Raw genomic sequence first — 55,834 nt, 5'->3', positions numbered from 1 at the left:
CAATCTCTTCACGGTGCCGACGATCCTGAAGATGATGGTCGAGCATCCCGCCGTCGACAAATACGACCATTCCTCGCTGCGCCACGTGATCTATGCAGGCGCGCCGATGTACCGCGAGGACCAGAAGACCGCGTTGAAGAAGCTCGGCAAGGTCATCGTGCAGTATTTCGGCCTCGGCGAGGTCACTGGCAATATCACCGTGCTGCCCGCGGCGCTGCACGATCCCGAAGACGGCCCACACGCGAAGATCGGCACCTGCGGCTTTGAACGCACCGGCATGCAGGTCTCGATCCAGGACGACGAGGGCCGCGAGCTCCAGGCGAACCAAAGCGGCGAGATCTGCGTGATCGGTCCTGCCGTGCTCGCGGGCTACTACGACAATCCCGAAGCCAATGCGAAGGCGTTCCGCAACGGCTGGTTCCGCACCGGCGATCTCGGCCACATGGACGAGGAGGGTTTTGTCTATATCACCGGCCGCGCTTCCGACATGTACATCTCCGGCGGCTCCAACATCTATCCTCGCGAGATCGAGGAGAAGATTTTGACGCATCCCGCGGTGGGCGAAGTTGCCGTGCTCGGGGTGCCCGATGCGACCTGGGGCGAAGTCGGCGTTGCCGTCTGCGTTCCGCGCGAGGGCGAGAAGCCGGTGAGCGAGGCGGAGATGGCGGCGTTCCTTTCGCCGAAGGTGCCGCGCTACAAGATGCCGAAACGCTTCTTCTTCTGGGAGGCCTTGCCGAAGTCGGGCTATGGCAAGGTCCCGAAGCGCATGGTGCGCGACGAGCTCGAGGCACGCGGGCTGCTCGATCTCGACAAGACGAAAGTGGGCTGAGCGCGGGTGATGCGGAGTATCAAGCAGCCGGGCGCGCCGCTCGCAGAACGCATTCAATGGGTGGAGGCGAGGGGGCGCGCCTTCTCGTTCACCCTTCAGGCCGGTGTGCCGCTGCTGGAGGCCGCGCGGCGCGGCTTTGCGGCCGAAGGTTTTGCCGGCGGCGTGCTCAACTTCCGGCACGGCGCGCTCGGACCGTTCGCCTATGTCATGCCGGCGCTGTCGAAGACCGGCGAGAACGCCGCGTTCTACAGCGACACGTTCCGGCCCGGCGGCGTGACGCGCACGAGGCTCGGCTCCATGACGCTCGGCACCCGCGACGGCGCGCCGTTCTTTCATTGCCATGGGCTGTGGACGGAGGCCGACGGCAAGGCCGGCGGCGGCCACATGCTGCCGGACGAGACGGTCGTCGCCGAACCGTTCGCCGTCGAGGCCTTCGGTCTCGATGGCGCGATGTTCACCGCCGAGCCCGATCCCGAGACCAATTTCAAGCTGTTTGGGCCGATGGCCGCTGCGAGCACGGGCGCGCGCACCACCAGCCGCGCGTTTGCGCTGCGGCTGCGTCCCAATCAGGATTTTGCGTTCTGCCTCGAAGAGTTCTGCCGCGCGCACGGCATCGCGCGTGCGAAAATCCATGGCGGCGTCGGCTCGACCATCGGCGCGCGCTTCAGCCATGGCAGCGTGACCGAGCCGTTCGCAACCGAGCTTGCGGTGACGGCTGCGCTGATCGCGCCGAGGGATTCTGGCGCTCTCGAAGCCGCGCTCGACGTCGCGCTGATCGACTACACCGGCGGCCTCGCCGAGGGACGCCTGGTCCGCGGCGACAATCCTGTGCTGATGACGATGGAGCTGGTGCTGGAGGCGCTGGATTAGATGACGACCTGGATTGGTTCGCAGCGCTCGCAATGACGGAGTATGATGTGGCACCGTTCTCCGCTCTCGTGTCCCGGACGCGACGCAGCGCGCAAGCGGTGCGGCGCAGAGCCGGGATCCAGGGGGCCTAACGTATCGCTGCCGCATGGGCCGCGGCTCTGCAGCGCATCGCCAAAGCTGCGCTGCGTCCGGGGCACGAGAGTCGTATCCATCTCGCATTTCCATCCGGAACTGAGGCGGCACGAATTCGCGTTCTCGCGGCATGATCTGCCCGAGCTTTGCGGCCGTTGCCGCCCTCAAGAGTGCCGAGGGCGCAGGGAAGGCCGGGTGCCGGCTGGCACCCGCGGTCCACTGTGCGAAGCGTGTGCTTAAGGAAGCTGCACAGCGGCATACAGGTGTAGCCGAACATCCGGCCTTCCCTGCGTAGCGGGTTTACGGCTTATGTCGTACTCTCCCCGGGGAGCGTTGCACTATTGCCCCCGTCGCCTTGCGGCTGATCGATGTGCGCACCGGTTGGCCGCCACATCGCCGCAAAGCTTGACGCCAGAACCCCGGGCGCCAGGACCATACGATTTTGCCGTACGCGAGCCTGCGCCTGTCGTATGCGTGCGTAGCCTGCTCACGGTGTGACCCGCCCTGCAAACCGACTGCGCGCGACGCGGCCCGCGTCCACCACCTCCCATCCCGCGTTCGTGACGATCGCGATCCGCCCCTCGGCCCGGGTTGAGGTGGCCGAAACATGCGACATTTCCGAATTCGCGTAAAGCGAATTGTTTTTGGCTGGAGGCATTGACCTCCCGGTGGGGTGTTTTGCCCGTCGGGCAGCGCAACAGGTTGTGGGGTGCGCCGAGCGCCGCCGCAACGGCGCCATGAACCGGTCTCCCCTCGGCCCCAAAATACGCTAGGATGACCGTGAGCGCGCATTCCAAGTCGCGCATGATCAACGGGACGTATGAGGAAACGAGAATGAGGGTGACGATTGGACGGCGCACGGCCGTGACGGCGGCGCTGGCTGTGATTGGGGCGGCAGGCTTGACGGCGGCCTTTGGTCCGGTCTGGGCGCATGGGCCGACCCGGCAGAAGGTGCGGGAATCCATCGAGATCAGCGCGCCACCGGCCAAGGTCTGGGCCGCGATCTCCAATTTCCAGGACATGAGCTGGCTTCCGCCCGTCACCAAGACCACGGGCGAAAAGGGCAACGAGGTCGGCGCGACGCGGACGCTCACTCTGCAGGGCGGGGCGACGGTCGAGGAGGAGCTCTACAAATACGAGCCCGAGATGCAGAGCTATTCGTACCGGATCACCAAGGTCGACGTGAAGGTGCTGCCGGTGACCAATTATTCCTCGACCTTGACGGTGTCGCCGGCGCCCGATGGCAAGTCCAAGCTGGAATGGGCCGGCGCGTTCTATCGGGGCTTTCCCAACAACGATCCGCCGCCGGAGCTGAACGACGAAGCCGCCAAGACCGCGGTGAGCGGGCTCTACAAGACCGGCCTCGAGGCGCTGAAGAAGAAGATCGAGAGCGGTAGCTGATCGTGCGGGCTCGGGACTTGCGGGCGCTGCTCTTGGCGGCGCTCGCCTCCAGCCTTTGCTGGGCTGGTCCCGGCGGCGCTGCCGCCGAGGAGGCGTTCGTCACCAACCAGCTCAGCGACGACCTGATGGTCGTGAACCTCGCGACCTCGCGCGCCGTGGCCACGATCCCGATCGGTGGCAAGCCGGCCGGGGTTGCCGTCAGCGCGGACGGGCGCTTTGCCTATGTGACGAGCCCCGACGCCAAGGCGGTGACGGTGGTGGACGCCGCCACGCGACAGGTCGCGGGGCGCATCGAGGTCGGCGGCGGGCCGCTCGGCATTGCGGTAGCGCCCGACGGCAAGACCGTCTATGTCGCCGACTGGTATGCTGCTGCGGTGCGGGTGATCGACGCGGCCTCGCGCAGCGTCACTGCCAGCATCGCGGTCGGTGCTTCGCCTTCGGGGCTGGCGGTGACGCCTGACGGCAAGCTGCTGCTCTCGGCGGATCGCGACGACGACAGCGTTTCGGTGGTGGACACCACGACGCGCCAGCGCAAGGCGACGATCAAGGTCGGCACCCGCCCGTTCGGCGTCACCATCGATGCCGGGGGCAAGCGCGCCTACACCGCCAATGTCGGCTCCGACGACGTCTCCGTGATCGACATCGAGGAAGGGCGCGAGATCGGCCGCGTTAAGGTCGGCATGCGCCCCTACGCGGTGGCGCTGACGCTGGGCCGCGGCTTCGTCACCGACCAATATGGCGGCACCGTCAGCGTGTTCGACGTGACGACGCTGAAGCCCATCAAGCGCATCAATGTCGGCGACTATCCGGAAGGCATCAACGCCACCGCCGATGGCAAGCGCGTCATCGTGGCGTGCTGGGAGAGCAACACGCTTGTTGTCATCGACGCGGCTGAGCTGAAAGTGATCGGCGAGATCAAGACCGGCGACGGCCCAAGGGCGTTCGGGGCGTTCTTGCGCAGGACGGAGTAGGGGGCGCTTGTAGCCCGCATGGAGCGAAGCGGAATGCGGGGACACTGTCCCGGATTGCGCTTCGCTCCATCCGGGCTACGGGACCGCCCCCAGCGTCGCCGCAATCTCATCCATCCGCTCGAACACATGATCAGGCCCCAGCGCCCGCAGCGCCGCCGGCGCCGCATAGCCCCAGCACACCGCCCCGCAGGCAATGCCCACCGCGCGCGCCGCCTCGATGTCGCGGACCTCGTCGCCGATCGCAATCACCTGGGCAGGCTCGACGCCGGCGCGTCGGATGACCCGGCGGAATTTCGCGGGCTTGCCGAACAGCGAGGCCGCGCAGTCGAAATGCGAGAACAGCGCCGCGGCCTCGCCAAGCTTCTCGCGCGCATTCGCCTCGCTGTCGGACGTCACCAGCGCCAGCTGCACGCCGTTATCAGCCAGCGTCCGCAGCATCGCCTCGACGCCCGCAAACAGCGAGATCTCGGAAGCCGCCTCCGCCTTCAGCCGCCGCGCATGCCGCGCGATCGCCGGCAGCTTCCACAGCGGCACCTCAAGCCTGGAGAGGATCTCGCGCGTCGAGGCATGCCGCAGGCTCTCAATGTCCTCATCGGCAACGCGGCGAAAGCTGAAGCGATCGGCGATGTCGTTGATGGTGCGCAGGAACCAGGGGAAGCTGTCGGCGAGGGTGCCGTCGAGATCGAAGATGACGAGGGCGTAGGGCATGGATCAGCTCTCGTCGTCAATCATAGATGGTCAGATGCCGCATCCTTCGATGTCGAGTGATGTGCGTCGAAATGATCGACTATCCATGCCAAATAGGTTCGCACCTCGGGAAATGGTGCAGCGAACGATAGCAAGTCCGCGGAGTTCGACTGTATAAACAGCGCCAAGAGTTGCGCCGTATCAGGAGGGAGATTTGATGCGGATACAGCGGAAGCCACGAGCGCGCCTCCCACAAGGGATCCTCCTTTGTCATTCATCCAAATACACAACCTTCCGATAGTGACGAGTGCGTTCCGGACGGTTGCGTAGCTGGTATATCCGATACGAGCTGCGTCCCATGAGCCGCTGAGAAGTGATGCGTCTAACGCCTCGATCAGATTTCTTGCTCGCTCGGAGAACAGTCGCCGTTGGCGAGAGAGGGCGCTTAGGATCTTCGACGTAGAAGGTGCAATTGCTCGAACTGTTTCGGGTCCGATGCGCGCCTGATCTGCCCGGGACGTGAGTTGCTGAGCGAGCGGAAATCCTAGAATGAAGCCGCCGTGCAAGGCTGCGACTTCGCTCAGTAACCCAAAGTGCACGGGCTCGAGAGGCTCAGAAAATGTCCGTGCTTTGTCTTGTTGACCAAAAGAGGCCGCCTGCGCCATGAGCGCATTTCCTGCGGCCCACAGGTTTACGATGTCGAGTTGGTCTACGTTAGGCCTTGTGAGTTCCGCATACTCCGCGACAACAGTCAGGAGTTGCGGATGCTGATTACTTACCTTCTTTGTAGCTTCGTAAAGGAGGCTCGCCTGTCTTTGAAGCCGTTTATGAAGCGCGGCTTGAATTTGAAAATCGAAACTCGAAGACTCTTCTACTGATTGGAGGAGATCAATCTGGTTCTCATTAATTCGAAACTGAGGGCCGGCTTCCTCGGATGGCTCGGGAGGCGGCGGCACTCTCTGGGCCTTCGAAACAGGATTCTCCAAAGAAGCTGGATCAATCTCTCCTCTAAGCCAAGCGAGGGCGTTGAAGGTCGACGTTGGTTGTCCCGGAGCAATCAGGATCGGAAGCGGTTCTATAAGCGGATTTTGCTCGATTGACAGTCCATAACCGGGATTGTTGCCGTGTTTCTGTGACGCATCCTCTAGCCGCTTCATCTTGCCGAGGGAGTTCGGAAGGTCTCTAAGTCGGTTTCTGGAGAGGTCCAGCTTATCTAAATCAAGTTCTGCAACTTGTGGAGGTATGGTCGCGAGCAGGTTCTGACCTAAGTACAACCGCCGAAGCGAACTCATCTTAGATATATTTGCGGGGATTGAAACAATTTGATTATGAGCAACCATCAGGCTTCGCAGGTGCGGAAGCTCGGTCAATGCCGCAGGAAACTCAGAAAGGTGATTTACATTCAAATAAACGCGAGTGAGCGCCTGTAATTTAGAGAAGTGCGGCGGTAGCCGAGTTAACTTGTTGTTGTCCGCATCTAGATGGCGCAGCTCTGTCAATTGGCAGATGCTGTCGGGGAGCTCCGACAGTTGATTGCTATCTAGTGTAAGCCGAAGCAGTTGTTTGAGGTTGCCAATTTCGGTGGGAAGCTTCCCAAGCTCATTTTCATCTAGATCGAGGATAAGCAGAGCCGTTAGAGCGCCGATCTCGCGGGGTAGACTCGTTAGATTGTTATTGTTCAAAAGGAGTTGGGAAAGGGCTAGGAGGCCGCCAATCGATGCTGGCAAGTCCCGCAACTTATTCTTCTGAAGATCTAGCCCGGTAAGCTTTTTGAGTTCGCCAATTTCGCTGGGGATGCTCACGAGCTTGTTTACGCTGGCGTCCAAATTCCAGAGCGAGGCCAGTTTGCCGAGTTCAGGCGGCAACATCGTCAGCTGATTGTTCGATATATCGAGCTTGTGAAGCGAAGTTAATTGCCCAATTTCAGGAGGAAGTTCTGTGAGCCCGAAGTTGGATAGATCAATGCTCGCTTGCTTTCGTCGCAGCGCGTTGTTTGTTATTCTTCGTCGCGCTACCTTGTAGGCTTCTGTCGGCGAAGAGAACTTGTAGGGCAGGGCTGCCTTTGCGCTTTGAGCATTCATCCGGCATCTCGGTACTGATGATTCACTCCGCCGCCTCGCTCGTGCTCCGTCGCTTCGGTTTCCTTGCCTTCTTCAGCACCGGCTCCAAAAACTTACCCGTATAGCTCCGCGGCGCCTTGGCAATATCCTCCGGCGGGCCCCAGGCCACGATCTCGCCGCCGCCGTCGCCGCCTTCGGGGCCGAGGTCGATGACCCAGTCGGCGGTCTTGATGACTTCGAGATTGTGCTCGATGACGACGACCGTGTTGCCCTGAGCGACCAGCTCATGCAGCACCTCCAGCAGCTTCTTGACGTCGTGGAAGTGCAGGCCGGTGGTCGGCTCGTCGAGGATGTAGAGCGTGCGGCCGGTCGCGCGCTTCGACAATTCCTTCGCGAGCTTGACGCGTTGGGCTTCGCCGCCTGAGAGGGTCGTCGCCTGCTGGCCGACATGGATGTAGTCGAGGCCGACGCGGTGCAGCGTCTGGAAGGTTTCGCGCACGCGCGGCACCGCCTTGAAGAACTCGGCGGCTTCCTCGACGGTCATGTCGAGCACGTCGGCGATGCTCTTGCCCTTGAACAGGACTTCGAGCGTCTCGCGGTTGTAGCGCTTGCCCTTGCAGACGTCGCAGGTGACGTAGACGTCGGGCAGGAAGTGCATCTCGATCTTGATGACGCCGTCGCCCTGGCAGGCCTCGCAGCGGCCGCCCTTGACGTTGAAAGAGAAGCGGCCGGGCTCGTAGCCGCGCGCCTTGGATTCAGGCAGGCCGGCGAACCATTCGCGGATCGGGGTGAAGGCGCCGGTGTAGGTGGCGGGGTTCGAGCGCGGGGTGCGGCCGATCGGCGACTGGTCGATGTCGATGATCTTGTCGATGTGCTCGAGGCCTTCGATGCGGTCGTGCGGCGCAGCGCCCTCGCTGGCATTGTTCAGCTTGCGGGCGATGGCCTTGTAGAGCGTGTCGATCAGCAGCGTCGACTTGCCGCCGCCGGAGACGCCGGTAACGGCCGTGAACAGGCCGAGCGGAATCTCGGCCGTGACGTTCTTGAGATTATTGCCGCGCGCGTTGACCACCTTGATGGTGCGGCGATGGTTCGGCGGGCGCCGCTCCGGCACCTCGACCTCGAGCTCGCCGGTGAGGTACTTGCCGGTTAGCGATTTCGGGTTGCGCATGATCTCGGCGGGCGTGCCTTCGGCGATGATGTTGCCGCCATGCATGCCGGCGCCGGGGCCGATGTCGAGCACGTGGTCGGCCAGCAGAATGGCGTCCTCGTCATGCTCGACCACGATCACGGTGTTGCCGAGGTCGCGCAGGCGCTTCAGCGTGTCGAGCAGGCGGGCGTTGTCGCGCTGGTGCAGGCCGATCGAGGGCTCATCCAGCACGTAGAGCACGCCCGTCAGCCCCGAGCCGATCTGCGAGGCCAGGCGGATGCGCTGGCTCTCGCCGCCGGACAGCGTGCCGGAGGAGCGGGACAGCGTGAGATAGTTGAGGCCGACGTCGAGCAGGAAGGTGAGGCGCTCGCGGATCTCCTTCAGGATACGGCCGGCGATCTCGTTCTGCTGCGCGTTCAGCGCGTCGGGCACGGTCTCGAACCATTCGCCGGCCTTCCTGACCGACAGCTCCGAGATCTCGCCGATATGCTTGGTCCCGATCTTGACGCAGAGCGCCTCGGGCTTGAGGCGGAAGCCGTGGCAGGCCTCGCAGGGCACGTCGTGGAAATATTTCGCCAGCTCCTCGCGCGCCCACTCGCTCTCGGTCTCGCGATAGCGGCGGTTGATGTTGGTGATGACGCCCTCGAACGGCTTCTTGGTGTCGTAGGAGCGCACGCCATCTTCGTAGGAGAACTTGATCTCGTCCTCGCCGGAGCCGTGCAGGATCGCGTCTTTGGTCTTCTTCGGCAGGTCCTTCCACTTGGTGGTCAGGGTGAACTTGTAGTGCTTGCCGAGCGCCGTCAGCGTCTGCACGTAATAAGGCGAGGACGATTTCGCCCAGGGCGCGATCGCGCCCTTGCCGATGGCGAGCTCCTTGTCGGGAATGACGAGGTCCTCGTCGACATGCTGCTCGACGCCGAGGCCGCCGCAGGCCGGGCAGGCGCCGTAGGGGTTGTTGAAGGAGAACAGGCGCGGCTCGACCTCGGGAATGGTGAAGCCGGAGACCGGGCAGGCGAACTTCTCCGAGAACAGCATGCGCTCGGGCCCGCTCTTGTCGTGGATTTTGGCGGTCTTCTTCTTTTCCTTCTCTTCCGCGGGAGCCGCCGTCGGCGCGTCGGCGAACTCGACGACGGCGAGGCCCTCGGCGAGCTTCAGCGCGGTCTCGAAGCTCTCGGCGAGACGCTGGCCGATATCGGCGCGCACCACGATGCGATCGACGACGACGTCGATGTCGTGCGGGAATTTCTTGTCGAGCGTCGGCGCCTCAGCCAGCTCATGGAACGTGCCGTCGATCTTGACGCGCTGAAAGCCCTTCTTGAGCCATTCGGCGAGCTCCTTGCGGTACTCGCCCTTGCGGCCGCGCACGACGGGGGCGAGCAGATACAGGCGCGTGCCCTCGGGCAGCGCCAGCACGCGGTCGACCATCTGCGAGACGGTCTGGCTCTCGATCGGAAGGCCGGTGGCCGGCGAATAGGGCACGCCGACGCGCGCCCACAAGAGGCGCATGTAGTCGTAGATCTCGGTGACGGTGCCGACGGTGGAGCGCGGGTTCTTCGACGTCGTCTTCTGCTCGATCGAGATCGCCGGCGACAGGCCGTCGATCTGGTCGACGTCGGGCTTCTGCATCATCTCCAGGAACTGGCGCGCATAGGCCGACAGCGATTCGACGTAGCGGCGCTGGCCCTCGGCGTAGATCGTGTCGAAGGCGAGCGAGGATTTGCCGGAGCCGGAGAGGCCGGTGAACACCACCAGCTTATCGCGGGGAATCTCGACGTCGATGTTCTTGAGGTTGTGCTCGCGCGCGCCACGGATCGTAATTGCGCGCAGGCTGGAGCCCGCGTTCTGTTGTTGGCGCTTCGCCTTGATCACTTCATCCATCCGAGTTGCCCCTAGGGAATCCCACGGCTGCGCGACCGCGCCGATAAAAAAGCGCGCTTCGCCCGGAACCGGGATCGGCGCCGATGGGGTTATGAGCGAACGTAGGAAGAACGCGCGCGGATTTCCAGAGGGAGTTGCGAATCGTCAACGGAATGTTGGCGCGCTGGCGGCATCTGGCAGCAGCGGGCCGGGCGGAACCGCGGGAGGTGCCCGACCAAACAAAAAGGCCGGCGCGAGGCCGGCCTTTCGTAGCGCGATGGCGTTGGAGCGAAGCTCAGTACTTCGCGACGACGGGACCGCCGAAGGTGTAGTTGACGCGGACGGTGCCCATGTCGACGTCCTGCTTGATGCGGTCGATGCGGTCGTTGACGCCGAGGATCGTGAACGAGTTGTTGCGCTTGCCCATGAACAGATGGTCGTACTCGATCGCGACGGACCAGTTCGGCGCGAAGCCGAATTCCAGGCCGGTGCCGACCGCGCCGCCCCAGCGGGTCTCGCTGGCGCTGTCGAGGACCACGCCGCCCACCAGACCGTTGTACTTGGCGTGCGTGACGGCCGCGCCGCCCTTCACGTACCAGAGCACGTTGTTCCAGGCATAGCCGACCTGGCCGGTGAACAGGCCGATCGCATCGATCTTGGTCTGGTTGACCAGGGGTCCAAGCACAATGCTGGTATTCGAGCCCTTCAGGTTGGCCCAGTCGCCCTGAGCTTCGAGACCGAACACCCAGTTGGTCGACTGCCAGCGATAACCGACCTGGCCACCGACGACGCCGCCGGTTGCATTGTGACAGCCTTCAGCCGTGTCCGGACCCGGCACGCCGAAGATGTTGTTGACGTCCCAGCAGTTGCGGCTCGAGGCGCCACCGCCGTTGAGACCGATATAGAAACCGCTCCAATTATACATCGCGATCGGCGCGACCGGAGCCTTGGTGTAGGGGCGGGCCGCCAAATCGGCCGCCGAGGCCGGTGCCAACGCGCTGACGACGAACAAAGCGGCCGAAGCCAGCAAAACCTTCTTCATATCGATTCCCCAGTTTCGTTTATCGTGGTTGCCTTCCAGAACACGGAAGAGCAGCGGACCTACGACCCAGCTGATGTTCCTGCTTACACCATTGAAGCCAAAGGTTGTGTCACCGGGGAGCCACATCTCGCCAAAAACGCCAGCCGGCAAGCGGGGGTGCCGCGCACAAACAAAAAGGCCGGCGCGAGGCCGGCCTTTCGTAACGCAGAGCGTTGGAGCGAACTTAGTACTTGGCAACCACGGGGGCGCCGAAGTGATAGTTCACGCCGACCTGCACGGTGTGGAAGTTGAGCGTGCCGGACGCAGCGGGGGCGCCGAGGGCACCGAAATAGGTCTCGCTGCCGAGGCTGCGATAGAGGTACTCGCCCTTGACCGACCACTGCGGCGCGAAGAACGCCTCGACGCCAGCGCCGACAGTCCAGCCCGAGTGGAACTTGCTGTCGGAAACGGTCACGCCGAGCGCGCTGCCGCTGATCTTGTTGTCGATCCAGGCGTAACCACCGGTGCCGTAGAACAGCACGTTGTTGACGGCCCAGCCGATGCGGCCGCGCACGGTGCCCATCGCGTCGGTCTTCGAGCTGGCGCTCACGAGACCAAAGCCGGGAACGCCGGCTGAGACGGAGGCGCTGACGTCAGCCCAAGCGGCGTCGGCCTCGAGGCCGAACACGACGTTGCCGGTCTGCCAGTTGTAGCCGGCGGTGCCGCCGACGAAGCCGCCCTTCATCTTCGGATCGGAATCGGCCTGCCAAGCGCCGCCACCGACGACACCGAGATAGAAGCCGGTCCAGTTGTAGACCGAAGCCAGCGGAGCGACGGGAGCCTTGGTGTAGGGGCGAGCCGCGAGATCAGCAGCCGAAGCGGGGGCCGCCAGAGCGAACAAACAGGCCGAAGCCAACAAAACCTTCTTCATTTTCAACTTATCCCAGTCCCAGTTTCTGTTGTTGCCTTCCGCGGACGGAAGGGCAGCGGACTCAACGGCCCAACTGACGGCGTACTTACACCACCAAAGCCGCAAGTTGTGTCTCTGAAAAGCCACAGCTGCCCAAAAGGTGATGGTTACTGACTTATTATGCCGGGGCGACCGTCAAACGAAAAAGGCCGGCGCGAGGCCGGCCTTAAACGTCAACGATGTCAGAGGGATATCAGTACCTTGTGGTGCCCATCCCGCCCCAGTTGAAGTGATAGTTCACACCTGCCTTGACCGTGTGAACGGTATCGGTCCACTCGGAGCGGTTGGTGGGGACGGCGGAGTACTGGATCGTGCTGCGGCCGAAGTCGATGTAGTTGTATTCGAGCTTGGCCGACCAGTTCGGAGCGAACATGTATTCCGCGCCGGCGCCGACAGTCCAACCCCAGCGGGTGTTGTTGTTGACGAAGACGTTTCCGGGAACGCCATCGTAGCGGTGCTGGATGTCACCGACGGCGGCGCCGCCGCTGACGAACCAGAGCGCGGGCCCGGTCGAGTAGCCGAGACGGCCCTTGATGTCACCGAAGCCGCGGATCCGCGTGAAATAGGTGTCGCCGAGGCCGGCATTGATCTCGGCGGACCGACCGTTGATGTCAGCCCAATGATAATCGCCCTCGACGCCGAACACGACGGGACCCGACTGCCAATTGTAGCCGAACACGCCGCCGACAAAGCCCCCGGTGGTGTCGTAGTTCTGAGACCCGGCGAAGATCGCCGTGTTGGGAGCGCCAAAGAAGGTTTCGTCACTGCGGCCCCAGGCGCCGCCGCCTTGCACACCGACGTAGAAGCCGGTCCAGCTATAGATCGGAGCGGGAGGCGCGACCGGCGCCTTTGTATAGGGACGGGCTGCGAGGTCCGCAGCGCCGGCCGGAGCCGAGAGGGTCAGCGCAACCGCGCCAGCAAGGCCAATCAGAATCTTCTTCATTGCAATCTCCCCAGTCGTGCCCGCCTCCATAGAGTTCCCCGAGGCGGGCTGTCAGGCGCGAGGCCCATTTGCATCAATTCGAGGCACGACGATAGTCCGGTCGGGCCAAAGAGTCCGTGCCCGGAGCGCAACAGTTGGGGGCAATCGACCTGCCCTTAACTTAATGAATGTTAAGTGGTTTTTGCCAGTCTGTGGAACCCGGTTTGGTTCCATTCCGACGGCCATCATGGCGCCATGGGAAGGCCATTCCGTCCCCACATTTGGCGGCGATTTCAGCAGGAACAAATCTGGAACAAACCGGCGGCCGGTGCTATATGTGGGGATAACCTTCGGGTGACGGGCTGAGCGGCGCCTGCAAGCGTATAGGGTCGCCTCAACAGGCGCAGAGGAACGCGGGTAGCGCGCTCGGCCTTTTGAAATCAGTGGCATTTGGAGTGGAGAGCGGCGATGGCGGGAAGCGTCAACAAGGTCATTCTGGTTGGAAATCTCGGCAAGGATCCTGAAATCCGCCGGACCCAGGACGGGCGGCCGATTGCGAATTTGAGCATCGCCACCTCGGAGACCTGGCGTGACAAGAACACCGGCGAGCGCAAGGAGAAGACCGAGTGGCATCGCGTCGTGATCTTCTCGGAGCCGCTTTGCAAGATCGTCGAACAGTATCTGAAGAAGGGCGCCAAGGTTTACATCGAAGGTGCGCTGCAGACCCGAAAGTACACCGACCAGAGCGGCGTCGAGAAATATTCGACCGAGGTCGTGCTCCAGGGCTTCAACTCGACGCTGACGATGCTCGACGGCCGCAGCGGCGGCGGGGGAGGCGGCAGCTTCGGCGATGAGCCCGGTGGCGATTTCGGCTCCTCGGGGCCCGTCAGCAGCGCGCCGCGCCGTCCCGTTGCCGCCGGCGGCGGTGGCCGCAACAGCGACATGGACGACGATATCCCGTTCTGAGCACGGTGTGACGATGATGGGGGCGCCGGCAGGTCGAGCGGCGCCTGCCACGTCGTGTCAGCAAATCTTACTAATCGACAGGGCGGGCTCGGATTTCCGGGCCCGCTTCGTGTTTGGGTTGAACTCGGGCCGCGCCCGGCAAACAGGCCTAAGAGGGACGCTGCGGCGCGCGATCGAGGAGGTGGCAGAGGCGATTTGAAAGGGCTTGTTCCAGGCTCGTCCGAAACGCTGCGTGCAAGGCCGTAAGCTATTGGAAAAATAAGCGGAAAAAGCGCTTCCCTGGAGCCTGCAAGGGTGGTTATCAGGGCATCGATGCGCTATATGATTCCCAGATAAAACCTCACCGGATTTCCCCTTGGCTGACGACGACGACAAGCCCGGCGACCAGCCGGCGCAACCCTCGGATATTCGCCCCGTCTCCATCTTCGAGGAGATGAAGAAGTCCTATCTCGACTACGCCATGAGCGTGATCGTGGCGCGGGCGCTGCCTGATGCCCGCGACGGCCTGAAGCCGGTGCACCGCCGCATCCTGTTCTCGATGAACGAGCAGGGGCACACGCCCGACAAGAAGTACGTCAAGTCCGCCCGCGTGGTCGGTGACGTCATCGGTAAATATCATCCGCATGGCGACCAGTCGATCTACGACGCCATGGTCCGGATGGCGCAGGACTTCTCCATGCGCGTGCCGCTGATCGACGGCCAGGGCAATTTCGGCTCGGTCGACGGCGATCCCCCGGCCGCCTATCGTTACACCGAAGCGCGCCTGACCAAGGCCGCGCTGGCTCTGCTGGCCGATATCGACAAGGACACCGTCGACTTCCAGCCGAACTACGACAACAACGAGACCGAACCGTCGGTCTTGCCGGCCAAGTTCCCGAACCTTCTCGTCAACGGCGCGGGCGGCATCGCGGTCGGCATGGCGACCAACATCCCGCCGCACAATCTCGGCGAGGTCATCGACGCCTGCGTCGCGCTGATCGACAACCCCGCGCTCACCATCGACGAGCTCATCAACATCGTGCCGGGACCGGATTTCCCGACCGGCGGCGTCATCCTCGGGCGGCAAGGCATCCGCTCGGCCTATCACCTCGGCCGCGGCTCGATCGTGATGCGCGGCAAGGTCGCGATCGAGACCATCCGCAAGGAGCGCGAGGCGATCATCATCACCGAGATTCCCTACCAGGTGAACAAGGCGACGATGGTCGAGCGCATCGCCGAGCTGGTCAAGGAAAAGAAGATCGAGGGTATCGGCGACCTGCGCGACGAATCCGACCGCGAAGGCTACCGCGTCGTCATCGAGCTGAAGCGCGACGCCGTGCCGGATGTGGTGCTGAATCAGCTCTACAGATTCACCCCGCTGCAGACCAGCTTCGGCGTCAACATGGTGGCGCTCGACAGCGGCCGTCCGCGGATCATGCATCTGAAGGACCTGCTGGCGATCTTCGTCGACTTCCGTGAGCGGGTCGTCACCCGGCGCACCAAATACCTGCTGGCCAAGGCGCGTGACCGCGCCCATATCCTCGTTGGTCTGGCGATCGCGGTCGCCAATATCGACGAGATGATCCGCGTGATCCGGACCTCGCCCGACCCGACCACCGCCCGCGACACGCTGATGTCGCGCGACTGGCCGGCCCGTGACGTCGAGGACATGCTGACGCTGATCGACGATCCCCGTCACCGCATCAGTGCCGACGGCACGATCCGGCTGTCGATGGAGCAGGCGAGGGCCATTCTCGACCTGCGCCTGCAACGCCTCACCGCACTCGGCCGCGACGAGATCCGCGACGAGCTCGACAAGCTCGCCGGCGAGATCGCCGATTATCTCGACATCCTGCGCTCGCGCGACCGCGTGCTGGGCATCATCAAGACCGAGCTCGCCGAGGTGAAGGCCGAGTTCGCAACGCCGCGGCGCACCGTCATCATCGAGCAGGAAGGTGAGGTCGAGGACGAGGACCTGATCCAGCGCGAGGACATGGTCGTCACAGTCTCCCACGCCGGCTACGTCAAGCGCGTGCCGCTGTCGGCCTACCGGGCGCAGCGCCGCGGCGGCAAGGGCCGTGCCGGCATGCAGACTCGCGACGAGGACTTCGTCAGCCGTCTGTTCGTGGCCTCCACGCACACGCCGGTGCTGTTCTTCTCCTCACGCGGCCAGGTCTACAAGGAAAAGGTCTGGCGCCTGCCGATGGCGGCGCCGAACGCGCGCGGCAAGGCGCTGATCAACATCCTGCCGCTGGAGCAGGGCGAGCGCATCACCACCATCATGCCGCTGCCCGAGGATGAATCGACCTGGGGCAATCTCGACGTGATGTTCGCCACGACCGGCGGTAACGTCCGGCGCAACAAGCTGTCCGACTTCGTCGACGTCCGTCGCTCCGGCATCATCGCGATGAAGCTCGACGACGGCGAGGCGATCGTCGACGTACAGATCTGTACCGAGCGCGACGACGTGCTTTTGACCGGCGCCGGTGGCCAGTGCATCCGCTTCCCGGTCCCCGACGTGCGCGTGTTCACCGGGCGCACCTCGATGGGCGTGCGCGGTATCGCCCTTGGCGAGGGCGACAAGGTGATTTCGCTGGCGATCCTGCGCCACGTCGAGACCACCTCGGACGAGCGTTCGGCGTACCTGAAGATGCGCCGCGCGGTCGCCGGCGAAGCCGGGGCCGAAGAGGCGGCCGTGGACGGCGAGATCGAGGAGACCTCCGGCAGCTTCCAGCTCGCGCAGGAGCGTTACGCCGAAATGTCGGCGCAGGAGCAGGTCGTGCTCACCGTCTCCGTCAACGGCTATGGCAAGCGGACCTCGTCCTACGAGTACCGCACCACCGGCCGCGGCGGCAAAGGCATCGTCGCCATGAGCGTCAACAACCGCAACGGCAATCTGGTCGCGTCCTTCCCCGTCGAAGATGCCGATCAGATCATGCTGGTTACCGACAAGGGCCAGCTGATCCGCTGCCCGGTCGAAGGCATCCGCATCGCCGGCCGCTCGACCCAGGGCGTGATCGTGTTCGACACCGCCGAGGACGAGCACGTGGTGTCGGTCGAGCACATCACGGAAGAGGCCGAGAGCGGGAATGGAGAGAGCGGTTAGTCGGTTCAGCGCGTCGCTGAATCTGCGCCGCTCGAACGGCGCCTGTTCTGCTTAACGATCGACGAGATTGGTTGCAAGCTCATGGTGTTGTCGTTATACGTGTGTGAATGTCTGTCGCTCGGCTCTCTCTATATGTCAGATGAAGTTTTTCATTAGTTATAACTCCCACAATTCAATGTGGGCCGATTGGATCGGCTGGACGCTCCTGCAAGAGCGGCATGACGTGTTTGTGCATGAATGGGAGATAGGAGCTGGCGAGAACATCGCTGACTGGATGTCGAGGCGCTTGAAAGACACCGAAAAAGTCCTTGGCCTTTTCTCTCCGGCTTACATTGAGGCGATCTACTCAAAGTCGGAATACTTGGCGGCGTATTGGGCGGACCCCGTTGGGCGAGACGGCTTTCTAGTTCCGATAGTGGTAGAACCTTGTGCTGATCTCCCAAAGTTGGTGCAGCCTCTTAGGCGTCTTCATTTGTATGGTCTGCCGGAGCATATGGCGGCAGCTGAACTAGTGAAGTTTCTAACCCCTCCTACCGCGCCGATTATTAAGCCTCCATTCCCCGATGCCAGCACTTCGACGGGTGCCTCCTCACCAGGTGAGGGAGAACAGTATAATGGTTGAAAGGGGCACGACTAAGCCAACCTTCCCTGGTGCTCGTGGTGATGTTCCAGAGCGTCAATCCTCCGCGCCTGTTTTCACAATTGAAGACGGAGTGATCGGTGTCGCCAAGAGATCAGTGAAGCCAGCGGATGATGCAACATTGGCCGTTTATTCCGCGCTAAAGGACGAACTATCCGACTTGGAAATGTCACTTGCTGCTACCAATGTTGATCGGCGGATAACTGGTGCGGTTTCAGAATTCAGGAACATTCTTGGGAGCAATTTTCAGGAGCTGAATATTGTTCAGCTGGCTCTGAAGGGGAGATTCTTGAAGGCGCTCCATGAGAGCTACAAGGATGAATTGCCAAACTATCACGTCGCCCAACTGAGCCATGTCGTATCGTTGAGTGAAATGATTGCGCAGAGCCGAGACGAGTGGCGGACATTCTGTCTTGAAGCAGAGGCGATCAGCGTTTCCAAGGAGGACGCCGCGGCAGTCAAAGTGCAAACACGAGCAATTGCGGGCTTGCTGGGTGAGCTGGCGGATCACGTTTCGACGCAAGTACCCGCAGCTCTTACAGATGCAAGCGGGATGATTGAGCCCGATGCGGGTGATCGCGATAAGCCCGTTTTGTATGCGTTGCGTTCGATTGAAAATCTTGTCATCGCGCTCGCCTCGAATATGCAGTTGCAGACATTGCAAGCAGCCACGGAAAAAAATGCGCGGCATTGGATCGCCGAAGCGGCACTTAGGCTCATGAAGGCGCCAGTTCTGGAGCTGGTTCGACACTTCTCAAATGTCCTGGGTTGGATCCCTCGTATAATGAGCAAGCTGTTTTAGGTTGACCTGAAAGCCCTAAATCTCCAGCTCCGTGCCGAACTCCACCACCTGCTTGGTCGGCACGCCGAAGAACGCGGCCGAGCGTTCGGCGTTGCGCTGCAGGAAGGCGAACACGCCTTCGCGCCAGACCCACATGCCCGGCACGTCCTCGCGCGGGATGATGGTCTCGCGGCCGACGTAATAGGTGATCTCGGACAGGTCGATGCCGGCCAGCTTGCCCTGGCGGCAGACGAGATTCAGGCCTTCATAAATCGTCGGATTCTGCATGAAGCCATAATGCAGCACGACGCGGGTGATGCCGGGAATGATCTCGATCACCTCGGCGCGCTCCTCGTCGGGAATGTGCGGGGATTCCTCGATCAGCACGGTGACCAGCAGCACGCGTTCGTGCAGCACGCGGTTGTGCCTGACGAACTGGGTGAGCGCGAGCGGCACCCCGCGCGGCGCGGAGGCGAGGTACACCGCGGTCCCGGGCAACCTCGCTTGGCATTTGTTGACAGCGGTCTCGATCAGATCCTCCTCGGGCTGGCGCAGCCGGGCACGTGCCGCTTCGACCAGCTTCACGCCGGCACGCCAAGTCAGCATCAGGAAGGCGACGAGGCCGGCGAGCAGCAGCGGAAACCAGCCGCCCTCGAACAGCTTGACAGAGTTGGCCGAGAAGAAGATCAAATCGATCACGAAGAAGAAGCCGTTCACGGCGACGACGAGCCAGGGTGAAAAGCCCCACTGGATCGCGAGCAACGCGGCCAGCAGCGTGGTGATCGCCATCAGCAGCGACACCGCGATGCCATAGGCGCCGGCGAGCGCGTCCGAGGTGCCGAAGCTAAGGACCGCGCCAAGCGTCGCAGCGGCGAGGAGCCAGTTCACCAGCGGCACGTAGATCTGGCCGATGGCGTCGCTCTGGGTGTGGCGGATCTGCATGCGCGGCAGGAAGCCGAGCTGGATCGACTGCTGGGTCAGCGAGAACACGCCGGAGATGATCGCCTGCGACGCGATCACGGTCGCGACGGCCGAGAAGGCGACCAGCGGATAGTGCAGGGCGTCGGGGCAGAGCTGGAAGAACGGGTTCTCGATCATGGTGGGATCGGTGATCAGCAGCGCGGCCTGCCCGAAATAGTTCAGTACCAGCGCCGGCAGGCAGATCGCGAACCAGGCCAGCCGGATCGGGAAGCGGCCGAAATGCCCCATGTCGGCGTACATGGCCTCGCCGCCTGTTACCGCCAGGAAGGCCGCTCCGAGGATGGCGAAGGAGACGTGGAAATCCTGGTGGATCAGGAAGTCGAACGCATAGAGCGGGCTGAGCGCCGCCAGCACCGCCGGCGCCTTGACGATGCCGTGGATGCCGAGCGCCGCGAGCACGACGAACCAGGCCAGCATCACCGGTCCGAAGATGCGGCCGATGAAGCCGGTACCCTGTTTCTGCATCATGAACAGGCCGATCAGGATGACGACGGTCACGGGCACCACGGCAGGCGCAAGCGAGGGGGCATCGACCTTGAGGCCTTCGATGGCTGAGAGCACGGAGATCGCCGGCGTGATCGCGCCATCGCCGTAGAGCAGGGCGGCGCCGATGAGGCCGACCACCAGGAGATGGGCGCGCCAGGTGCCCGGCTGGGCATGGCGGGCGTGGAGCAGGGCGAGCAGCGCGACGATGCCGCCTTCGCCGCGATTGTCGGCGCGCAGGATCAACAGCGCATATTTCAGCGAGATGATCAGCAGCAAGGCCCAGAGGATCAGGGAGGCGACGCCCAGGACGGCTTCGGGGGTCACGGTAGCGCCGTGGGCGGCCGCCTTGGCGGCTTCCTTCAGGGCGTAGAGGGGGCTGGTGCCGATATCGCCGTAGACCACGCCGAGGGCGCCCATGGTCATGGCGAGCGGCAGCGGATCAGGATGGTGGCCGGAGGCGATTGCAGGCGTGCTGGACAATGGCGGCCCCCCAATGGGATCGCGCCCGAGGGGCCATTCCGTCGGGCGCGGTCATCATCTAGTCTGCGATGAGACGTCGCAAAATTCCATCGGGATTATATGACGCGAAGCTGACAGACCCCGCTTAGGGCATGCGGTTCGCGGTCACGAGGCGGGCCTCGCGGATGGTCGTCTTGGTGCCGGCGCGGCGCAGGCAGGACGCCTCGAAGTTCGGCCAGGCCTGCTGCGAGCAGTCTTTCCCGACGGTGCGGATATCCAGCCGGTCGCTCTTGGCCAGCGGCTGCGGCACGCTGGCTTCGACGGTCGGGGCAAAGCCAGGCAGCAGGGTGAGGGCCGCGGCAACACATGCAGAGAGCGCGATCGCTGAAAGAGCCTTGATCATTGACAGTCCCCTGTGGTGCGGCCGCCTACGCCCAGTGTGCGGCCCGTCGTTCGTTGGTCGGATTAGTAACCATGGCCAGTTTCCGGACGTCTTCGCGGACGCTGGAAATGGTTTCGTTCGCGGTCCGTTTTGTTTCGTGGCTGGTCCCAGGACGAAACAATCGGGCGGTTTCCGACATGGATTTGCGGGAAATGGGCAGAAAATCGGCCCGGCTTGCCCGGCCGGGCCGGGCGCGGTAGGAGGGAGCCATGCCGCGTATCGCCTTCTATCCCGGTTCCTTCGACCCCATCACCAACGGCCATCTGGACGTGGTCCGGCACAGCGCCTCGCTGTGCGACCGGCTCGTGGTCGCGGTCGGGGTCCATCCCGGCAAGAAGCCGTTGTTCTCGACCGAGGAGCGGCTGAAGATGCTCCATGATGTCTGCGGACCGGTGGCCGCCAAGGCCGGCTGTGTCCTCGAAGCGGTGACGTTTGACGACCTGTCCGTGACCGCGGCGCGCAAGCACGGCGCGACCATCATGATTCGGGGCCTGCGTGACGGCACCGACCTCGATTATGAGATGCAGCTCGCCGGCATGAACGAGGCGATGGCGCCCGAGGTACATACGGTGTTCCTGCCGGCCTCTCCCATGGTCCGCCCGATCACCGCCACTTTGGTGCGCCAGATCGCCGGCATGGGCGGGGACGTCTCGGCCTTTGTCCCGCCGGAGGTGGCGGCACAGCTCAAGGCAAAATTCGCCTGAATACGGCGCTTCCTCTTCCTCTCTGATCCGGAGTTATCATGATCCGAATTCTCGCAGTCCTTGCCGCGCTCCTGTTCGCGGTGCCGGCGCTGGCGCAGCCATTGCCCGCCAACCTCGACAAGGCCAACGCCATCGTCATCGACAGCACCAAGGGCCGTATCGTCATCAAGCTGCGCACCGATATCGCGCCCCAGCATGCCGAGCGGATCAAGCAGCTCGCGCGCGAGGGCTATTACAACAACGTGCCGTTCCATCGCGTCATGGACGGCTTCATGGCGCAGACCGGCGACGGCCAGAACTTCAACGGCACCGGCGGCTCGAAATATCCGAACCTGAAGCAGGAATTCTCCAAGGTGCATTTCGCGCGCGGCATCGTCGGCATGGCCCGGCGCGGCGACAGCGTCGACAGTGCCAATTCGCAGTTCTTCATCATGTTCGCCGACGGCGGCAGCCTCGATGGCCAGTACACCGTGATCGGCGAGGTCGTGCAGGGCATGGACGTCGTCGACAAGCTGAAGAAGGCACCTCCCGGCTCAGCCGGCGGCGCGGTGACCGATCCCGACAAGATGGTGAAGGTGCAGGTCGCCTCCGACATCAAATAACACAGGAGAGGTTGATGGCGCGCTGTGGCGACAAGCTTCTGCTGGTTGCCGCGGTGCTGCTGCTCTGCGCCTCCGGCGCGGTCGCCGAGGATGCGCAGGTCAACACCATCCAGGACGTCTTCCGGCATCTACGCACCTGCTGGAGGCCGCCGTCGCCGGCCAAGGCGCGCCCACTCGACATCACGGTCGTCGTGAGCTTTAACCGGGCCGGAAACATTCTGGGCCATCCGAGGATTACCTATGAATCCGCGGAGGCCTCCGACAATGACCGGCTGCAATACCGGATCGCGGTGATGGAGGCGTTGCAACGCTGCACGCCGGTGCCATTTACCGATGCAATGGCCGGCGCCGCCGCGGGGCGACCATTCGCGATCCTGTTCCGTAGCCGCAAAACGTCACCTGACAAGACTTCACCCCCAACGCAAGAGAGGCGAGCATGAGCGTCACCGAAAACACCCTGATCCTCGAGACCACGCAGGGCCCCGTCACCATCGAGATGCGTCCCGACCTCGCGCCCGGCCATGTCGCGCGCATCAAGGAGCTGGTGCGCGAAGGCTTCTACGACGGTATCGTGTTCCACCGCGTGATCGACGGCTTCATGGCGCAGACCGGCTGCCCGCAGGGCACCGGCACCGGCGGCTCCGGCAAGAAGCTGAAGGCCGAGTTCAACAAGGAGCCGCATGTGCGCGGCACCACCTCGATGGCGCGCGCCGCCAGCCCCGATTCCGGCGACAGCCAGTTCTTCATCTGCTTCGACGACGCCCGCTTCCTCGACAACCAGTACACGGTGTGGGGCAAGGTCACCGAGGGCATGGAGAACGTCGACAAGATCAAGCGCGGCGAGCCGGTGCAGAACCCCGACAAGATCGTCAAGGCGCGCATGGCTGCGGACGCTGAGTGACAACTGGCGTCATGCTCCGCGCCCGCGGGGCATGACGAGGTAGCAGACGTGCGCACCGATCTCTTCGATTTCGACCTGCCCGCCGAGCGTATTGCACTACGCCCGGCGAGCCCGCGCGACTCCGCGCGGATGCTGGCCGTGGAGAACGGGGCGCTACGTGACCAGACCATCGCCGACCTCCCAAAATGGCTGACGCCGGGCGACCAACTCGTCGTCAACGACACCAAGGTGATTTCGGCGCAGCTCAAAGGCCGGCGCATCGGCCGCGAGACCGAGCCCAGGATCGAGGCGACGCTGATCAAGCGGCTCGACGGCTCGCGCTGGCAGGCGCTGGTGAAGCCCGCCAAGAAGCTCGTCGCCGGCGACCGCGTCCGCTTCGGCAATGAAGGCAAGGTCTGCCTGCTCGGCCATCTCGACGCCGAGGTCGAGTCCAAGGGCCTTGAGGGCGAGGTGACGCTGTCGTTCTCATTTCACGGCCCGGCGCTGGACCAGGCCATCGCCGATCTCGGCAGCCCGCCGCTGCCGCCCTACATCGCCTCCAAGCGCACGCCCGACGATCAGGATCTCGCCGACTACCAGACCATGTTCGCGGCGAACGAAGGCGCGGTCGCCGCGCCGACCGCGGGCCTGCATTTCACTCCGGCACTGGAGCGGGCGCTGCAAGAACGCGGCGTCGGCATCGTCAGGGTCACGCTGCATGTCGGGGCAGGGACGTTCCTGCCGGTGAAGGTCGACGACACCGAAGCCCACAAGATGCACGCCGAGTGGGGCACGATCTCGGCCGAGACGGCCGAACGGCTCAACGGCGCCCGCAAGAACGGTGGCCGCATCGTCGCCGTCGGCACCACGTCGTTGCGCCTGCTCGAGAGCGCCGCGGGCGAGGACGGCATCATCCAGCCCTTCGCCGCCGAGACTTCGATCTTCATCACCCCCGGCTATCGCTTCCGCGCGGTCGATATCCTGATGACGAACTTCCATTTGCCGAAGTCGACGCTGTTCATGCTGGTGTCGGCGTTTTCGGGGCTGGAGACGATGAAGCGGGCGTATGCGCACGCGATTGCGAACGAGTATCGGTTCTATTCGTATGGCGATGCGTGCCTGCTGTTTCGGGCGGTGCCGTAGGGTGGGCAAAGGCGCACAGCGCCGTGCCCACCATCATTTCATGATCGAGACAGGTGGTGGGCACGCTTCGCTTTGCCCACCCTACGCACCTAACTCACCCTACGATGTCCACTACGCCATCACGCGCTGCGGCAGCAACTCCGCGATCTGCACCGCGTTGAGCGCCGCGCCCTTGAGCAGCTGATCGGCCGCGACGAACATCGAGATGGAATGGCCGCTGGGATCGCTCAGGTCCTTGCGGATGCGGCCGACCAGGACGTCGTCCTGGCCCGAGGCGTCGATCGGCATCGGGAAGTAGTTCCTGGCGCGGTCGTCGACGACCTTGACGCCGGGCGCCTGCGCCATGATGGCGCGGACCTGGTCCTCGGTGATCGGCTTTTCGCATTCGAAGGTGATGGCCTCGCAATGCGCGCGCAGCACCGGCACGCGCACGCAGGTGACGCCGATCGCGATCTGCTCGTCCTCGAAGATCTTGCGGGTCTCCTTGATGACCTTGGTCTCTTCGTCGTTGTAGCCGGTCTCGGGATCGACCGCGGTGTTGTGGTTGAAGAGATTGAACGCGTAGGGGTGCGGCATCACCTTGGGCGTGTAGACCTGCCCGTTGAGATTGGCGCGGGTGGATTCGACGAGCTCCTCCATCGCGGCGGCGCCGGCGCCGCTGGCGGCCTGGTAGGTCGAGATGATCACGCGCTTGATGCGGTTCTTCCGGTGGATCGGCCACAGCGGCACCAGCGCGGTGATGGCGGCGCAGTTCGGGTTGGCGATGATGCCCTTGTGATCCCGGATGCGGTTCGCATTGATCTCGGGGATCACCAGCGGCACGTTCGGATCCATCCGGAACGCCGAGGAATTGTCGACGACGACGGCGCCCGACTTGACCGCGATCGGCGCGAACTTCTTGGAGATGCTGCTGCCGGCGGAGAACAGGGCGATGTCGACGCCCTCGAAGGACCGCTCGGTCAGTTCCTCGATCACGACATCCTTGCCGCGGAACGACACCGTCTTGCCGGCCGAGCGGGCGCTGGCGAGCGCCTTGAGCTTGCCGACGCGAAAGCCGCGCTTGTCCATGGTGGCGATGAATTCGGCGCCCACCGCACCGGTGACGCCGACAATCGCGACGACGGGATCGTTACTCACTTTATCCTCCATTGAGATTTGCGAATAAGACAACAAAAAAGCCCCGGTCCATCGAGGGCGGGGCTTGCCGTAGAGCTGATGCGTTTAAGTCGACGACTTACGTGCGCACGCCTCCCCGGGCCCCTGAGGCCGTGGTGGTTTTGGTCGTGCGTTTGGTGGTCGTGAACATGGCGGCGACTTATGCGGGAGAGTCTTGGCCTCGTCAATGGCCTTTTGCCCCCGGCCGATGCCGGGCGAGACTCGCTGCTATTTCGTTCTGGCGCCTGGTGGCTCGAGGATGACCTCCTTGAGGTCGTCGCCGCTGATCACGACGATCGCGAAGTTGAGCCGGCCGCGTTCGCGCACGAGGCCGCCGCTGATCGCCTTGCCCGAGGCCGCTTGCTCGGCGACGCGCACGGCGTCGGCGAGGCGGTGCCTGATCGCACCGAGTGCTGCGAGGTTGTCGCGGTCCTCGTGGTCGAGCTCGGCGAGGGGAAGGGCGGCTTCTCCGCCGACGAGCTCGCCGGTCGAAGCATTGATGGTGTGACGCCACATCCGGTCGTTATGCAGGGTCTTCACGCGGTAGACCGGAACGCCGGAGGCGCCGTCGAAACTCACATCCGCCGTCGTGGCGCCGGCGTGACGACGTTCCGCAATCGCCATGGCCTGGCCGATCGAGATGGTCGAGCTGCGGAATCGTTCGATTTCGCGGCTGACGGCCTGGCGATCGGCTTCGGGGTCACCATCTGTGTCGTTGTGAAGAGAAGTGGGCGTGCCCGAGGTCACGATCGCCCGCGCTGGCGCGGCGAGGAGGAGCGCCGGCAAGGCCATCGCCAGCAGTCCAGTGGTCCATCGTTTGGCTGTCGTCATGCTCGAAACCCTCGGCCAGCGAGTGTGCCGGATGGTCGTAAAGAATTCGCGGCCGGCCTTGGGCATCGGCCGGCCGCGGAGCGCCGCACCGGGCGGTACCCGGCACGACGATCTCAAGCGGTACGGGCCACCTTTGGGGCTGGTGAAAAAGCGGTCCGTATCGCTTATAACTAAACCATACCGTATCGTTTTATTTCGGTCAATGGAGCCGATGGCGTCCCCTGCGGGGAAAGCGTTCACCTCACGGAATTGTCAGCGGGTGGGACGGCGACGTTGCGGGGCCTTGGTGTCCTGGACGCGGTCGGCCGGTCCCAGCGCTCCGGCCAGGAACAGCTTGATCGCCGCGCGCGTGCGCTTTTCGGCGGTCTTGATATCGAGGGCTGTTCCGAACGTCGCCATGCGGTGGGTGTGACCGACGACCACGTCGAGAAACACCTCGGCGGCAATGGTGGTGTCCTCGACGTCAAGCGCGCCTTGCGCCACCAGATGGTCGAAGAAGCGCGCGGTGGTGGCAACGGCCTTGAGCCAGCCTTCCTCCTTGCCGAGCTTGGCGACGTCGGGGAAGTTGATGGCCTGCGCCGTCATCATGCGGCTGAAGGCGACGGCGTCGGGACCGCAGGTGAAGGTCAGCATCTCGCGACCGATTTCCACCAGCCGTTGCTCGACAGGGATGTCCGCAAGGCTGCTGAGCTGTGTCTCCGCCGCGGCCGACAGTGGCGCAAGCCAGCGCGCGATCTCGCGCCTGAGTACGGCGGCAAACAGGCCGCGCTTGTCGCCATAGCGAGAATAGACGGTGGGCTTGCTCACCCGGGCCGCTTCCGCGACCGCGTCGAGCGAGGTCGCGTCGAATCCGCGGTCCAGAAAAAGGCGGGTGGCGACCTCGATCAGCCGCTGGTCGCGCTCGATGGCGGCGGTTTTCGTCGGCCGGCCGCCGCGGGATTTCGGCATCTCGCGCCGCGCCGCTGCCGCTCTCGTCCTGGTCGCAGTCAATCCCATGCCCAATGATTCCTGCGCGTTCTGACAATGGTCATTCGCTCTATATAGCGCAGGAGCCGACGCGTCATCGCGAATCTGGCCGAATTGGCCATATCGTCAACGGTTTCGGCAGAGCCGCGTTCCGTCACCGGAGCTCACGGCACCGTCGAGCTCCAGGCCTGGCCGGATGCGGCCTTGTCGTATCCGTATTGATAGAGCGCCCGCATATAGGCGGTGTCGAACCCTTCCGACGGCGGCGCCGGATATTCGCGCGCGATGTAGGAGAGGTGAAAGCCGAGACGGTTGCGCTTGGCGAAATCGTAGGTCGAGAAGATGATCGAGCGCGTCTGCGACTGGGTGATCGCCGACAGGCTGCGCGAGGCGACATCGATGGTGCCGTTGGAGACCAGCTCGAAATTGCGTTCGATCTTCTTGTTGACGAGGATGTAGATGTCCATCCTCGCGTTGCCCGGCAATCGGCTGCCCTGGAAAAGCAGGGCTTCCGGCAGCGTCAGCACCGGCGCGGTTACGCCGCCGTCGACATGCATCTCCTGGAACTTGCGGCCCTGGCCCTCGGCGTCGATCATGATCGGCGGAAACACCAGGGGAATGCTGGCGGAAGCCGCCATCACGTCGCGAAACAGTTTCAGCGCCTCGGGCGTTCCGACCGCGGCGATCTTGCCCATGTCCCAGATCGCAGTGCGCTGGGTGTCGAGATCGGTCGTCACCACCAACAGCTTCCGGCCCTTGGCATTCTCGCGCGCGACTTGCGCCATGATCTCGGGCCCGACATAGCGGGCGACGAGCTCGCGGAGCCTCGTGTTGCCGAACAGGCCCGATCCGAACAGCACGCGCATGATGCTGGGATCGTTCAGAAGGCTCTCCGCGATGCCGCTGGTGTAGACCTCCCTCAGCGTGTCGTCATATTGCGAGCCGAGGAAGGCGAACGGCGCGATCAGGCCGCCGGTGCTAACGCCCGAGACGACGGAGAAGGTGGGGCGGGTTCTGGCCGCAGTCCAGCCGTTGAGAACGCCAACGCCATAGGCGCCATCGGCGCCGCCGCCTGACAGCGCCAGATAGGACTTCGTCGCTGAGCTGTTGTCCTTCTCGAAGCTGAATTTGGTGACGGGATCGTCCGCATAGCGCCTGAGGCCATCGATATCGAGGACGCGCGATGCGCTGGCCTCAGCGGCGGTATACGGCGTGCGGGGCAGGGACGTGCAGCCGGCGAGCGCCAGGCTGCATGTCAGGACCAGGACTGCGGTCAGACGGGCAGCTGTCTGCCTGATCCAGTCATGCAAGCGGCTGGAGGTGTCAGTCGAACATGAAGGGAGAGGCATTGTCAGTGGCTGTCGATCACGCATTGACTGCCGCCGGCAAACTCGCCCGCGGCATCTCGTTCAGCCCAACTTAAAACTACACGGTATCGTTTTGTTTAACAAGGGCGCCGTGCGAGGATCCGCATCAATTGTGTCCCAGTCTGAGGCACTGGGCCGCCACGGCCCGGGCCGGGCGGGTTGATCGGCTTCCTCCGACACGCAATAAGCACCGCCATGAATCCCGACAATGATCTTCCCAATCACTTTGAGTTGCTTGGTACCGATGGTGCAGCAAGAACCGGGCGCCTGACCACGCCGCACGGCGTGGTGCGGACGCCGGCGTTCATGCCGGTCGGCACCGCCGGTGCCATGAAGGGCATGCACTGGCGCGAGGTGCGCGATGCCGGCGCCGACATCGTGCTCGGCAACACCTATCACCTGATGCTGCGCCCCACCGCAGAGCGGATCGCGGCGCTCGGCGGCTTGCAGACCTTCACCGGCTGGAACGGCCCGATGCTAACGGATTCCGGCGGCTTCCAGGTGATGTCGCTGTCGGACCTGCGCAAGGTCACCGAGAACGCCGTGACCTTCCGCTCCCATATCGACGGTGCCAAGGTCGAGCTGTCGCCGGAGCGCTCGATCGAGGTGCAGCGCCTGCTCGGCTCCGACATCGCCATGCAGATGGACGAGTGCGTACGGCTGCCGGCCGAGCACGCCGACATCGAGCGCGCGATGCAATTGTCGCTGCGCTGGGCCGAGCGCAGCAAGCGCGCCTTCGAGAGCGCGCCCAAGGGCTACATGCTGTTCGGCATCGTGCAGGGCGGCGATATTCCGCAGCTTCGTCATGCGAGTGCGGAAGGGCTGGTCGAGATCGGCTTCCACGGCTATGCGATCGGCGGCCTTGCCGTCGGCGAGCCGCAGGAGGTGATGCTGGCGATGATCGACGAGACCGCGCCATTGCTGCCGAAAGAGCGGCCGCGCTATCTGATGGGGGTCGGCACGCCCGACGACATCCTCGAAGCCGTGAAGCGCGGCATCGACATGTTCGATTGCGTGATGCCGACGCGCAATGGCCGGCACGGCGTCGCCTTCACGCGCTTCGGTCAGGTGAATTTGCGCAATGCGCGCCACGCCGACGATCCGCGTCCGCTGGATGAGGAGAGCTCGTGGCCGTCAACGCGTAGCTGCGCGCGCGCCTATCTGCACCACCTCGTCAAGGCGGGTGAGACGCTGGGTGCGATGCTGCTGTCCGAAATCAATATCGCCTACTACCAGTTCCTGATGCACGGCATCAGAGACGCGATCGCACACGGAAAATTCGACGAATTCTATCAGCGTACGCGTCAGGACTGGGCGAGGGGCGACATCGCCCCGCGCTAGATCAGTTGCAAATCCAGATCAGTTGCAAGTGAAGCGGTGCTTCACGGCGTGCTTGGTCACGAAGCCATAGCCGCAATTGTCGCAGGTCCAGAGATAGCTGATGACGTGATCCGAGACGTAGGCGGATGCTTCGGCGGCGACCATGGAGTCGGCGCAAACGGGACAGGTGGGCAACTCGCTGCAACGCGGATCGCGGTTCGGCGCGATGGTCGGCAACACTTCAGCAACTGCTGACATCGTGGTGACCTCCCTGCTTTAAGACGTAAGTCTAACATAAGCAGAAGTCTTTGACGAGGTCGCAACACAAAAGCGCTGGCTTTTATAAAATTGCCGTCACCACGATGTGTTCGCTGCCGGCTTTCGGTTTCGCTATCGCAGCGCAAACGATCCGTGTGCATTGCGATAATTCGCCGCGCGGCTTCACGCGACACGACGCGCGACTATTGCGCCGCACCCTGCCGGCCGAGAGCTGGCTCGAGCGCGGCAGCCTTGCGGCGGTCTGAGCGGAGCCCGCGTGCGAACGAAATCCAGGGTTTTTCGATGAGAGAGTATGTCAGCCAGCTGACCAGGATCGACGACGTCACGACTTCGGCAACGAAGACGGACCACGCCAGCGGTCCGTCGCCAGGCCAGGCGTAACGGTGGACCCAAACCATTGCGAACGGCGACATCAGGTAGACCGAGTAACTGATGAGGCCGACGAACGCGATCGGGCGCCACGCCATCCGCTCACCGAATGCGGCAAACAGGACGAAGACGAGGGCCGCGCAGACATAGGCTGCCCCGATCGAATAGCTGTAGAAGAAGTCGCCCTGGTAGATTCCGCCATAGCGTTTGCTGGCCAGCGCGACGGCGAACAGGATGTAGAGCGTGGTGCAGAGGGCCACATGCCGCCATCGCAGCCCCGCGCCGATGACGGTGTCGCGGATGACCTTGCCGAGGAACATCGCCGACAGATTCAGCCCGACCTCCATCACCACCGAGGCCGCCCTGTTCTCGACCAGGACTGCCACCGCCGTCCCGACGAGCGCGGTTGCAACGACGATCGCGACGGCGGTGAGGCGCCGGTTCAGCAGTCCTGCCGCGAACAGAACGATGCAGACCAGGTAGAACAGCAGCTCGATTGTCAGCGTCCAGTAAAAGTCCCAGAGGTGAGGGACCTCCAGGAAGGACTGGAGCATCGTGAGGTTGGCGGCGATCTGCGGCAGCGGATAGGTTTTGGACGTGACCGCCTGCATCGTGACCAGCCCGATCGCGATCGAGGTCCAGTAGGCCGGGTAGAGCCGAAAGAAACGACTGATCGCGAAGTCGTTCACGGGGGATGCGCTGGCCGGAAAACTGAAGGGAATGACAAAGCCGCTGACGAAGAAGAACAGCACGACGCCGAAGCGGCCGAAATTCATGTAGTAGCCGATCGCGTCGTGAAGGAACGCATGATACGCGCCGGTCGGGTGTTCCCGCACGATCACCTCGAGCGCATGCTGGACGACCACCGCCAGGACGGCGATGCCGCGCAGGGTATCGATGAATGCGAGCCGTCTCTGCATCAGGCCTTCTCTGCGCTCCCGCCGCCCGTGATCGGCCGATCGCAACGGACCCTGCCTGCCGGAACGGCACTTGGCTAAGGCACAAGCGATGATCGGAGGGCTGCAGGCCGGTCCGGCAGTTCAGCATGGCAATCGTGAACGGATTGACAACGGCATCGGCTCGGGGACTGGGCCGCGCGCCAACCGCCAGATAGCCGGCCTGTTCACGGGATTTTGCTATGCAGCGAATTCCGGCCCCGACCGCATTGCCGCTTGCGCGCCGCCGCAAGCTGTCTGTAACTGCGCAATGATCGACAGAAGCATTGTCGCCACAGGGAGTTGATCATGGACGCATCGTCCACCACGGGTGCAGCGCACCAACCCGGCCGGGGCCGGATCTATGACTCGATCGTCGAGGCCTTCGGCAACACGCCGATCGTGCGCTTGCGCCGGCTGCCCGGCATGCACGGCGTGAATGCGACCATTTTGGCAAAACTTGAATATTTCAATCCCGCCGCAAGCGTGAAGGACCGCATCGGCGCGGCCATGATCATCGCGATGGAGAAGGCGGGCATCGTCAAGCCCGACACCGTGCTGATCGAGCCGACCTCCGGCAATACCGGCATCGCGCTCGCCTTCGTGGCGGCGTCGCGCGGCTATCGTCTCAAGCTGGTGATGCCGGAATCGATGTCGATCGAGCGGCGCAAGATGCTGGCCTTCCTCGGCGCCGAACTGGTGCTGACGCCGGCGGCGCAAGGCATGAAGGGCGCGATCGCCGCCGCCGAGGAGCTGGTGAAGACGACGCCGAACGCGGTGATGCCGCAGCAGTTCAAGAACCTCGCCAATCCCGAGGTGCACCGCCGCACCACCGCGGAGGAGATCTGGAACGACACCGGCGGCAACATCGATTTCTTCGTGGCCGGCGTCGGTACCGGCGGCACGATCACCGGCGTCGGCCAGGTGCTGAAGCCGCGCAAGCCCTCACTGCGTGTCGTCGCGGTCGAGCCGGAGGAGAGCCCGGTCCTGTCGGGCGGACAGCATACGCCGCACAAGATCCAGGGCATCGGCGCCGGCTTCGTCCCTGACATCCTCGACCGCGCCGTGATCGACGAGATCGTCAAGATCAACTCGACGATGGCGATCGAGACCTCGCGCGCGCTGGCGCGGCATGAGGGTATCCCAGGTGGCATCTCCTCGGGCGCAGCAATCGCGGCTGCACTCGAGATCGGCAAGCGGCCGGAAGCGGCCGGCAAGACCATCCTGGCGATCGTGCCGTCCTTCTCCGAGCGGTATCTTTCGACGGCACTGTTTGAGGGAATCTAGGACATGGCGGACCAACCACCGCGGCGGCCGCGCACGCTCGGCGATGCCAGGACCGAAGCAGAGGCAGCGTTCAAGAAGGTGACGGCCAAGGTCGCTGCGGCGCCGCCCAAGCAAAACGCCGTCCCCGGGATCAAGGAACAGGTCACGCTGCGCCTCGACCAGGACGTGCTGGAGTTTTTCCAGCAGGGCGGCCCCGGCTGGCAGGATCGCATCAACGAGGCGTTGCGGAAAGCAGCGGGGAAGTAGGCTCCGACCTGCGCTCGCAATGACGGAGTTGAGAGCGAGCGACATCGCCCGACCAACGGAAAAAGCCCGGCGCGAGCCGGGCTTTTGTGTTGTCGATCTCGGTTCGTCTCAGCGACGGAACATGCCGCCCATCATGCCGCCGACGACACCGCCGACGAAGGCCGCACCGGCTGCATCGCCGGGATTGCTGCGATGGGGCGCTGGTGCCGGCGCGCTGTTCTGAGCCGGGGCACTGCTGGCGGCGCGCCGGGCCGGCTTCTGGCTGGTGTCGCTCGCGGTCGCCGGGGCAGCCACGATCTCCGAGAGCAGGGCCTTGTGCTGAAGCTTGTTGAGGTAGCCCGATGAGGGATAGCCGCGCGCCGTCTGCCAGCGCTTGAGCACCGATCGCGTCTCCTCGTCGAACGCGCCGGTCTGCTTGGTGTCGAAGCCGAGCGCCGTCAGTCGACGCTGCACGTCGCGGCGCTTGGTCTTGTCGAGGCCGATCTGGTCTTCAGTGACTTGGCTGGACTCATCGGTGAAGGTCGCGGGATCGACGCCGGCGTTGAGCGTGCGCGTCGCGGTCGAGGGGCCGCTCTTGATCGCGGCGAGGCGTGCCAGCGCCAGCGCCTTGAACTGACCGTTCGGATAGGCGGAGAGATAGGCGTTGAGCTCTTCCGGCTTGTTGGATTCCTTCACCGAGCGCCAATATTCGAGCTCGACGCCGTCCGAGCCGCCGGTTGCAGCCGGCAGCATGCCGGAAGCGGTCGGGGCCGCGTTGGCGACCTGCGTCGTCGGGGCCTGGTTGAGATAGACGGAGCCGGTCAGATTGGTGTGGCCCCAGGGCAGCTGACCCTTGCGGGTCTCCTCGTTGACCTGGGCACGCACCGACGTCATCGCCTGCTGGATCTCGACGCCGGGCTTGGTGATGTTGTCGATCAGCGCGCGGGTGAACGGGCTGTTGTTGCCCTCCTGGCCGTCGAGCGCGGTCTGGCCCGGGCCGGTCGCGAAGGCGATCAGCGTGCCTTCGCCGGACTTCATCTCGGCAAGGCCGCTCTGCACGTTGACGCTGCGGGTCGCGGAGTTCGACTTGATCTTGGCGGCGAACGGATTGTCGCGACAGGCATCGAGGAAGACGAGCTTGACCTTGGCATCGCCCATGGTCTGCTCGAGCGTCAGGTCGATGTTGATAGCGGCGCCCAGCTTGACGTCCATCTCCGACTTGATGTCGGCGTCGACGGGCAGCAGGTAATTGGTGCCGCCGACGGCGATGCCGTGGCCTGCATAATAGAACAGCGCGATGTCGGAGCCCTGCGCCTTGCGGCCGAAGTCGAGCAGCTTCTCCGTCATCTGGTCGCGGCTGAGATTGGATCCTTCGATCACCTCGAAGCCGACATTGCGCAGCGTGGACGCCATTGCCTTGGCGTCGATCGGCGGGTTCGGCAATTGCGCGACGTTCTTGTAGGAGCCGTTGCCGACGACGAAGGCGACGCGGCGGTCAGCCTTGGCGGCACTGACCGACAGAGCCATGCACATCAGCGATGCGAGGAGGGTAAGATAGCGCATTCTGAAATCCCCAGAATCGAATTGCAGGCAGCAACGAATTGGCACCGAACGTACACGAAGTGCCCGACTTCGTGTCACCAAAATGGCAGTCCGCTGCGTTCAAACCGCTGCTGTGTGGCCAATGTGCACGATGGAATCATCTCCCAACGTGATCCAAATCACACGGCCACTCTGGTTTGTCGCGCAAGGCGGCGCGAGGTTCACTGCGCGCGGGCGGGAACCGCAGGCGACGGCTTCAAATTCAGGAGATTGCCGCACAGGATCAGCGCCGCGCCGAGCACGGTCCAGGCATCGAGCCGCTCGGAATAGAGCAGCCAGCCGGCCGTCGCGGTCAGTGGAACCCGCAGGAAGTCCATGGGAACCACGATCGTCGCATCCGCGTACCGGAGCGCACTGGCAAGGCAGTAGTGCGAGAAAGTGCCGCAGACTCCGATGACGAACAGCCACCCCCAGAGGGTGGCCGACGGCCAGGTCCACACAAAGAACGTCGGCAGCAGTCCGACGACCATCTGTACCACGATCATCCAGAAAAGGATCGACAACGCACTCTCGGTCCGCGTTAGCGACTTCGCCAGGATCATGGAAATGCTGAAGCCGATCGCGGCCCCGAGCGCGATCAACTGGCCCGGATTGATCTCGCTGGTCGCGGGACGCACGATCATGACGACGCCGACGATGCCGAGCGCGACGGCGGCGATCTTCCAGATCGTCATGCGCTCGGACAGGAACGTCGCGGCCAGCACGGCGGTCCAGATCGGCATGGTGAATTCGATCGCGACGACTTGCCCGATCCCGATCAGCGTCAACGCGTAGAACCAGCCGAGCTGCGCGAAATAATGGACCCCGTTGCGTGCGAGGTGCTGCGGCAGGCGTTTGGTCGCGACTGCCTTGAAGCCGCCGGCGCGGTAGATGATCGGCAGCAGCAGCGTGAAGCCGATGATGGAGCGCACTTCCATGATCTGGAAAACGTTCAGCTCGCGCGTGGTCTCGCGCCCGGCAACCGCCATCACCAGCATCAGCGACAGCCAGCCGGCCATCCACAATGCAGCCATCGTTTTGGACGGTATCGCGCTCATGGGGCAAATGCTGGAGGATGGAAGCCTGAAAGGACGGTCGGTATCGGCGACATCGCCGCCGTTTGCAACGGTCAATCTTCGGATGTCGCGCTGCAGCGTGTCGTGCTAGGCATCGTCGAACAACGAGACAATCGGGAGAGCTCCGCTCATGCAAATCTTGCAGCCGGCCGAATGGAAGAAACCGGGCGGCTTTTCCCATGGTGTCGTGGTCGAGGGGCCGGGACGCTGGGTGGTTCTGGCCGGCCAGACCGGCGGCGACGAGGCCGGCAATTACGCGCCCGACATGGCAGCGCAGGTTGCGACCGCGCTGAAGCGGATCATCAAGCTCCTGGGCGAAGCCGGGGCCGGCCCCGAGCACATCGTCCGCCTGACCTGGTACCTGACCAGCCGCAGCGAATATGAGGGAGCAGGCGCCGGCATCGGTGCCGCCTGGAAGGAAACGCTCGGACGCAATTTCCCGCCCTCGACGCTGCTCTATATCGGCGGGCTCGTGGACGAGCGGGCCAAGGTCGAGATCGAAGTCACGGCGTTCGTGCCGGGCGCATAAAAAATCGATCCGGCGAGAACGCCGGATCGATTGTCATGTGGCTGTGTCGGCTTAGCGCGACAGCGAGATGTTGGCGCCGCGGAACTGGCTGTCGGCGCGCATCGTGACAGCCTGCCTGTTGCCGCTGGTCTTCAGCGCGATATTGGCATTGAAGCCGGCTGCGGAGGCGACCACCTCGAAGTTTCCGCCGCCGCCGCGACCCTGGAGCGAGCCGGAGATGTTGCGGCTGGCCTCGGACCAGCTGCCGGTGATGGCGCTTCCTTCCGCCTTGACGCTGGCGGCGAGGTTGAACTTGTAGGCGTCGCTGGCGCAGGTCAGCGACATCTCCATGGTGGGGCCGATCGGGGCGTATTTGGCCCGGCACCGGATCCGTTCGGTCGAACCGTCGTCCAGGGTCACGGTGCCGGAGCCGCTCCAGCTGCCAGCCATCGGAGCGAACGGGCCGGACTGCGCATGACTTTCGGTATTCGCGAACCCTGCCGCAAACAAGACGGCGGCCGCCATCAGCAGCCGCCGGTTCCGGGCGCGAGCCATGATTGGTTTATTGGCGCGACGCTTCCCATCGCCCGCTGCACGGTATGCCTGCAGATGCTCCATTCCACTTCCCCGATCCGGCGTTGCCGCTGAGTTGACCGTTAGCATATGCACCATTGATCGAAACTTTCACAAGTCCCCCGCTACCGATGGTGCCGGAAACGTTAGCGCCGGGCGCAGTGATCTTGCCGTCGGCAACCGTGAGCAGGGAACTCGCGGTGGGTTCGCAGGAGCCGCTCTTGGTCACGATGGTGACCTGCCAGTTGCCGTCATAGGGAGTCTGGGCAAAGGCGGAGGCGGCGAGGGTGCCGGTGAAAACTGAAGCGGCACAGAACACCGCGATGCGGGCAAAACGCATAAATTCCGTCCTTGAATGTGTCTGATATGCTGTCGCTTATCTGGACCAAATGTGACGGAAATTTGTTGCAATGCCAAATCGAAAATTGTTCCTGTTGGAACAATGGTTTATTTGGGTTTTTGACGGCGATTTCCGAAGCGGAATCAAGGCCACTTCACGTTAAGGGTAAACGTCAGGAAGCGACTCGGGACGAGCTTCAAGAAAGGCTTGGTGCCGAGGTCGCGAACTGCTCGTCCTGAGTCTTTGCGGGCAGCGCCTTGTGAACCTTGGCGTAGTCGATCACGTCGGCCAGCAGCTTGAGGCCGAGGGGCGCCAGCGCGCGCTCCCAGAGCTCGCGCGCCGTCTCGCCCTTCTTGACGAAGCACCAATCCTGCGCGGCGATGGCGCCGGCGTCCATGCGGTCGGCGAGGTGGTAGATGGTCCCGCCAGCGATCGGATCGCCTTCCTTGATGGTCCATTCCACAGCGGCCTTGCCGCGATGGCGCGGCAGCAGCGAGGGATGATAGCCGATGCCGCCGAGCTTGGCGGCGGCGAGCGCGTCCTTGCCGATCCGGGCGTGGCTGTGCGCCGTGATGATCAGGTCGGTATCGGGGGCGATCTCGGAGGCCACCACCAGCTTCGGGTTGGCCTGGACCACGACCTCGATGCCGGCCGCCTTGGCGGTCGCTGCGAGGCGATCCTCGGCATCGGCCACCACCACGCGGACGATCGAGACGCTGTGCTCCCGGAGCATGTTCAGGGTGGCCACGCCGAAATGGCGGGAGCCGACGAGGGTAATGCGCATGGGTGTCCGATCCGGTCTCGCAACTGCGTCATCCCCCGATAACACGTCCCGACGCCCTGTCACCACCCACGCAGCGTTTGCGCGGGTTATCAACAATGCGCGGAGGCGCGGGGTGCGATGAACGTCCCGATTGCGCGGCCGGCCGTTCCGGTGCTTCCATGGCGGCATTGCACCGGTTCGGGAGCGAGCGCATGCGAAGCGCCTGGTTTTTCCTTCTCGCGGCATTGCTTGCAGCCAGCCCGGTCCATGCGGGCGGGCCGTATCCGGCCGTGCCGCCCGAGACCGGAATCGCGCCGTTCGTGGGGCTGACCTGGGATAGCTATCGTTGCGCTCGAGGTCCGGTGACCAATTTCTATCACCGCGCCTATTACGGCGAGGAGCCGCCGGCGCTCTATCGCGGCTACGTTTACCGGCCGTATTACCGTTACAGCGCCTATCGCAGATGGCCGCGGACATACTTCTGCGTCGCCGACTAGCGTTGCCACGCCGCCACGGTCGGTGGCCAAGCGGACGAAAAGCCGGTTCCTGTGTTTCGTTTTTAACAGAGGTATTTCCGGCCGGCTGCTAAAGCTGCGCTCACCGGGGCTGGCGACATTTCAACCCGCATTCGTTTTCGAACCCGGCTTGGGCCGCTGGCGCAGTCGTCAGCGGCCTTTTCATGCCGCGCGCCACGAAATCATCGAACGGTAACGCGATCTCAACCAGCCTGGCGTATCGACGAATCCGTCGCGGATTTGTATTGCGTACCGCGACACCGAAATGTCCCGCCGGCGTGGGTGCGCCGCGCGGGCCTTTTCGCCGGGACAGATTTCATGCCGCGCGCCATTGAGCAGATCGTCGACAGCTATGTGCGGCTGAAGAACCGCCGCGGGCTCGACGAGCTGATGATGCACAGGCAGCGGCTCGCGGTCGATCTCAAGAGCAAGTCCGGCTACGATTTCAGCCTGCCGATCGGCCAGATCGACGAGGAGATTGCGATCATCGAGGCAGGCCTCAGCCGGCTCAAGGAGGATAATTCCTCGGCGATCTAGCGGAGCCTCGCGAGGCGAGGTCCTGCGCGGCTCTGCGGGACGGCGCATCGTCGCAGTTCGAGACCGGTTCATGCATGGTTCAGGCCGGCCATGTCTCAATCCCCGGGTTGTTTCGTGGGACACGAATCCTGCTAGGCTGGTCCCAGTGATTTGGAGGAGACGTCATGATCGAGCTCGCGCTGGCTGGCCTGCTTGCGTTCGCAACCGTGCCCGCGGCATCGCCGGAGCCCATGGTGGAGCAAGTTCAGTTCAGGGCTGCTCCGGGTGGACGATGCCCGGACGGCTATGATTTCAACCACTCGAACGGCCGCTGCTATCCCAACGACTATCATGCGCCGGGTGTCTACACCCGGGATACCGGGCCGGGCTATGGGCGCCGTGGCGGCCTGTGCCCGCACGGCTACGATTACAATTATTCTAACGGAGAGTGTTATCCGAACGGCGCTCGTGCCCCCGGCGCTTACGGGCAGCCCCAATATTACGGACGACGCGGCGGGCTCTGCCCCGACGGCTACGACTACAATTATTCGCAGGGGCAGTGCTATCCGAACCGCGCACGCGCTCCCGGCATGTACGGCCGATAGTCGATCGCCGACCCAAGTCGGCGGGCGCGCTCAGTCGCGCCGGCCGCCGTCGATCACCGTAAACAACGGTCGCGCCGGGGTCGGCTCGACCAGCAATTCCTCCACCAGCGCGGTGGCTGCATCGACATATTTGCGCGTGGGCTTGTCGAGTTCGCGCCTGGCCTCGTCGTCGAGCGCGATCTTTGCAGCTTCGACCAGCTTGCGCATGCGCACCGCATGGTCGTCACCGGCCGTCAGCGTCGCCCGCGCCAGCGAGCGCAGCACGAACAGCTCGCCCTCGAGGCGGAGCAGGCGGTCGTTGAGCCTGGTAAGGACGGCGTTGAGGTCGGCCATGTCTGCTGTTCGGCGCGAAGGATGGATCCTGATCTAGCGGCGATCGGTGAACGGAGTCCAAACGGCGCCGGTGCAATTGGGCCGATCTGCGTTCACACCGCCGTCCGCGCCAGATAGTCGCGCGCGAAGGCGAGATACCAGTCGAGGCAGGCGGGATTGGCCATCGCCTCCTTGTTGATGACCTTCTCGACGGGCTGGCCGAGCAGGAGCTTCTTGACCGGCAGCTCCTGCTTCTTGCCCGACAGCGTGCGCGGGATCTCGGCGACGGCGAAGATCTCGTTCGGCAGGAAGCGGCGCGACAGGCCGGCCTCGATCGCCTGGTTGATCTTCGCCCGCATCGCGTCGTCGAGTACGACGCCCTCGCACAGCACGACGAACAGCGGCATGTAGCTGTCGCGGCCGAGATATTCGAGATCGACGACGAGGCTGTCGAGCACCTCCGGCAGTGCCTCGATCGCGGAATAGAGCTCGCTGGTGCCCATGCGCAGGCCGTGGCGATTGATGGTGGCATCGCTCCGGCCGTAGATGATGCAGGATCCGTCCGGGTTGACCTTGAGCCAGTCGCCGTGCCGCCACACCGGCCCGCGGCCGCTGCCATCGAAATTGTCCGGGTAGGTCTCGAAATAGCTGGCGCGATAGCGGGCGCCGTCCGTGTCGTTCCAGAAATACAGCGGCATCGAGGGCATCGGCTCGGTGCAGACGAGTTCGCCGACCTCGTCCGTGACGGCGCGGCCCTGTTCGCTGAAGGCTTCGACGGCGGCACCAAGCAGGCGGCATTGCATCGCCCCCGGCGTCTGCGGCAGCTCGCGATTGCCGCCGATGAAGGCGCCGGCGAAATCGGTGCCGCCGGAGATGTTCGCCCACCAGATGTCGGCTTGCGCCTTGCTGCCGTTCCGCTTCGAAAGCGCGGCGAAGCGCTCGTTGAACCAGCCTTGTGTGTCGGCGCTCAGCGGCGAGCCAGTCGAGCCGAGGCAGCGCAGCCGGGACAGATCGCCGGCGGCGGCAAGATCGATCTCAGCCTTGGCGCAATTGGCGAAGAACGCGGCGCCAGCGCCGAAGAAGGTCGCTTTCGAACGCGCGACGAAGCGCCACAGCGTAGTCCAGTCCGGCTTGTCCTTGCTGCCGCCGGGGCTGCCGTCGAAGATGCAGCAGGTGGTTCCGCTCAGCAGGCCGCCGACCTGCGAATTCCACATGATCCAACCGGTCGACGAGTACCAGTGGTAGCGCTCGCCGAACGAGTTCGGGTGATAGGAGCAGCCGATGTCATTGTGCAGCCCGAGCAGGGCCAGCACCACGATGACGATGCCGCCGTGGCCGTGCACGATCGGTTTCGGCAGGCCGGTGGTGCCGCTGGAATAGACGATCCAGAGCGGATGATCGAACGGCAGCCACATCGGCTCGAACGCGTCGATCGCAGCGCTCGTTCTTGCCGTGATCTCGGCGAGCCGGGCATCGGGCGCAGCGACCGCGCCGGACTCGCTGTGCAGGATGACATGCTCGACCGTCGGCAGCGAGCGCCGCAGCTCGGCGACGACTTCCTCGCGATCGTGCCGCTTGCCGGCGTAGGTGACGGCATCGCAGGCGACCAGCACTTTGGGTTCGATCTGCTTGAAGCGGTCGATCACGGCCGGGGCCGCCATGTCGGGCGCACAGACGCTCCAGACCGCGCCGATGCTGACGCTCGCGAGGAACGCGATGATGGTCTCGGGAATGTTAGGCAGATAGGCGGCGACGCGGTCGCCGGGTCTGACGCCTTTTTCCTTCAGATGCAGCGCCAGCGCGGCCGTCCTGCGCCGCAGCTCCGGCCAGCTGGTCTCCGTAATCCTGCCGTCCTCGCCGCCGCTGACAATCGCGGGCAGGCCAGCGGCGTCGGCCGCGTCGACGTGCCGGAACACCTGCCGCGCGTAGTTGACCTGGGCGCCCGGAAACCACACCGCGCCCGGCATCCTGCGCTCGGTGAGCACGGCCTCAAATGGCGTCGGCGATTGCAAATCGTAATAGTCGAAGATGCTGCGCCAGAACGCGTCGAGATCGCGCACCGACCATTGCCGCATCGCCTCGTAATCGGGAAAGGAGAGGCCGCGCTGCTCGGCGAGCCAGTTGCGATAGAGGGCGATCTGAGGAACGAAGGGCGCGGTCATCGGCTGTCAGGCTTCGGTTACGGGGCGGGGAATCTAACCCGTGCCGCACGGTAGCAGAAGCCGCAGCTCACGCAGGCCGCAATGACGATAGAGGTGTCTTGGCTCTGTCCTTGCCTCAGCCTACCAGCCGGCGTCGGCCCAGCGCCGTCCGAAAACAGGCGGCCGCGTCTTCACCGCCTGCCAGCCGAAAAAATGATGCTTGCCGGACCAGGCGTGCACCACGCCGCTGCAAATGGTGCATTTGAAGCAGCCGGAATGCGCTTCGCTGTGCTCCTCCCGGGTCGCGGTGTAGTTCATGCTGCAACCGGTGCAGGTGAATTCTTCGATCGTCCAGATGCTGTTGGCCATTGCACGCAAGGGTTTTTGGTGACCTCGATCCAGGCTAGCCGCGGGCGTTTGCAGCGGCGTAAACTGGCCGAGGGAAATCCGGTTAACGGGCGTTAGCCAAGTCCGGCCGGGCCAATCGCCGCTTCGGAATCCGGAATGGTCCGATACGTTCGTAATCGCGGAGCCCGGCGGTTCCCGTCGTCTTGACGCCGGGTGCGTTGCTGGCAATAACGGCTGGGCCTCGCAAGTTCCGGAAGTTGCGTTCATGCCGCAAGGAAAGCAGTGCCCGTGAAAAGTCTCCGTCAGCTCCTGACGGGAGAGGACGTCATCCAGCTCGTGATCCGGCTCGGCCTGCTTGCCCTGCTGATCATCTGGACCTTCCTGATCATCCGCCCGTTCGTGCCGATCCTGGCCTGGAGCGGCGTGCTCGCCGTCGCGTTCTATCCGGCCTTCAGCTGGGTCGCCAAAGCCCTCGGCGGCCGGCCCAAGACCGCAGCACTGATCCTGACCCTGATCACGCTCGGCATCGTCATTGGCCCGGCGACATGGCTCGGCATCAGCGCAGTGGACGGCGTGCGCGAGCTGGCGCAGCAGCTCGGCACCGGCGATCTGGCGCTTCAGGCCGCGCCCGAGCAGCTGAAATCATGGCCGCTCGTCGGCCCCTGGCTCTACGATCTCTGGGACCAGGCCTACACCAACATCCGCACGGTGGTGCGCGAGGTGGCGCCCTATCTGCAGCCGCTGGCGGGCCCGCTGCTTTCGCTCGCGGGCGATGCCGGTGTCGGCACGCTCCAGTTCCTGGTGTCGGTGTTCGTCGCGGGCTTCTTGTTTCCGCATGGGCCGAGGCTGGTTGCGGCCGGCCGCGGCTTCCTGTTCCGCATCGTGCCCGAGCAGAGCGAGCATTTCCTGTCGCTGGCGGGCGCGACCATCCGCGCCGTGGCCCAAGGCGTGATCGGCGTCGCGATCGTGCAGGCACTGCTCGCCGGCATCGGCTTCAAGCTCGCGGCGGTGCCGAGCGCCGGCCTTCTCGCCTTCATCGTGCTGCTGCTCTCGATCGTGCAGATCGGCGCCTTTCTCGTGCTGCTGCCTGTCATCATCTGGATCTGGACCGCCAAGGACGTCACCACGGCGCTGGTGCTGACCGTGTTCCTCGTCCTCGTCGGCTTCATCGACACCATGTTGAAGCCGCTCGTGATGGGGCGCGGCCTGACCACGCCGACCATCGTGATCTTCGTCGGCGTGATCGGCGGCACGCTCGCCCACGGCATCGTCGGCCTGTTCATTGGCCCGATCATCCTGTCGGTGGCCTGGGAGATGATGATGGCCTGGATCAGGACGGAGGACCGGGCAGGGGCGGGTAAGACCTGACCTCGCCTTGCACGGCGCGATCTGCCCGCAATGCCTCTCCGGGCCCGACGGCGCGCCGCCTGTGGTCAAAGCCTGTCGCAAACTTGTCTGTTCGACTAGACAAGTTACGATTGGGACGATTCTATTTCAATGACGGCAGCGATGGCGAAGTCTTCCAAGCTGGTTGCCGCGAGGCGCGGCAAGGTTTTGTTGGTCAGACGGCGGTCGGACGGCCTGTGGATGTTCCCGGGCGGCCGCAAGCGCGCGCGCGAGTCCGACAAGGATTGCCTGCGGCGGGAGATCAGGGAGGAACTGCCCAAGCTGAAGCTCGGCAGGATCAGCCTCTGGAAGGAAGTGAAGGCGAGGAACAAGCGCTCCGGCCGCAAGATGAGCGACGCGATCTTCATTGCCAAGACGGCCAAGGGCAGGCTGGCGATTGGCGACAAGAAGGAGATCGATCGCGCGGCCTGGCAGAAACCGCGCGGCATCCGTCTGACGGCGACCTCGCGCTACATCCGCGACCGCCTGTTTCCGCGGAAGCAGAAGCGCAGGTGAGCTAGTCCTCGCGCCCCGCCGATCGCGTCCGTCCGGCGAACCTCCTCGACCGCGTCCCCTGCAGTTCAGGCGCCGCAAGCTTTGCGGCTTCGAGTTCCCGCATCTGCTTGCGGACCGTGCGCGCGTTGCGCATCGCGCGCTTGATGAAGGGATGTTGGGAGTCCTCGGCGAAGAACAGCACCACTTCGCAGCCCGGACATTGCCTGGAGTAGCCGTCCTGCAACCGCCCGGCGCGATCGCGAAACACGTTCTTGCACCGCGTGCACTGGATCTGGACCGAACTCATGCGCGCACAACAATGACTTTGAAAATGGATCGTCAGCTGATCCCAAATGTCTGAAGAAAGCTTGAACGGCTTCGCGGCTGGATGTTGCATAACGCGCGGCCAAGCGGCATCGGCCGCGGCCGATGCCGGTTGGAAACAGGTTGTCGGCGGTTATTGCTTGGCCGCCATCATGTCCAGGCAGTGGTTCAGAAAGGCGGTGCGGTCCCTTGGCAGTACCTTTTCGAGATCCGCCTTCAGAGCGCATTCGCGCTGGCGCAATTGCTCGGCCCGGCGCTTCTCGGCCGCCTCGCGATATTCGGGAGCAACCTTGTTGGGATCGACCAGCGCCTGGGAGCGGGCGGGAGCCGTCGCAAGCAGCGTGAGGGCGGCGATGACAATGAATGGTTTCAAATGAGCCTCCGTAAAAGGGGTATCGTAGCGCGGGCCGCACGCGCACTCAAACCGGGAATACGGTATTCCGCTCCGGCGTAATGGGCCGACGCGCCGGCGGATCTTCGACCGGCACATTTGGAACGACCGTGCGCGGCAGGCGTCGAATCCCGGCTCTCGGCCCATCGACAAGCCCCCCAGCCGCGGGCCGCGAGAAAACTTTCCCCACAAAGGTTGGCGACCTCGGCCCCCGAGGTCGTTTGCCTTGCAATTTGTCTTGCGAGGCGTGTGAACCAGTTCACAAGCGCGCGGCGAATCCGCTGCTATGAAGACGTCATTGCTTAACCGATTCATTTTGAACGAAACGCCCCAGCGTGGCTCCAAGCGCTGGGGCTTTTTCGTGGCTCCCCGTGCGCAAGTCGTCTACAATCGCGCCAAGCGTCGCATCGACAGACGCAGATCCCGCGCCGCGCCGGTTTCGATCCATAGCTTGATCAAAACAGCCCATGACTCGGGATCGCAGCGCCGCGCCGAACGTTGCCACGAGGCGTGCGTTCGCGGGGCAAATCCCATATGCATGGCGCGAAGTCGCCGAATCGAAAATGAGGGCGGCTGGCGTTCGGTTGACGACGGTTTACGACCAGAAACGGATTCAAGTGAGGCTTACCAAAAAGGCGCGGGTGGCCAAGACGTCCCCGAAGAAGACGTCCCCGAAGAAGACGTCCCCGAAGAAGACGCTCCCGAAGAAGGCGCCGCCGAACAGAGCGTTGCCGAACAAGACGTCGCCAAGGAAGAGCAAAGCGGCGCCGCGCGGTGCGATCTCGTCTTCGTCGCCGCTCGGGGTGCTGGCTCTCCATCTGCTGGCGCAATGGAAACAGTCCGGACCCAGCGGTATCGTTTTTCTCGCCGAGAGCGAGAATAGGGCGGAGCGGCTGGGCAGTGTGATCCACGCGCTCGATCCCGACTGCGAGGTCCTGGTGTTTCCGCGGTTGAACACCTTGCCGTTCGACCAGCTGGAGCCGTCGCACGAACTCGCAGGACGCCGAGCCTCGGTGTTGCGGCGCCTCGCAAAATCCAAGAAGCCGCTGTTTCTCGTCTCGACGGCGGAAGCCGTGATGGAGCGCCTGCTGCCGCCGGCGAGCCTGTCGCGCCTGAGCGTCAGCTTGAAGGTGGGCGGCACGTTCTCCGAGCGCGAGCTCGAGGCGCGGCTCGAAGCCTTGGGCTACGACCTCGAGGACGAGCCGGACTATCCCGGCGGGGCGCTGTTCCACGGCCAGACCTTCGAGATATTTCCCGCGGGCTCGCTGGGGCCGTTCCGGATCGAGCATTCGGATCGCGTGATCAAGCGGATCGTGGCGTTCGATCCGAACGAGCACAGGATCATCTTCGAGACCAAGGAGCTTCTCGTCGATCCCATGTCGGAGCGGCTCGGCCTTGCCGGCAAAGGCGGCAAGCGCGCCAGCCTGTTCGACTATTGCGGGCGTGCCAAATGGATCGCCGATGCCGGCGTCCCGGTGCACGCCGACGTCTGGCTCGATACGATCGAGGAGGCGGCGCCTCGCGCGGAGCGTGACCGCGAATATCTCGCAAGGCGCGATTGGAAGCAGCTCTCAAGGGGCATGAAGGTGCTGCCGCGCGCGGCGTCGTTCCAGACCATCCCGGAATTTTCGAAGCTGACATCGGCCAGGAAGGCGCTGCGTGGCTTCGTCGAGGAGACCCGCCGGTCCGGATCGCGGCTGGTCCTGGTCGCGGCACATGAGGACGATCTGCGCGCAATGGAGCGGATGAGCGGCCTCAAGGCGCAGCGCTGCGAAGACTGGGACGAGGCGGCGCGCGGGCGGAACGGCGAGGCGGCGCTGCTGGCCGATCTCGATGCGGGCTTCGTCGTGCCCGGAAAGAAGCCTATCGTCGTCGTGTCGGCCTCCGACGTGCTCGGCAGCCGGGCGCATCATTCGCAGCCGATGGCGCGCGTCTGGAGCGCGGCCTTCGACCACGCCGATGTGCCCGAGCAGGGCACGGTGGTCATCCATCTGCAGCGCGGTCTCGGCGTACTCGACGGCTTGCAGACCGTGAACACCGGCGGCGGAGGCCTGCGGGAAATGATCCGCCTGAAGTTCGCCGGCGACAATGCGGTTCTGGTGCCACCGTCCGATCTCGCCTTGATGTGGCCTTATGCGGCTGAGCGCGGCAAGCTCTCGCTCGACAAGGCGGACGGCAGCACATGGTGGGCGAGACGCACCGAAGCCGAGCGCGAGATTCAGGCTGCCGGCAAGGCGCTCGCCAAGCACATCAGCCAGCGCCGCAAGCGGCGTGGCGAAAAGCTCGTGCCGCCGGGATCGACCTACGAGAAGTTCGTCGCGCGCTTCCCTTACTTCACGACCATCGACCAGGCCAAGGCGATCCACGACGTGCTGGACGACCTCGCCTCCGGCCATCCGATGGACCGGGTGATCTGCGGCGACGTCGGCTTCGGCAAGACCGAGGTGGCGCTGCGGGCGGCGGCTGCCGTGGTGCTGTCGGGCAAACAGGTCGCGGTCGCGGTGCCGACGACGGTGCTGGCGCGCCAGCATGTCGCAACGTTCCAGAAGCGGTTTGCGCCGTTCGGGATCGAGGTCGGCAATTTGTCGCGGGCAACTTCTGGCGCGGAGCTGCGCGAGACCAGGGAGGGCCTGCGCAGCGGCCGGATCAAGGTCGTGATCGGCACCCAGGCGCTCACCGGCAAGGACGTCAAGTTCAGCGATCTCGGCCTCGTCATCATCGACGAAGAGCAGCATTTTGGCGCGGCGGAGAAGGCCAAGCTCTCGGGCCTCGCCAAGAACGTCCATGTGCTGATGATGAGCGCCACGCCGATCCCGCGCACGCTCGCCGCCGGCCTTGCCGGCTTTCGCGACCTCAGCGTGATCGCATCGCCCCCGGTGCACCGGCTGCCGGTCGCAACCCGGATCGCGCCGCTGTCGGATGCGGCGATTGCCTCGGCGCTGCTGCGCGAGCAGCGCCGCCACGGCCAGAGCTTTCTGATCTGCCCGCGCATCCAGGATCTCGATCCGATGCTGGCGCGGGTGCAGGCGGTGGCGGGTGACCTGCGCATCGTCTGCCTGCACGGCAGATTGGCGGCCGACGAGATCGACGACCGCATGATGAGCTTCGTCGAGGGCAGGGCCGACGTCCTGCTTGCGACCAACATCGTCGAGAGCGGCCTCGACATTCCCCGTGCCAACACCATCGTGGTGTGCTGGCCGGAGAAGTTCGGCCTCGCCCAGCTGCATCAGCTGCGCGGGCGCGTCGGCCGTGGCGGCATCCGCGCCTTCGCGCATCTGTTGACCGAGACGGAGTCGGGGCATTCCGAGAAGCGGCTGGCCGTGCTCGAAGAGTTCAGTCGGCCCGGCGCGGGCTTTGCCATCAGCGAGCGCGACCTCGATCTCAGAGGTGCGGGAGATTTGTTTTCGGAGCAGCAATCCGGCCACGTCCAGGTATTCGGGCCGGTGCTTTACAGCCACCTCCTGAAGATGGCTTCCGAGAAGCTCGACGAAGGGCAGGCGGTGTGGGTGCCGGACCTGAACCTGCCGGTGCCGGACATGCTGCCCGAGACCTATGTGCAGTCCGAGCCGGTGCGTCTCGAACTCTATGCGCGCGCCGCAAGATGCACCGATGAGGACGATCTCGAGGACCTCGAGGAGGAGACGTCCCGCCGCTTCGGCCCCTTGCCGAAGGTCGCGCGCGACTTCTTCGCCGCAGCCCGGCTCAGGCTCGAATGCAAGCGGCGCGGCATCGTCCGCCTCGACGTCGGGCCGGAGGCTGCGGCCGCGACGTTCCTGCCGGGACGGTTGCGCAAGTCGCGTGGGAAATCACTGCAGCGCGGCGGCGATCGGGTGGTCTATCACGCCAAGATGCAGGACGCGCCGTTCGAGCGGGTGGAGGAGCTGTTCGAGCTGCTGGACGAGGGGTAGGGCGACACTCAAAAGTGCGAAAACAACCCCATGCACAGTAGCCAAGTGGCTCTGGAATAAGGTGTTTTGATTCCGGTGAAAGCGTGGATTTGCGCCGTCGGGCAAAACAGGGGCATGATGCGATCTTCGGAAAAGCCGCTGTCGAGGATGTTAACCCAGGAACGGCTGCCGTAGGGTGGGCAAAGGCGCGCTTGCGCCGTGCCCACGATCTCTCTCGGTAGCGAAAGATACGTGGGCACGCTTCGCTTTGCCCACCCTACAGCAGCTCCCGTATGGCGCCTCTGCCCTCGCGCCCGGCCCCCGTAATCGGCCGGACCGGCCGCTAACGTGGAATTAATTCAAAATGCTCACAATTTTAGGCAGTTGTGTAAGGGTGCTGCGTACAAGGACTCGTCGCGAGGACGTTCCAGGGGCGGCTTCCTGCTGTTCGCTCATTGGGGTCCATGCACGTGACCACGACATTGGAAACGGCAAACTTCGCCGAAGAACTCGACGCTGTCGCACTGGCCGATGCCGCGTCAGCGCATGAATCCGAAACTCCCGAAGTCCCGGAGCCGGTCAAGCGATCCAGCCGCAAATCGATCCTGGCCTTTTCGGTCTGTGCCCTGGCCATTAACGGCGCGGCAGCCGTCTATACGTCGCCAACCGATTTTTCGGCGCTGAATGTCAGCCGATTGGCCGAACTGCTCCCGCGCCTCGAAGCGTCCGAGCCAAAGCCGGATCCCGTTGTTGCTGCGTTGAAGGACATTCAGGCGGCCCAGCAGCAACACACCGCGATGCTACAGCAGAACAATCAGGCATCGGATCAGAACTCGGTCTTGCTACAGCAGGATTCGATGCTGCTGCTGTCGCTGCGACAGAGCATCACCGACGAGCGGGTCGATGTGAGGAAGATCTCATCGCAGCTGTCGACACTGATGGCCAAGATCGACGCGCTGCAAAGCACGATGACGATGTCGGACGTCACGTCCTCCATTCGCAAGGCGCATGCGCGCTACGGGCTATCCGCGGCGATGCGCAAGCGGATAGCTCGGGAGTCGAAACCAGTGGGACCCGTCGGTCCGGCGGGGCCTCTCGGGCCGGTTTCCGTTGGCGGCGCTCCGCTGACCGTGCCGGCTGCGGCTCCGGAAAGCTGACGACCGCAACGTCCCTGATCGACCAGGTCGGCCCCGGGATTGGCCGTGAGGTCTGACAATTCGTCACTTCGCGGCGTGATCGATCTTGTGCGCCAAATGCCCGGTGTCGTGATCTCGGCGCAACTGGCTCAGCGACGTCTCGTTCAGCTGGGCGAGGACCTCGCTGAGCGGCGTGGCATCGGGATATCCGGCCGCAAAACCCCTTCCGTAGATCTTGCGCAATGTGCCGACCAGCGTGTTGCCGTGCTTCTTGCTGATGCTGCCATCCTTGTCGCGATGGCGGCCGTCCAGGCCCGCTTCCTTCATGTCTCTCTCCCTTGGGGCGTCTTAAGCGCCTCCAGAGAGCCTGCGCCCAAACCAGTGGACTGGCAATGGCACGGGGCCGATTGCCCGTCCGTCAATGTCGCCGCAAAGCGCACATGTCTCGCCTGGATGTGATGCCGCGACCAATTGTGGTGCCCCGATCGGGACATCAGATAACGGACAGATTGCTCGATTGGAGCTGACGCGATGCGCGCTCTTCTTTCCGCAGGTCTCGTGGGCCTGTCGCTCGTACCATGCAGTGCGGTGGAGGCAGCAACAGCGCATCATCCTCGCGCGCGCCATGAAACGGTGCACCGGCCGCCCACGAACTCAAGCCCGCCGGCACGCTTCGCGGTCCCCGGCTGGAGCGACGAAGCAACGCGGCGCTGGCTGAACAATGCCTCGTCGAATGTCGGCCGAGGCGGGTAACGGCAGGTGATCGCTCGGAACTAGGCGGCCTGCTCTTCGAACGAGGTGTAGACCCGGCCGTTGGGATCGACGACCTGAACGTCCCAGCAGCCGTCCTCGACCAGCTCCTTGGCTTTCTTGAGGGCGGCGGCGAGCGAAGCCCGCTTCAGGCTGACGACGCCCGCCGTGTCGAAACCGTTGATCTCAAACATGCCGTTCCTCCGGTTTTGGGGAATCCTACACGTTTCCGGCCCGTTGTCTTCCGGCATTTTGGCCCGGGCGGGCCTCGAGCAGCCGCGGGTGCGACGCAATCGCAGGGCGCGGCAGTCGAGAGCTCGGTGCTCCCTAGCTCGCTCGGCCCTTTCGGTCTCAATCCAGCGGGATGGTGTCCACCCGCAGACAGGGATGGCACTGATAGGCATGCACTGCGGGAAGCGTGAGGATTGCGGGCAGCGTGGCCAAGAACGTCATCGGCCGTCTGCAGTTGGAGCAGAGCAGAACGGGCGGACTGTCTTTCGCTACGCAAGTCATCGCCAACATGCCCGGAGGGGAAGGGCACAATAGGCGCCGGCTGCGTGGAGTTCATCTCGGGGGGACTACTGGAGTCTATCGGAAATTGGCGGGCGCTTTTGTGAGGAACGAGCCGCGAAGCGGTGCTCCGAAAATCGATGACAGATCGTAGTGGCACCGCTCGCGCCGCGTGATGGGTGTCGCAAGAACTCGAGCCCTCCTACGCGCCGTTACCGCATTCCGGGCATTAATCCCGATGCGGTCGCAGCTTTGAGCCCGCATTTATGGGAAGCTCAAATCGGCCTCGATCCGCTATTTCAACTTGCTTCACCATCAGCGGCACCAATCGAATAAGTCGCGCTGTTGTCTCCGGTACGGGGCATTTTCGCCAAGCACCCGACAGAAAGAAGAAAACGATCTTGGACCGATCAAGTGCAAGCCTTTCGTGGGGACGTGACCGAATACGAATGTCTTTGGTTAAAACCGCCCATCCTCCGTCGCGATCAAGGTCATTCATCCAATCGATATCAGCGGTGTTAGCTGGATATCGGTCGCTCAAAGCTACGAATGTGTGGTCGGGAAACAAGTGCTGTAGCGAGCGAGGTATCGCTGGGCTGAGGTTATGGTCAACCAGCAATTTCAAGCGGCAAGCTGGTGCTCAAAATCGAGAGCAGCTCGGATTTCGGACTTCGGCACGTTGTAAAGGCCAACGACCGCTTCAATTGAGCCTTCGACCTTTACGGCTTCAGCGAGGATTTCGGTTGGCACTCCACGTTGTACGATAGGGCGACCAAACGATCTCCTTGGATCGATCACTACAGCGCGATGACGTATGCCCAGCGGAAACCATCTTGCTACAGTGGATGCGTCGAACTCTAGGTCGCGGAGGCTGGGCTCAATTATTGAGCGAAAAACCTGCTGCCTCCGCTTGAGGTCGATCATCTTTCCATCATGGTCTTTTTCCGTAATGTCCAGAAAGATCGTCTTTCCGTCCGTGCGGAAACGCTGGGTGGAGAAAGGCCTATCGTCGCGAACTTCCTCGACAGCTCGGCGGTAGCAATCACGGATTGTCCTAAGTCCGACTCCGAGATCACGGAAAGCTTTCACGAATCGAAGCTCGATCAGATCCCGAAAGCTCAGCTCAATTTGATCGTCCTCGTTGCTAAAGTCCGGCCTCCACAGAGGTTCCGAGTAGCTTTCTTCTCCGTGTTCATAGCCACGTAGCCAGCGGCTCACGGTATTGCGAGAAACATGCCGAGCGGATGGAATGCCTGGTCGGCTGAAGTTGAGCAGACGAAGGCCTTCAATGGCACTATAAGTGCCCCGACCCAGCGCATCCGGCTCTAAGGGAACATTCTTCAGCATCGTGTAGAGATAGCTCTCGATTCGGTTGGCGGGAAGTCACTTCGATGGAGACGTCGGCTCGATGTTGCTCGGCGAGGGAAACTCAACGAGCAAGCCAAACTCACTTCCGTCTGCATCAAAGAGCTACGATGCAGCGAGAACTTCTATGGTGAGCGCGCTGGGGCTCGAACCCAGGACCCCGTGATTAAAAGTCACGTGCTCTACCGGCTGAGCTACGCGCTCCCATGGCCGCTGATGGCTTGAAAGAAATCGCCATCGTGTTCGGACATTCGAGGAGCATGTCTTGCCGCTACGTTAGAGGCGTCGCGGGGAAAAACCGGCTGTTTCCGGATCATGCTCTCGGCTTGCGCTGTGTAGGGGGAGTGGCTGCGCAGGTCAATAGTGCGGGGCGCTGCCGAAACTCTCGGCAGGAGCGGGGATTTGCTTGCCCCGTCCGCGGTTTAGGCCGGAACTCTCAACCCAAATTGCGGGCCGCCATCCCCATTGAAGGGGCACCTGGCTTTTCATCACGAGGTCCCGGCTGGCTGGGAGCCGGTCAGTTCGTCTCGCGCCGCACCTCGGTCGGCACGGCCTGTGGCGCGCCCACCGGGGGCAGCGCCACGGGGCGGAGGCCGATCAGCTCGGCGGTGCGGATCGCGCTGTCGCGCCAGAACTGGAACGAGTTGATGCGGCTGAGCTCGAGGATGGCGATGGCGACGGCGGCCAGGAACGGCAGGCTCTGCAGCACCAGCACGCCGGCGAAGATGTAGATCTCGGTGATCTGCCTGTAGCTGTTGGTGACGATCAGCACGGCGGCGCCGATGAGCAGCAGGGTGCCGATCACGGCCTCCCAGAACGCCTGGAACTCGATCGACATGCGGCTGAGGCCGCCCTTGGAGGTGCGAGCGAAGGCGATGTGCTCGGTGATGAGGCCCTGCGCTACCGCGCGCGACACCGTCCACTGCACGCTCATTGCCGCGATCATGGCGCCCAGCATCTGGCCGGGCTTGATGGCGACGCGGGCGCGGTACATCGACAGGAAGTGCGCCAGCGAGACGACGAAGGCGCCGATGATCGGCAGCGTCAGGATCTTGTCGGGGATGGCGATGTCGGCGAAGGCGACGATCGGTACCCAGACGAGGTTGAGCAGCGCCACCACCACGCCGAGACTTTCGGCGCCGAGCCAGTTCAGCCAGCCGAGGCCGTATTCGCGCTTCTGGTCGGACGTCAGCCGGCTCGCGCCGGGCAGGAAGCGGCGCCAGTGCTTCTTGACGATCTGCAGGCCGCCATAGGCCCAGCGGTGGCGCTGCTTCTTGAAGGCCTCGTAAGTGTCGGGCAACAGGCCCGCGCCGTATCGGGTGTTGGTGTAGTGGGTGGTCCAGCCGAGCTCCTGGATCGCAAGGCCGAGATCGCTGTCCTCGCAGATCGTGTCCGACGACCAGCCGCCGGCCATGTCCATCGCGGCGCGGCGGATCAGGCACATCGTGCCGTGCACGATGACGGCGTTGAGCTCGTTGCGCTGAACCATGCCGATGTCGAAGAAGCCGGCATATTCGCCGTTCATGATGTAGTGCATGATCGACAGGTCGCCGTCGCGGTGCTCCTGCGGCGCCTGCACGAGGCCAACGCGCGGATCGGCGAAGGCGGGCACGAGATCCTTCAGCCAGTCCGGCTCGACGACATAATCGGCATCGAGGATGCCGATGATCTCGGCATCGGCCGCAGTGCGGTCCATCGCGATACGCAGCGCGCCGGCCTTGAAGCCTTGCACCTTCTCGGCGTTGATGAACTTGAAGCGTTCACCGAGCGCGCGGCAATGGTCCTGGATCGGCTGCCAGAAGGCGGGGTCCGGCGTGTTGTTGATGATGACCACGCATTCGTAATTCGGATAGTTCAGCCGCGACAGCGCATCCAGCGTCTGCTTGAGCATGTCGACCGGCTCGAAATAAGCGGGGATGTGGATCGAGACCTTGGGGCAGTAACCCTCGGGCACGTTCTCGACCGGCTTGCCTTTGGTGAGCAGCCGCTGCGGCGGCCGGCCGAAGGCGACCGCCGCGATCTCGTCGATGCGCGCCATCGCGATGAGGACGAGCGGAACCAGCAGGATCATGCCGAGCGTCAACGCGAAGGCCGAGCCGAAGATGAAGTAATGGCCGTTCCAGAACGCGAAGACGGTCGCGGCCCAGGCGCCGACGCCGTTTGCGGTCGCCGACAGCAGGAAGGCCTGTTTGGCGGTCGGCTTCTCGATCCGCAGGATCGGCAGCGACAGCAGGATGCCGACCAGGAGCGCGATGCCCATCAGCTTCCAATAATCAGGGTTCTCGACCGGACCGGTCCAGGCGAATTTCGGCTCGCGGCTGGCGTTCAGGATCCCCCAATAGGGACCGACGCCGCCCTCGAAATACTTCCAGGGCTGATCGATCGCCTCGACGATATTGTATTCCATGCCGAGCGCTTCGGCGCGGCTGACGAAGTTGCGAAGCGTCAGGGCCTGCTGGAACGGACCGGGGTCGGCGTTGCGTAGATTATAGCCTGCACTCGGCCAGCCGAATTCGGCGATGACGATGCGCTTGCCCGGGAACTGATTGCGCAACAAATTGTAGCGGTCCACGGCCTGGTCGACCGCCTGATCCGAGCGGAAATTTTCCCAATAGGGCAGCACGTGCGCGGCGATGAAATCGACGCTGGAGCCGAGCTCGGGGTTGTCGCGCCAGATGTTCCAGATCTCGCCGGTGGTGACGGGCACGCGGACCGCGCTCTTCACCTTCTTGATCATGTCGATGAGATCTTCGACCTTCTGCTCGCCGCGGTAGATGACCTCGTTGCCGACGACGACGCCGACGACGTTGCTGTTCTTGCGGGCGAGCTCGATCGCCGCCTTGATCTCGCGGGCGTTGCGATCCTTGTCCTTGTCGATCCAGGCGCCGACGGTGACCTTGAGGCCGAACTCGGCCGCGATCGGCGGCACCAGCTCCACGCCGCCCGTCGACGAATAGAGGCGGATCGCGCGCGTCATGGTCGACAGCGTCTTCAGGTCGGCGCGGATTTTTTCGACGGTCGGGATGTTGTCGATGTCCGGGTGGGCCGAGCCCTCGAACGGCGCGTAGGAGACGCTCGGCAACAGGCCCTTGAAATCAGGCGCGGGTTCCTTGTCGCGCAGGACTCCCCAGAGGCCGGCGTGAAGCGCGGACACGAGCAACAGAACGGCGGCGACAACGCGCATCGCGGCTAAACCAATAGGGGCTGAGGTGGCAGGGAAGCGGATCCGACCCCGAGATCCGACCAAGTCCGCGGCAAGGGAAACATACCTCTGCCGCGCGGTTTCACAACTGTCATGAGCTCATGTCCTTCTAAGGGCATGACCTTTTCGAGCGACGCGTGGCAGTGCCAACCGCGTCTATGGCCGATCGTTCCTGAACGGCAGCTGAAACGACCAAGGCTATTTGAGACCTCGGGCTATTTGAGACCTCAGGCTATTTCGGGGGCGCTGGCGTCGGGCTGGCCGCCGGCGAGGGGCTCGCAGCCGGCTGCGGTGCCGGCGGATTGCCCGAGGCCGGTGCGGCGGGCTGGGCGGCGCTTGC

General features: G+C 63.8%; 54 protein-coding genes and 1 tRNA gene (1 of these 55 cut by a window edge). 25 read left to right on the top strand and 30 right to left on the bottom strand.

Annotated features, from left to right (window positions below; all coding sequences use genetic code 11):
* The 4 genes from SE92_RS04300 to SE92_RS04285 all read left to right on the top strand — a co-directional run.
* On the top strand, positions 1-829 hold the 3' portion of the coding sequence (locus SE92_RS04300) for an acyl-CoA synthetase (protein WP_063194619.1). The gene continues 779 nt to the left of window position 1, outside the view; the window shows 829 of its 1,608 coding nt (coding positions 780-1,608); the start codon falls outside the window, past its left edge; it ends in the stop codon at positions 827-829.
* Positions 830-838: 9 nt separating this feature from the next.
* The gene (locus tag SE92_RS04295; RefSeq protein WP_063194618.1) at positions 839-1,699 is read left to right on the top strand and encodes a PCC domain-containing protein; all 861 of its coding nucleotides are present in this window, start codon (positions 839-841) and stop codon (positions 1,697-1,699) included.
* Positions 1,700-2,665: 966 nt separating this feature from the next.
* Positions 2,666-3,232 (top strand): SRPBCC family protein, encoded by a 567-nt coding sequence (locus SE92_RS04290; RefSeq protein ID WP_063203341.1) that lies wholly within the window; start codon positions 2,666-2,668, stop codon positions 3,230-3,232.
* 17 nt (positions 3,233-3,249) lie between these two features.
* The gene (locus tag SE92_RS04285) at positions 3,250-4,203 is read left to right on the top strand and encodes a YVTN family beta-propeller repeat protein (RefSeq protein ID WP_063194617.1); all 954 of its coding nucleotides are present in this window, start codon (positions 3,250-3,252) and stop codon (positions 4,201-4,203) included.
* Between the two features lie 75 nt (positions 4,204-4,278).
* Here SE92_RS04285 and SE92_RS04280 read toward each other — a convergent pair whose 3' ends face one another.
* The 6 genes from SE92_RS04280 to SE92_RS04255 all read right to left on the bottom strand — a co-directional run bounded on the left by SE92_RS04280 (position 4,279) and on the right by SE92_RS04255 (position 12,888).
* Positions 4,279-4,911 (bottom strand): HAD family hydrolase, encoded by a 633-nt coding sequence (locus tag SE92_RS04280; RefSeq protein WP_063194616.1) that lies wholly within the window; start codon positions 4,909-4,911, stop codon positions 4,279-4,281.
* A 20-nt stretch (positions 4,912-4,931) separates the two neighbouring features.
* Entirely contained in the window at positions 4,932-6,971 is a 2,040-nt protein-coding gene (locus SE92_RS34785; RefSeq protein ID WP_084251753.1) for a leucine-rich repeat domain-containing protein, read from the bottom strand.
* Positions 6,972-6,993: 22 nt separating this feature from the next.
* Positions 6,994-9,975, bottom strand: coding sequence for an excinuclease ABC subunit UvrA (uvrA, locus tag SE92_RS04270; RefSeq protein ID WP_063194614.1), 2,982 nt, complete (start codon positions 9,973-9,975; stop codon positions 6,994-6,996).
* Positions 9,976-10,249: 274 nt separating this feature from the next.
* The gene (locus SE92_RS04265) at positions 10,250-10,996 is read right to left on the bottom strand and encodes an outer membrane protein (RefSeq protein WP_063194613.1); all 747 of its coding nucleotides are present in this window, start codon (positions 10,994-10,996) and stop codon (positions 10,250-10,252) included.
* A gap of 223 nt (positions 10,997-11,219) precedes the next feature.
* Positions 11,220-11,906: an outer membrane protein gene (locus tag SE92_RS04260; RefSeq protein WP_063194612.1), complete on the bottom strand. Its 687-nt coding sequence runs from the start codon at positions 11,904-11,906 to the stop codon at positions 11,220-11,222.
* A gap of 232 nt (positions 11,907-12,138) precedes the next feature.
* Complete coding sequence (locus SE92_RS04255) at positions 12,139-12,888, bottom strand: outer membrane protein (protein ID WP_063194611.1); 750 nt, start codon at positions 12,886-12,888, stop codon at positions 12,139-12,141.
* Positions 12,889-13,335: 447 nt separating this feature from the next.
* Between SE92_RS04255 and SE92_RS04250 the strand changes: the two genes are divergently transcribed.
* The 4 genes from SE92_RS04250 to SE92_RS04230 all read left to right on the top strand — a co-directional run bounded on the left by SE92_RS04250 (position 13,336) and on the right by SE92_RS04230 (position 18,360).
* On the top strand, positions 13,336-13,833 hold the full coding sequence (locus SE92_RS04250; protein WP_063194610.1) for a single-stranded DNA-binding protein: 498 nt from the start codon (positions 13,336-13,338) through the stop codon (positions 13,831-13,833).
* A 355-nt stretch (positions 13,834-14,188) separates the two neighbouring features.
* On the top strand, positions 14,189-16,918 hold the full coding sequence (gyrA, locus tag SE92_RS04240) for a DNA gyrase subunit A (RefSeq protein WP_063194608.1): 2,730 nt from the start codon (positions 14,189-14,191) through the stop codon (positions 16,916-16,918).
* Between the two features lie 139 nt (positions 16,919-17,057).
* Entirely contained in the window at positions 17,058-17,540 is a 483-nt protein-coding gene (locus SE92_RS37520) for a toll/interleukin-1 receptor domain-containing protein (protein ID WP_084251752.1), read from the top strand.
* Positions 17,533-18,360: a hypothetical protein gene (locus SE92_RS04230; RefSeq protein ID WP_157095098.1), complete on the top strand. Its 828-nt coding sequence runs from the start codon at positions 17,533-17,535 to the stop codon at positions 18,358-18,360. The genes SE92_RS37520 and SE92_RS04230 overlap by 8 nt, the downstream gene beginning before the upstream one ends.
* A gap of 15 nt (positions 18,361-18,375) precedes the next feature.
* Here SE92_RS04230 and SE92_RS04225 read toward each other — a convergent pair whose 3' ends face one another.
* Together SE92_RS04225 and SE92_RS04220 are read right to left on the bottom strand one after the other, a co-directional pair.
* Positions 18,376-20,229: a potassium transporter Kup gene (locus tag SE92_RS04225; protein WP_063203340.1), complete on the bottom strand. Its 1,854-nt coding sequence runs from the start codon at positions 20,227-20,229 to the stop codon at positions 18,376-18,378.
* A gap of 181 nt (positions 20,230-20,410) precedes the next feature.
* On the bottom strand, positions 20,411-20,668 hold the full coding sequence (locus SE92_RS04220) for a hypothetical protein (RefSeq protein ID WP_063194605.1): 258 nt from the start codon (positions 20,666-20,668) through the stop codon (positions 20,411-20,413).
* 248 nt (positions 20,669-20,916) lie between these two features.
* On the opposite strand from SE92_RS04220, the gene coaD reads away from it, so the two are divergent.
* From coaD to queA, 5 genes are read left to right on the top strand one after another with little or no spacing between them, the layout of a single operon-like run.
* Complete coding sequence (gene coaD, locus SE92_RS04215) at positions 20,917-21,411, top strand: pantetheine-phosphate adenylyltransferase (protein WP_063194604.1); 495 nt, start codon at positions 20,917-20,919, stop codon at positions 21,409-21,411.
* Positions 21,412-21,449: 38 nt separating this feature from the next.
* Positions 21,450-22,013, top strand: a complete 564-nt coding sequence (locus tag SE92_RS04210; protein WP_063194603.1) for a peptidylprolyl isomerase — start codon at positions 21,450-21,452, stop codon at positions 22,011-22,013.
* A 14-nt stretch (positions 22,014-22,027) separates the two neighbouring features.
* Entirely contained in the window at positions 22,028-22,453 is a 426-nt protein-coding gene (locus SE92_RS04205; RefSeq protein ID WP_063194602.1) for a UCP034077 family protein, read from the top strand.
* A complete protein-coding gene (locus SE92_RS04200) occupies positions 22,450-22,914 on the top strand; it encodes a peptidylprolyl isomerase (protein ID WP_063194601.1) in 465 nt (154 codons plus the stop codon). The genes SE92_RS04205 and SE92_RS04200 overlap by 4 nt, the downstream gene beginning before the upstream one ends.
* Before the next feature lie 48 nt (positions 22,915-22,962).
* Positions 22,963-24,036: a tRNA preQ1(34) S-adenosylmethionine ribosyltransferase-isomerase QueA gene (queA, locus tag SE92_RS04195; RefSeq protein ID WP_063194600.1), complete on the top strand. Its 1,074-nt coding sequence runs from the start codon at positions 22,963-22,965 to the stop codon at positions 24,034-24,036.
* Positions 24,037-24,147: 111 nt separating this feature from the next.
* Here the strand turns inward: queA and SE92_RS04190 are convergent, their stop codons facing one another.
* The 4 genes from SE92_RS04190 to SE92_RS04175 form a co-directional block, all read right to left on the bottom strand.
* Entirely contained in the window at positions 24,148-25,185 is a 1,038-nt protein-coding gene (locus tag SE92_RS04190) for an aspartate-semialdehyde dehydrogenase (protein ID WP_063194599.1), read from the bottom strand.
* Positions 25,186-25,419: 234 nt separating this feature from the next.
* A complete protein-coding gene (locus tag SE92_RS04185; RefSeq protein ID WP_063194598.1) occupies positions 25,420-26,022 on the bottom strand; it encodes a PepSY domain-containing protein in 603 nt (200 codons plus the stop codon).
* Positions 26,023-26,274: 252 nt separating this feature from the next.
* Positions 26,275-27,018, bottom strand: a complete 744-nt coding sequence (locus tag SE92_RS04180; RefSeq protein WP_063194597.1) for a TetR/AcrR family transcriptional regulator — start codon at positions 27,016-27,018, stop codon at positions 26,275-26,277.
* A 134-nt stretch (positions 27,019-27,152) separates the two neighbouring features.
* The gene (locus SE92_RS04175) at positions 27,153-28,361 is read right to left on the bottom strand and encodes a patatin-like phospholipase family protein (protein ID WP_063194596.1); all 1,209 of its coding nucleotides are present in this window, start codon (positions 28,359-28,361) and stop codon (positions 27,153-27,155) included.
* A gap of 189 nt (positions 28,362-28,550) precedes the next feature.
* Between SE92_RS04175 and tgt the strand changes: the two genes are divergently transcribed.
* Positions 28,551-29,696 (top strand): tRNA guanosine(34) transglycosylase Tgt, encoded by a 1,146-nt coding sequence (gene tgt / locus SE92_RS04170; protein WP_063194595.1) that lies wholly within the window; start codon positions 28,551-28,553, stop codon positions 29,694-29,696.
* 18 nt (positions 29,697-29,714) lie between these two features.
* Here the strand turns inward: tgt and SE92_RS04165 are convergent, their stop codons facing one another.
* Positions 29,715-29,933, bottom strand: a complete 219-nt coding sequence (locus SE92_RS04165; RefSeq protein WP_063194594.1) for a hypothetical protein — start codon at positions 29,931-29,933, stop codon at positions 29,715-29,717.
* 203 nt (positions 29,934-30,136) lie between these two features.
* Entirely contained in the window at positions 30,137-31,243 is a 1,107-nt protein-coding gene (locus tag SE92_RS04160; protein WP_063194593.1) for an acyltransferase family protein, read from the bottom strand.
* A 324-nt stretch (positions 31,244-31,567) separates the two neighbouring features.
* Between SE92_RS04160 and cysK the strand changes: the two genes are divergently transcribed.
* Both cysK and SE92_RS04150 read left to right on the top strand, forming a co-directional pair.
* A complete protein-coding gene (gene cysK / locus SE92_RS04155) occupies positions 31,568-32,545 on the top strand; it encodes a cysteine synthase A (protein WP_063194592.1) in 978 nt (325 codons plus the stop codon).
* Positions 32,546-32,548: 3 nt separating this feature from the next.
* The gene (locus SE92_RS04150; RefSeq protein ID WP_063194591.1) at positions 32,549-32,791 is read left to right on the top strand and encodes a BrnA antitoxin family protein; all 243 of its coding nucleotides are present in this window, start codon (positions 32,549-32,551) and stop codon (positions 32,789-32,791) included.
* Positions 32,792-32,899: 108 nt separating this feature from the next.
* Here SE92_RS04150 and SE92_RS04145 read toward each other — a convergent pair whose 3' ends face one another.
* Entirely contained in the window at positions 32,900-34,333 is a 1,434-nt protein-coding gene (locus SE92_RS04145; protein WP_063194590.1) for a caspase family protein, read from the bottom strand.
* A gap of 200 nt (positions 34,334-34,533) precedes the next feature.
* A complete protein-coding gene (locus SE92_RS04140) occupies positions 34,534-35,409 on the bottom strand; it encodes a DMT family transporter (RefSeq protein WP_063194589.1) in 876 nt (291 codons plus the stop codon).
* 148 nt (positions 35,410-35,557) lie between these two features.
* On the opposite strand from SE92_RS04140, the gene SE92_RS04135 reads away from it, so the two are divergent.
* Positions 35,558-35,956 (top strand): RidA family protein, encoded by a 399-nt coding sequence (locus SE92_RS04135; protein WP_063194588.1) that lies wholly within the window; start codon positions 35,558-35,560, stop codon positions 35,954-35,956.
* A 51-nt stretch (positions 35,957-36,007) separates the two neighbouring features.
* Here the strand turns inward: SE92_RS04135 and SE92_RS04130 are convergent, their stop codons facing one another.
* The 3 genes from SE92_RS04130 to SE92_RS04125 form a co-directional block, all read right to left on the bottom strand.
* Positions 36,008-36,553 (bottom strand): hypothetical protein, encoded by a 546-nt coding sequence (locus SE92_RS04130; protein WP_063194587.1) that lies wholly within the window; start codon positions 36,551-36,553, stop codon positions 36,008-36,010.
* Complete coding sequence (locus tag SE92_RS34780; RefSeq protein ID WP_084251750.1) at positions 36,498-36,848, bottom strand: hypothetical protein; 351 nt, start codon at positions 36,846-36,848, stop codon at positions 36,498-36,500. The genes SE92_RS04130 and SE92_RS34780 overlap by 56 nt, the downstream gene beginning before the upstream one ends.
* 196 nt (positions 36,849-37,044) lie before the next feature.
* Entirely contained in the window at positions 37,045-37,632 is a 588-nt protein-coding gene (locus tag SE92_RS04125) for a formyltransferase family protein (RefSeq protein ID WP_063194586.1), read from the bottom strand.
* Positions 37,633-37,823: 191 nt separating this feature from the next.
* Here SE92_RS04125 and SE92_RS04120 point away from each other — a divergent pair, with 191 nt between their 5' ends.
* The 3 genes from SE92_RS04120 (at position 37,824) to SE92_RS04110 (ending at position 39,247) form a co-directional block, all read left to right on the top strand.
* Positions 37,824-38,108: a hypothetical protein gene (locus SE92_RS04120; RefSeq protein ID WP_063203339.1), complete on the top strand. Its 285-nt coding sequence runs from the start codon at positions 37,824-37,826 to the stop codon at positions 38,106-38,108.
* Positions 38,109-38,444: 336 nt separating this feature from the next.
* Complete coding sequence (locus SE92_RS04115; protein ID WP_063203338.1) at positions 38,445-38,663, top strand: hypothetical protein; 219 nt, start codon at positions 38,445-38,447, stop codon at positions 38,661-38,663.
* Positions 38,664-38,893: 230 nt separating this feature from the next.
* The gene (locus SE92_RS04110) at positions 38,894-39,247 is read left to right on the top strand and encodes a hypothetical protein (protein ID WP_245324444.1); all 354 of its coding nucleotides are present in this window, start codon (positions 38,894-38,896) and stop codon (positions 39,245-39,247) included.
* 30 nt (positions 39,248-39,277) lie between these two features.
* Here the strand turns inward: SE92_RS04110 and SE92_RS04105 are convergent, their stop codons facing one another.
* The 3 genes from SE92_RS04105 to SE92_RS04095 all read right to left on the bottom strand — a co-directional run bounded on the left by SE92_RS04105 (position 39,278) and on the right by SE92_RS04095 (position 42,069).
* Positions 39,278-39,580 (bottom strand): hypothetical protein, encoded by a 303-nt coding sequence (locus SE92_RS04105; RefSeq protein ID WP_063194584.1) that lies wholly within the window; start codon positions 39,578-39,580, stop codon positions 39,278-39,280.
* Between the two features lie 92 nt (positions 39,581-39,672).
* Positions 39,673-41,721: an acetoacetate--CoA ligase gene (locus tag SE92_RS04100; RefSeq protein WP_063194583.1), complete on the bottom strand. Its 2,049-nt coding sequence runs from the start codon at positions 41,719-41,721 to the stop codon at positions 39,673-39,675.
* 120 nt (positions 41,722-41,841) lie between these two features.
* On the bottom strand, positions 41,842-42,069 hold the full coding sequence (locus tag SE92_RS04095) for a hypothetical protein (RefSeq protein ID WP_063194582.1): 228 nt from the start codon (positions 42,067-42,069) through the stop codon (positions 41,842-41,844).
* A 261-nt stretch (positions 42,070-42,330) separates the two neighbouring features.
* Here SE92_RS04095 and SE92_RS04090 point away from each other — a divergent pair, with 261 nt between their 5' ends.
* Both SE92_RS04090 and SE92_RS04085 read left to right on the top strand, forming a co-directional pair.
* The gene (locus SE92_RS04090; RefSeq protein WP_063194581.1) at positions 42,331-43,416 is read left to right on the top strand and encodes an AI-2E family transporter; all 1,086 of its coding nucleotides are present in this window, start codon (positions 42,331-42,333) and stop codon (positions 43,414-43,416) included.
* Between the two features lie 141 nt (positions 43,417-43,557).
* On the top strand, positions 43,558-43,950 hold the full coding sequence (locus tag SE92_RS04085; protein ID WP_063203337.1) for an NUDIX hydrolase: 393 nt from the start codon (positions 43,558-43,560) through the stop codon (positions 43,948-43,950).
* A gap of 1 nt (position 43,951) precedes the next feature.
* Here SE92_RS04085 and SE92_RS04080 read toward each other — a convergent pair whose 3' ends face one another.
* Both SE92_RS04080 and SE92_RS04075 read right to left on the bottom strand, forming a co-directional pair.
* A complete protein-coding gene (locus SE92_RS04080; protein ID WP_063194580.1) occupies positions 43,952-44,236 on the bottom strand; it encodes a hypothetical protein in 285 nt (94 codons plus the stop codon).
* A gap of 150 nt (positions 44,237-44,386) precedes the next feature.
* Positions 44,387-44,626, bottom strand: coding sequence for a hypothetical protein (locus SE92_RS04075; RefSeq protein ID WP_063194579.1), 240 nt, complete (start codon positions 44,624-44,626; stop codon positions 44,387-44,389).
* Between the two features lie 304 nt (positions 44,627-44,930).
* Between SE92_RS04075 and SE92_RS36485 the strand changes: the two genes are divergently transcribed.
* The 3 genes from SE92_RS36485 to SE92_RS04065 all read left to right on the top strand — a co-directional run bounded on the left by SE92_RS36485 (position 44,931) and on the right by SE92_RS04065 (position 49,688).
* Positions 44,931-45,527: a hypothetical protein gene (locus SE92_RS36485; RefSeq protein WP_198172559.1), complete on the top strand. Its 597-nt coding sequence runs from the start codon at positions 44,931-44,933 to the stop codon at positions 45,525-45,527.
* Positions 45,448-48,552 (top strand): DEAD/DEAH box helicase, encoded by a 3,105-nt coding sequence (locus tag SE92_RS04070; protein WP_063194578.1) that lies wholly within the window; start codon positions 45,448-45,450, stop codon positions 48,550-48,552. The genes SE92_RS36485 and SE92_RS04070 overlap by 80 nt, the downstream gene beginning before the upstream one ends.
* 443 nt (positions 48,553-48,995) lie before the next feature.
* Positions 48,996-49,688, top strand: coding sequence for a hypothetical protein (locus SE92_RS04065; RefSeq protein WP_063194577.1), 693 nt, complete (start codon positions 48,996-48,998; stop codon positions 49,686-49,688).
* A gap of 63 nt (positions 49,689-49,751) precedes the next feature.
* Here SE92_RS04065 and SE92_RS04060 read toward each other — a convergent pair whose 3' ends face one another.
* The 6 genes from SE92_RS04060 to SE92_RS04045 form a co-directional block, all read right to left on the bottom strand.
* Positions 49,752-49,994: a hypothetical protein gene (locus SE92_RS04060; RefSeq protein ID WP_063194576.1), complete on the bottom strand. Its 243-nt coding sequence runs from the start codon at positions 49,992-49,994 to the stop codon at positions 49,752-49,754.
* 446 nt (positions 49,995-50,440) lie between these two features.
* Positions 50,441-50,611, bottom strand: a complete 171-nt coding sequence (locus SE92_RS36480; protein ID WP_198172557.1) for a hypothetical protein — start codon at positions 50,609-50,611, stop codon at positions 50,441-50,443.
* Between the two features lie 545 nt (positions 50,612-51,156).
* Positions 51,157-51,546 (bottom strand): PIN-like domain-containing protein, encoded by a 390-nt coding sequence (locus SE92_RS37515; RefSeq protein ID WP_502686792.1) that lies wholly within the window; start codon positions 51,544-51,546, stop codon positions 51,157-51,159.
* 2 nt (positions 51,547-51,548) lie between these two features.
* The gene (locus SE92_RS04055) at positions 51,549-52,274 is read right to left on the bottom strand and encodes a DUF433 domain-containing protein (protein ID WP_157095091.1); all 726 of its coding nucleotides are present in this window, start codon (positions 52,272-52,274) and stop codon (positions 51,549-51,551) included.
* 146 nt (positions 52,275-52,420) lie between these two features.
* Positions 52,421-52,496: transfer RNA gene (locus SE92_RS04050), tRNA-Lys, on the bottom strand.
* A 313-nt stretch (positions 52,497-52,809) separates the two neighbouring features.
* A complete protein-coding gene (locus SE92_RS04045; RefSeq protein ID WP_063194574.1) occupies positions 52,810-55,476 on the bottom strand; it encodes a glycosyltransferase in 2,667 nt (888 codons plus the stop codon).
* Positions 55,477-55,834 lie beyond the last annotated feature (358 nt).

Source organism: Bradyrhizobium sp. AT1, from assembly GCF_001590795.1.
GTDB lineage: Bacteria > Pseudomonadota > Alphaproteobacteria > Rhizobiales > Xanthobacteraceae > Bradyrhizobium.
This window is presented reverse-complemented; position numbering and strand designations above follow the sequence as displayed.

Bases quoted from the DNA above. Each gene is read 5' to 3' on its own strand.
- SE92_RS04295 (WP_063194618.1), top strand. From the start codon at position 839: ATGCGGAGTATCAAGCAGCCGGGCGCGCCGCTCGCAGAACGCATTCAA.
- SE92_RS04290 (WP_063203341.1), top strand. From the start codon at position 2,666: ATGAGGGTGACGATTGGACGGCGCACGGCCGTGACGGCGGCGCTGGCT.
- SE92_RS04280 (WP_063194616.1), bottom strand. From the start codon at position 4,911: ATGCCCTACGCCCTCGTCATCTTCGATCTCGACGGCACCCTCGCCGAC.
- SE92_RS34785 (WP_084251753.1), bottom strand. From the start codon at position 6,971: ATGAATGCTCAAAGCGCAAAGGCAGCCCTGCCCTACAAGTTCTCTTCG.
- uvrA (WP_063194614.1), bottom strand. From the start codon at position 9,975: ATGGATGAAGTGATCAAGGCGAAGCGCCAACAACAGAACGCGGGCTCC.
- SE92_RS04265 (WP_063194613.1), bottom strand. From the start codon at position 10,996: ATGAAGAAGGTTTTGCTGGCTTCGGCCGCTTTGTTCGTCGTCAGCGCG.
- SE92_RS04260 (WP_063194612.1), bottom strand. From the start codon at position 11,906: ATGAAGAAGGTTTTGTTGGCTTCGGCCTGTTTGTTCGCTCTGGCGGCC.
- SE92_RS04255 (WP_063194611.1), bottom strand. From the start codon at position 12,888: ATGAAGAAGATTCTGATTGGCCTTGCTGGCGCGGTTGCGCTGACCCTC.
- SE92_RS04250 (WP_063194610.1), top strand. From the start codon at position 13,336: ATGGCGGGAAGCGTCAACAAGGTCATTCTGGTTGGAAATCTCGGCAAG.
- SE92_RS37520 (WP_084251752.1), top strand. From the start codon at position 17,058: ATGAAGTTTTTCATTAGTTATAACTCCCACAATTCAATGTGGGCCGAT.
- SE92_RS04230 (WP_157095098.1), top strand. From the start codon at position 17,533: ATGGTTGAAAGGGGCACGACTAAGCCAACCTTCCCTGGTGCTCGTGGT.
- SE92_RS04225 (WP_063203340.1), bottom strand. From the start codon at position 20,229: ATGACCATGGGCGCCCTCGGCGTGGTCTACGGCGATATCGGCACCAGC.
- SE92_RS04220 (WP_063194605.1), bottom strand. From the start codon at position 20,668: ATGATCAAGGCTCTTTCAGCGATCGCGCTCTCTGCATGTGTTGCCGCG.
- coaD (WP_063194604.1), top strand. From the start codon at position 20,917: ATGCCGCGTATCGCCTTCTATCCCGGTTCCTTCGACCCCATCACCAAC.
- SE92_RS04210 (WP_063194603.1), top strand. From the start codon at position 21,450: ATGATCCGAATTCTCGCAGTCCTTGCCGCGCTCCTGTTCGCGGTGCCG.
- SE92_RS04205 (WP_063194602.1), top strand. From the start codon at position 22,028: ATGGCGCGCTGTGGCGACAAGCTTCTGCTGGTTGCCGCGGTGCTGCTG.
- SE92_RS04200 (WP_063194601.1), top strand. From the start codon at position 22,450: ATGAGCGTCACCGAAAACACCCTGATCCTCGAGACCACGCAGGGCCCC.
- SE92_RS04190 (WP_063194599.1), bottom strand. From the start codon at position 25,185: ATGGAGGATAAAGTGAGTAACGATCCCGTCGTCGCGATTGTCGGCGTC.
- SE92_RS04185 (WP_063194598.1), bottom strand. From the start codon at position 26,022: ATGACGACAGCCAAACGATGGACCACTGGACTGCTGGCGATGGCCTTG.
- SE92_RS04180 (WP_063194597.1), bottom strand. From the start codon at position 27,018: ATGGGATTGACTGCGACCAGGACGAGAGCGGCAGCGGCGCGGCGCGAG.
- SE92_RS04175 (WP_063194596.1), bottom strand. From the start codon at position 28,361: ATGCGTGATCGACAGCCACTGACAATGCCTCTCCCTTCATGTTCGACT.
- tgt (WP_063194595.1), top strand. From the start codon at position 28,551: ATGAATCCCGACAATGATCTTCCCAATCACTTTGAGTTGCTTGGTACC.
- SE92_RS04165 (WP_063194594.1), bottom strand. From the start codon at position 29,933: ATGTCAGCAGTTGCTGAAGTGTTGCCGACCATCGCGCCGAACCGCGAT.
- SE92_RS04160 (WP_063194593.1), bottom strand. From the start codon at position 31,243: ATGCAGAGACGGCTCGCATTCATCGATACCCTGCGCGGCATCGCCGTC.
- cysK (WP_063194592.1), top strand. From the start codon at position 31,568: ATGGACGCATCGTCCACCACGGGTGCAGCGCACCAACCCGGCCGGGGC.
- SE92_RS04150 (WP_063194591.1), top strand. From the start codon at position 32,549: ATGGCGGACCAACCACCGCGGCGGCCGCGCACGCTCGGCGATGCCAGG.
- SE92_RS04145 (WP_063194590.1), bottom strand. From the start codon at position 34,333: ATGCGCTATCTTACCCTCCTCGCATCGCTGATGTGCATGGCTCTGTCG.
- SE92_RS04140 (WP_063194589.1), bottom strand. From the start codon at position 35,409: ATGAGCGCGATACCGTCCAAAACGATGGCTGCATTGTGGATGGCCGGC.
- SE92_RS04135 (WP_063194588.1), top strand. From the start codon at position 35,558: ATGCAAATCTTGCAGCCGGCCGAATGGAAGAAACCGGGCGGCTTTTCC.
- SE92_RS04130 (WP_063194587.1), bottom strand. From the start codon at position 36,553: ATGGAGCATCTGCAGGCATACCGTGCAGCGGGCGATGGGAAGCGTCGC.
- SE92_RS34780 (WP_084251750.1), bottom strand. From the start codon at position 36,848: ATGCGTTTTGCCCGCATCGCGGTGTTCTGTGCCGCTTCAGTTTTCACC.
- SE92_RS04125 (WP_063194586.1), bottom strand. From the start codon at position 37,632: ATGCGCATTACCCTCGTCGGCTCCCGCCATTTCGGCGTGGCCACCCTG.
- SE92_RS04120 (WP_063203339.1), top strand. From the start codon at position 37,824: ATGCGAAGCGCCTGGTTTTTCCTTCTCGCGGCATTGCTTGCAGCCAGC.
- SE92_RS04115 (WP_063203338.1), top strand. From the start codon at position 38,445: ATGCCGCGCGCCATTGAGCAGATCGTCGACAGCTATGTGCGGCTGAAG.
- SE92_RS04110 (WP_245324444.1), top strand. From the start codon at position 38,894: ATGGTGGAGCAAGTTCAGTTCAGGGCTGCTCCGGGTGGACGATGCCCG.
- SE92_RS04105 (WP_063194584.1), bottom strand. From the start codon at position 39,580: ATGGCCGACCTCAACGCCGTCCTTACCAGGCTCAACGACCGCCTGCTC.
- SE92_RS04100 (WP_063194583.1), bottom strand. From the start codon at position 41,721: ATGACCGCGCCCTTCGTTCCTCAGATCGCCCTCTATCGCAACTGGCTC.
- SE92_RS04095 (WP_063194582.1), bottom strand. From the start codon at position 42,069: ATGGCCAACAGCATCTGGACGATCGAAGAATTCACCTGCACCGGTTGC.
- SE92_RS04085 (WP_063203337.1), top strand. From the start codon at position 43,558: ATGGCGAAGTCTTCCAAGCTGGTTGCCGCGAGGCGCGGCAAGGTTTTG.
- SE92_RS04080 (WP_063194580.1), bottom strand. From the start codon at position 44,236: ATGAGTTCGGTCCAGATCCAGTGCACGCGGTGCAAGAACGTGTTTCGC.
- SE92_RS36485 (WP_198172559.1), top strand. From the start codon at position 44,931: ATGAAGACGTCATTGCTTAACCGATTCATTTTGAACGAAACGCCCCAG.
- SE92_RS04065 (WP_063194577.1), top strand. From the start codon at position 48,996: ATGCACGTGACCACGACATTGGAAACGGCAAACTTCGCCGAAGAACTC.
- SE92_RS04060 (WP_063194576.1), bottom strand. From the start codon at position 49,994: ATGAAGGAAGCGGGCCTGGACGGCCGCCATCGCGACAAGGATGGCAGC.
- SE92_RS36480 (WP_198172557.1), bottom strand. From the start codon at position 50,611: ATGTTTGAGATCAACGGTTTCGACACGGCGGGCGTCGTCAGCCTGAAG.
- SE92_RS04055 (WP_157095091.1), bottom strand. From the start codon at position 52,274: ATGCTGAAGAATGTTCCCTTAGAGCCGGATGCGCTGGGTCGGGGCACT.
- SE92_RS04045 (WP_063194574.1), bottom strand. From the start codon at position 55,476: ATGCGCGTTGTCGCCGCCGTTCTGTTGCTCGTGTCCGCGCTTCACGCC.